The organism is Citrobacter sp. Ce119 (genome assembly GCF_030334525.1).
Taxonomy (GTDB): domain Bacteria; phylum Pseudomonadota; class Gammaproteobacteria; order Enterobacterales; family Enterobacteriaceae; genus Citrobacter; species Citrobacter europaeus.
The window spans coordinates 57,672-115,342 of the sequence record NZ_JAOWDR010000051.1 but is presented as its reverse complement, the minus strand read 5'-3'; the positions used below and the strand labels follow the sequence as shown (position 1 = coordinate 115,342).

At 51.0% G+C, this 57,671-nt stretch carries 50 protein-coding genes, 1 tRNA gene and 1 other RNA gene (2 of these 52 cut by a window edge); 14 read left to right on the top strand and 38 right to left on the bottom strand.

The genetic code is table 11. From position 1 onward, the window contains the following. Positions 1–1,479, bottom strand: partial view of a poly-beta-1,6 N-acetyl-D-glucosamine export porin PgaA gene (gene pgaA / locus OGV80_RS13175; RefSeq protein ID WP_047408928.1) — the 5' portion only. The gene continues 984 nt to the left of window position 1, outside the view; the window shows 1,479 of its 2,463 coding nt (coding positions 1–1,479); the start codon lies at positions 1,477–1,479; the stop codon falls past the left edge of the window. A gap of 830 nt (positions 1,480–2,309) precedes the next feature. Between pgaA and OGV80_RS13170 the strand changes: the two genes are divergently transcribed. Beyond that, on the top strand, positions 2,310–2,846 hold the full coding sequence (locus tag OGV80_RS13170; RefSeq protein ID WP_075145667.1) for a GNAT family N-acetyltransferase: 537 nt from the start codon (positions 2,310–2,312) through the stop codon (positions 2,844–2,846). A 297-nt stretch (positions 2,847–3,143) separates the two neighbouring features. On the opposite strand, the gene vexE is transcribed toward OGV80_RS13170, so the two are convergent. From vexE to actS, 12 genes are all read right to left on the bottom strand, one after another. Beyond that, positions 3,144–5,126 (bottom strand): Vi polysaccharide transport protein VexE, encoded by a 1,983-nt coding sequence (gene vexE, locus OGV80_RS13165; RefSeq protein WP_087052037.1) that lies wholly within the window; start codon positions 5,124–5,126, stop codon positions 3,144–3,146. 19 nt (positions 5,127–5,145) lie between these two features. After that, positions 5,146–6,447, bottom strand: coding sequence for a Vi polysaccharide ABC transporter inner membrane protein VexD (gene vexD / locus OGV80_RS13160; RefSeq protein WP_043017467.1), 1,302 nt, complete (start codon positions 6,445–6,447; stop codon positions 5,146–5,148). 22 nt (positions 6,448–6,469) lie between these two features. Continuing rightward, positions 6,470–7,165 (bottom strand): Vi polysaccharide ABC transporter ATP-binding protein VexC, encoded by a 696-nt coding sequence (vexC, locus tag OGV80_RS13155; protein ID WP_043017468.1) that lies wholly within the window; start codon positions 7,163–7,165, stop codon positions 6,470–6,472. Between the two features lie 25 nt (positions 7,166–7,190). Further along, the gene (vexB, locus tag OGV80_RS13150; RefSeq protein WP_043017469.1) at positions 7,191–7,985 is read right to left on the bottom strand and encodes a Vi polysaccharide ABC transporter inner membrane protein VexB; all 795 of its coding nucleotides are present in this window, start codon (positions 7,983–7,985) and stop codon (positions 7,191–7,193) included. 9 nt (positions 7,986–7,994) lie between these two features. After that, a complete protein-coding gene (gene vexA, locus OGV80_RS13145; protein ID WP_043017470.1) occupies positions 7,995–9,062 on the bottom strand; it encodes a Vi polysaccharide ABC transporter protein VexA in 1,068 nt (355 codons plus the stop codon). Between the two features lie 45 nt (positions 9,063–9,107). Next, entirely contained in the window at positions 9,108–10,844 is a 1,737-nt protein-coding gene (gene tviE / locus OGV80_RS13140) for a Vi polysaccharide biosynthesis glycosyltransferase TviE (RefSeq protein WP_087052036.1), read from the bottom strand. Beyond that, entirely contained in the window at positions 10,844–13,339 is a 2,496-nt protein-coding gene (tviD, locus tag OGV80_RS13135) for a Vi polysaccharide biosynthesis protein TviD (protein ID WP_286515089.1), read from the bottom strand. Before tviD ends, tviE begins: the two co-directional genes overlap by 1 nt. A gap of 29 nt (positions 13,340–13,368) precedes the next feature. Continuing rightward, entirely contained in the window at positions 13,369–14,409 is a 1,041-nt protein-coding gene (tviC, locus tag OGV80_RS13130; protein WP_043017473.1) for a Vi polysaccharide biosynthesis UDP-N-acetylglucosaminuronic acid C-4 epimerase TviC, read from the bottom strand. A 2-nt stretch (positions 14,410–14,411) separates the two neighbouring features. Then, the gene (gene tviB / locus OGV80_RS13125) at positions 14,412–15,689 is read right to left on the bottom strand and encodes a Vi polysaccharide biosynthesis UDP-N-acetylglucosamine C-6 dehydrogenase TviB (protein ID WP_043017474.1); all 1,278 of its coding nucleotides are present in this window, start codon (positions 15,687–15,689) and stop codon (positions 14,412–14,414) included. A gap of 255 nt (positions 15,690–15,944) precedes the next feature. After that, positions 15,945–16,469: a Vi polysaccharide biosynthesis protein TviA gene (locus tag OGV80_RS13120; RefSeq protein WP_043017475.1), complete on the bottom strand. Its 525-nt coding sequence runs from the start codon at positions 16,467–16,469 to the stop codon at positions 15,945–15,947. An 877-nt stretch (positions 16,470–17,346) separates the two neighbouring features. Beyond that, positions 17,347–17,420 (bottom strand) — tRNA-Gly (locus tag OGV80_RS13115). Between the two features lie 79 nt (positions 17,421–17,499). Beyond that, positions 17,500–18,258 carry an amidase activator ActS gene (gene actS, locus OGV80_RS13110; RefSeq protein ID WP_043017989.1) on the bottom strand — a complete coding sequence of 253 codons (759 nt, stop codon included), beginning with the start codon at positions 18,256–18,258 and terminating at the stop codon, positions 17,500–17,502. A gap of 166 nt (positions 18,259–18,424) precedes the next feature. On the opposite strand from actS, the gene idi reads away from it, so the two are divergent. After that, positions 18,425–18,973, top strand: coding sequence for an isopentenyl-diphosphate Delta-isomerase (gene idi / locus OGV80_RS13105; RefSeq protein WP_043017502.1), 549 nt, complete (start codon positions 18,425–18,427; stop codon positions 18,971–18,973). 85 nt (positions 18,974–19,058) lie between these two features. Here the strand turns inward: idi and lysS are convergent, their stop codons facing one another. The 5 genes from lysS to xerD form a co-directional block, all read right to left on the bottom strand. Then, positions 19,059–20,576: a lysine--tRNA ligase gene (gene lysS / locus OGV80_RS13100; protein WP_005123357.1), complete on the bottom strand. Its 1,518-nt coding sequence runs from the start codon at positions 20,574–20,576 to the stop codon at positions 19,059–19,061. 9 nt (positions 20,577–20,585) lie between these two features. Further along, positions 20,586–21,684, bottom strand: a protein-coding gene (gene prfB / locus OGV80_RS13095) for a peptide chain release factor 2 (RefSeq protein WP_096878465.1) whose coding sequence is annotated in 2 segments (ribosomal slippage) — positions 20,586–21,608 and positions 21,610–21,684 — 1,098 coding nt in all. Because the reading frame shifts where the segments join, the coding sequence is not laid out codon by codon here. 91 nt (positions 21,685–21,775) lie between these two features. Continuing rightward, positions 21,776–23,509 (bottom strand): single-stranded-DNA-specific exonuclease RecJ, encoded by a 1,734-nt coding sequence (recJ, locus tag OGV80_RS13090; RefSeq protein ID WP_047408916.1) that lies wholly within the window; start codon positions 23,507–23,509, stop codon positions 21,776–21,778. A 5-nt stretch (positions 23,510–23,514) separates the two neighbouring features. Continuing rightward, the gene (gene dsbC / locus OGV80_RS13085; RefSeq protein WP_043017504.1) at positions 23,515–24,228 is read right to left on the bottom strand and encodes a bifunctional protein-disulfide isomerase/oxidoreductase DsbC; all 714 of its coding nucleotides are present in this window, start codon (positions 24,226–24,228) and stop codon (positions 23,515–23,517) included. Positions 24,229–24,251: 23 nt separating this feature from the next. Beyond that, complete coding sequence (gene xerD, locus OGV80_RS13080) at positions 24,252–25,148, bottom strand: site-specific tyrosine recombinase XerD (protein ID WP_087052034.1); 897 nt, start codon at positions 25,146–25,148, stop codon at positions 24,252–24,254. 113 nt (positions 25,149–25,261) lie between these two features. Between xerD and fldB the strand changes: the two genes are divergently transcribed. Then, entirely contained in the window at positions 25,262–25,783 is a 522-nt protein-coding gene (gene fldB, locus OGV80_RS13075; RefSeq protein WP_043017505.1) for a flavodoxin FldB, read from the top strand. A 99-nt stretch (positions 25,784–25,882) separates the two neighbouring features. Here fldB and OGV80_RS13070 read toward each other — a convergent pair whose 3' ends face one another. Continuing rightward, positions 25,883–26,290 (bottom strand): protein YgfX, encoded by a 408-nt coding sequence (locus OGV80_RS13070; RefSeq protein ID WP_043017506.1) that lies wholly within the window; start codon positions 26,288–26,290, stop codon positions 25,883–25,885. Continuing rightward, positions 26,271–26,537 (bottom strand): FAD assembly factor SdhE, encoded by a 267-nt coding sequence (sdhE, locus tag OGV80_RS13065; protein WP_016154349.1) that lies wholly within the window; start codon positions 26,535–26,537, stop codon positions 26,271–26,273. The genes OGV80_RS13070 and sdhE overlap by 20 nt, the downstream gene beginning before the upstream one ends. A gap of 256 nt (positions 26,538–26,793) precedes the next feature. Between sdhE and ygfZ the strand changes: the two genes are divergently transcribed. Beyond that, complete coding sequence (gene ygfZ, locus OGV80_RS13060) at positions 26,794–27,774, top strand: tRNA-modifying protein YgfZ (protein WP_043017507.1); 981 nt, start codon at positions 26,794–26,796, stop codon at positions 27,772–27,774. A gap of 91 nt (positions 27,775–27,865) precedes the next feature. Here the strand turns inward: ygfZ and trhA are convergent, their stop codons facing one another. After that, positions 27,866–28,525 (bottom strand): PAQR family membrane homeostasis protein TrhA, encoded by a 660-nt coding sequence (gene trhA / locus OGV80_RS13055; RefSeq protein WP_087051219.1) that lies wholly within the window; start codon positions 28,523–28,525, stop codon positions 27,866–27,868. A 163-nt stretch (positions 28,526–28,688) separates the two neighbouring features. Next, positions 28,689–29,000: a N(4)-acetylcytidine aminohydrolase gene (yqfB, locus tag OGV80_RS13050; protein ID WP_047408909.1), complete on the bottom strand. Its 312-nt coding sequence runs from the start codon at positions 28,998–29,000 to the stop codon at positions 28,689–28,691. A 52-nt stretch (positions 29,001–29,052) separates the two neighbouring features. On the opposite strand from yqfB, the gene OGV80_RS13045 reads away from it, so the two are divergent. Together OGV80_RS13045 and bglA are read left to right on the top strand one after the other, a co-directional pair. Then, the gene (locus tag OGV80_RS13045; protein WP_008785744.1) at positions 29,053–29,781 is read left to right on the top strand and encodes a MurR/RpiR family transcriptional regulator; all 729 of its coding nucleotides are present in this window, start codon (positions 29,053–29,055) and stop codon (positions 29,779–29,781) included. Between the two features lie 119 nt (positions 29,782–29,900). Further along, entirely contained in the window at positions 29,901–31,334 is a 1,434-nt protein-coding gene (bglA, locus tag OGV80_RS13040) for a 6-phospho-beta-glucosidase BglA (RefSeq protein WP_043017510.1), read from the top strand. Between the two features lie 94 nt (positions 31,335–31,428). On the opposite strand, the gene OGV80_RS13035 is transcribed toward bglA, so the two are convergent. The 8 genes from OGV80_RS13035 to OGV80_RS13000 all read right to left on the bottom strand — a co-directional run bounded on the left by OGV80_RS13035 (position 31,429) and on the right by OGV80_RS13000 (position 41,651). Further along, the gene (locus OGV80_RS13035; RefSeq protein WP_043017511.1) at positions 31,429–32,172 is read right to left on the bottom strand and encodes an SDR family oxidoreductase; all 744 of its coding nucleotides are present in this window, start codon (positions 32,170–32,172) and stop codon (positions 31,429–31,431) included. A 78-nt stretch (positions 32,173–32,250) separates the two neighbouring features. Continuing rightward, a complete protein-coding gene (gene gcvP / locus OGV80_RS13030) occupies positions 32,251–35,124 on the bottom strand; it encodes an aminomethyl-transferring glycine dehydrogenase (protein ID WP_043017512.1) in 2,874 nt (957 codons plus the stop codon). Positions 35,125–35,301: 177 nt separating this feature from the next. Then, positions 35,302–35,691, bottom strand: a complete 390-nt coding sequence (gene gcvH / locus OGV80_RS13025; RefSeq protein ID WP_003026965.1) for a glycine cleavage system protein GcvH — start codon at positions 35,689–35,691, stop codon at positions 35,302–35,304. Positions 35,692–35,716: 25 nt separating this feature from the next. Next, positions 35,717–36,811 carry a glycine cleavage system aminomethyltransferase GcvT gene (gene gcvT, locus OGV80_RS13020; RefSeq protein WP_047408905.1) on the bottom strand — a complete coding sequence of 365 codons (1,095 nt, stop codon included), beginning with the start codon at positions 36,809–36,811 and terminating at the stop codon, positions 35,717–35,719. A gap of 452 nt (positions 36,812–37,263) precedes the next feature. After that, positions 37,264–38,466 (bottom strand): FAD-dependent 2-octaprenylphenol hydroxylase, encoded by a 1,203-nt coding sequence (ubiI, locus tag OGV80_RS13015; protein ID WP_286515082.1) that lies wholly within the window; start codon positions 38,464–38,466, stop codon positions 37,264–37,266. Positions 38,467–38,547: 81 nt separating this feature from the next. Beyond that, a complete protein-coding gene (gene ubiH / locus OGV80_RS13010; protein WP_286515080.1) occupies positions 38,548–39,726 on the bottom strand; it encodes a 2-octaprenyl-6-methoxyphenyl hydroxylase in 1,179 nt (392 codons plus the stop codon). After that, positions 39,723–41,048 (bottom strand): Xaa-Pro aminopeptidase, encoded by a 1,326-nt coding sequence (pepP, locus tag OGV80_RS13005; protein ID WP_286515078.1) that lies wholly within the window; start codon positions 41,046–41,048, stop codon positions 39,723–39,725. Before pepP ends, ubiH begins: the two co-directional genes overlap by 4 nt. Before the next feature lie 24 nt (positions 41,049–41,072). Beyond that, a complete protein-coding gene (locus OGV80_RS13000) occupies positions 41,073–41,651 on the bottom strand; it encodes a YecA/YgfB family protein (RefSeq protein WP_003026978.1) in 579 nt (192 codons plus the stop codon). Positions 41,652–41,818: 167 nt separating this feature from the next. On the opposite strand from OGV80_RS13000, the gene zapA reads away from it, so the two are divergent. The 3 genes from zapA to OGV80_RS12985 all read left to right on the top strand — a co-directional run bounded on the left by zapA (position 41,819) and on the right by OGV80_RS12985 (position 42,989). Further along, on the top strand, positions 41,819–42,148 hold the full coding sequence (gene zapA, locus OGV80_RS12995) for a cell division protein ZapA (protein ID WP_003026980.1): 330 nt from the start codon (positions 41,819–41,821) through the stop codon (positions 42,146–42,148). 41 nt (positions 42,149–42,189) lie between these two features. After that, positions 42,190–42,373, top strand: a non-coding RNA gene (ssrS, locus tag OGV80_RS12990) — 6S RNA. Positions 42,374–42,392: 19 nt separating this feature from the next. Beyond that, positions 42,393–42,989, top strand: coding sequence for a 5-formyltetrahydrofolate cyclo-ligase (locus OGV80_RS12985; protein ID WP_087052031.1), 597 nt, complete (start codon positions 42,393–42,395; stop codon positions 42,987–42,989). A gap of 381 nt (positions 42,990–43,370) precedes the next feature. On the opposite strand, the gene serA is transcribed toward OGV80_RS12985, so the two are convergent. Together serA and rpiA are read right to left on the bottom strand one after the other, a co-directional pair. Continuing rightward, on the bottom strand, positions 43,371–44,603 hold the full coding sequence (gene serA / locus OGV80_RS12980; protein ID WP_043017518.1) for a phosphoglycerate dehydrogenase: 1,233 nt from the start codon (positions 44,601–44,603) through the stop codon (positions 43,371–43,373). A gap of 271 nt (positions 44,604–44,874) precedes the next feature. After that, positions 44,875–45,534: a ribose-5-phosphate isomerase RpiA gene (rpiA, locus tag OGV80_RS12975; RefSeq protein WP_047408891.1), complete on the bottom strand. Its 660-nt coding sequence runs from the start codon at positions 45,532–45,534 to the stop codon at positions 44,875–44,877. Positions 45,535–45,693: 159 nt separating this feature from the next. Between rpiA and argP the strand changes: the two genes are divergently transcribed. The 5 genes from argP (at position 45,694) to scpC (ending at position 52,240) form a co-directional block, all read left to right on the top strand. Continuing rightward, entirely contained in the window at positions 45,694–46,587 is an 894-nt protein-coding gene (gene argP / locus OGV80_RS12970) for a DNA-binding transcriptional regulator ArgP (protein ID WP_043017520.1), read from the top strand. A 233-nt stretch (positions 46,588–46,820) separates the two neighbouring features. Then, complete coding sequence (gene scpA / locus OGV80_RS12965) at positions 46,821–48,965, top strand: methylmalonyl-CoA mutase (RefSeq protein WP_047408885.1); 2,145 nt, start codon at positions 46,821–46,823, stop codon at positions 48,963–48,965. Then, complete coding sequence (meaB, locus tag OGV80_RS12960; RefSeq protein ID WP_043017522.1) at positions 48,958–49,953, top strand: methylmalonyl Co-A mutase-associated GTPase MeaB; 996 nt, start codon at positions 48,958–48,960, stop codon at positions 49,951–49,953. Before scpA ends, meaB begins: the two co-directional genes overlap by 8 nt. A 10-nt stretch (positions 49,954–49,963) precedes the next feature. Beyond that, complete coding sequence (gene scpB, locus OGV80_RS12955) at positions 49,964–50,749, top strand: methylmalonyl-CoA decarboxylase (RefSeq protein WP_008785757.1); 786 nt, start codon at positions 49,964–49,966, stop codon at positions 50,747–50,749. 24 nt (positions 50,750–50,773) lie between these two features. Then, entirely contained in the window at positions 50,774–52,240 is a 1,467-nt protein-coding gene (gene scpC / locus OGV80_RS12950) for a succinyl-CoA:acetate CoA-transferase ScpC (protein WP_043017523.1), read from the top strand. Here the strand turns inward: scpC and srsR are convergent. The 6 genes from srsR to pgk all read right to left on the bottom strand — a co-directional run. Then, positions 52,237–53,133, bottom strand: coding sequence for a LysR family transcriptional regulator SrsR (gene srsR, locus OGV80_RS12945; RefSeq protein WP_043017524.1), 897 nt, complete (start codon positions 53,131–53,133; stop codon positions 52,237–52,239). The genes scpC and srsR overlap by 4 nt on opposite strands. A gap of 123 nt (positions 53,134–53,256) precedes the next feature. Continuing rightward, the gene (locus tag OGV80_RS12940) at positions 53,257–54,003 is read right to left on the bottom strand and encodes an oxidative stress defense protein (protein ID WP_043017525.1); all 747 of its coding nucleotides are present in this window, start codon (positions 54,001–54,003) and stop codon (positions 53,257–53,259) included. A gap of 93 nt (positions 54,004–54,096) precedes the next feature. After that, complete coding sequence (gene argO / locus OGV80_RS12935) at positions 54,097–54,732, bottom strand: arginine exporter ArgO (protein ID WP_043017991.1); 636 nt, start codon at positions 54,730–54,732, stop codon at positions 54,097–54,099. 190 nt (positions 54,733–54,922) lie between these two features. Then, positions 54,923–55,783, bottom strand: coding sequence for a small-conductance mechanosensitive channel MscS (locus OGV80_RS12930; protein ID WP_043017526.1), 861 nt, complete (start codon positions 55,781–55,783; stop codon positions 54,923–54,925). 191 nt (positions 55,784–55,974) lie between these two features. After that, positions 55,975–57,054, bottom strand: a complete 1,080-nt coding sequence (fbaA, locus tag OGV80_RS12925; protein ID WP_003027029.1) for a class II fructose-bisphosphate aldolase — start codon at positions 57,052–57,054, stop codon at positions 55,975–55,977. Between the two features lie 88 nt (positions 57,055–57,142). Continuing rightward, a protein-coding gene (gene pgk, locus OGV80_RS12920; protein WP_286515077.1) for a phosphoglycerate kinase crosses the window boundary here: on the bottom strand, positions 57,143–57,671 show its final stretch. The gene runs 635 nt beyond the window's last position; 529 of the gene's 1,164 nt are visible here — the last part of the coding sequence; the start codon falls outside the window, past its right edge; it ends in the stop codon at positions 57,143–57,145.

Here is a 57,671-nt window from a genome sequence, read left to right as displayed (position 1 = left end):
CAGCGCAACGTAAGCCTGCTGACGCTCCAGCTCCAGGTTGCTTGGCTCAATCACTTCCGCAAGCTTCAACTCTTTCTCCGCCGCATGTGGCAAGCCACGCGCTTCAAGTACAGAGGCATAAGATATGCGCAGTCCCTGGTTACCTGAGCCTGTTCGCGCCAGATGCTCTGCGAGCTTTTCTGCCTCTGGCAATTCATTGGCAGCAATATGATATTGCGTCAGCAGCGACTGTCCGAGCAGCCAGTTATCGTTAGGCTGCGGCGTTGGCGAACCATAGATACGTCGCAGGTACGGACTCTCTTTGATTAAGTTTTCGGCCTGCTTTTTAGCAGCATCAAAGTTTTCATTATCGATATGCGCGTAGAACAGATCCTGTTGATCCTCTGGGCCGAGCGGCATAACAGGAATCGGTCCGTTCGGATAGTAGATGCTCATCAGCATCGCTTCGGTTTTTTCTGGCTGGCGCTCGCTTAACCATGCCGATGCTACCCAGCGTTTTGCGTAGTTTGGCACTTCGCCGCTTGCAGACAGCGATTCGTATTCATTAATCACTTCAGAAGTACGTTTACGAACCAGCAAAGCGCCCATGCGGTCAATTCTCGCCCGACGAACATCATTCTGCGCGGATGGTTCATCCTTCCAGGCAGCCAGTAACTGGTCATAACGGGCCAGGGCTTTATCCGCCACGATAAACCGTTCTTCTTCATTCCGCGCGGACGTATAGGAGGAACGTACCATTTCGGCGGCAGCATCAAGTTCAAGGCGACGCTTCACAGGATCTGCTGTAGGTACTACCTCCGCCATATTTAGAGCGGGCCCGGAAACGCGGTTTGCTGACAGAGCAGATAGCAGCGTGGATTTTGCATTTTTATTATCTGGATCAACGTCATCTGCCTGGCTGGCAACCAACAGCGCGTCCCAGTTTTTCCCCTGGGAATGATAGACATAGGCAAGTAACGCGTCGGAGTCTGCGCCCGGATGCGCCTGTGCCCATTTATTCGCTTCAGTAAGGGCTTGCTGGTTGTAGCGAGCATCCGCCAATGTCATTATCCAGCCGGTACGTACGTCAACGTTGTCAGGTTCTTCCTGTAAAACGCTTTCCCATACCGCCAATGAATCATTCCAGTTTTTCTGGTTACGGTACGCACGAGCAGCGGCGACTTTGCCGCGCGCAGGCACTTCCATCTGCCCACGATAGCGCTGCCAGATTGCAATGGTGGTTTTATCGTTGTTCTCAACCCAACTGGAAACTTGCAGCCAGTCGGCAACCTGATTTGGCGATAGCGCGCTTTGCTTTCCCTGATCCTCAAGATAGCGCAATAACGGCGCACTATTACCACTTCGCGCTTCAATAACCAAAGCGTCATAATCTGATACCGCTGCAGAGATTTGCATAGGAAAAAGAACGCTTGCCGTAAATAAACAGCTTAAAGACTTAAAACGTTTAATGAAGTTGGCATGTCGACGCATACTTAACATATCTGCCCTTATAACTTACATCAGAGTAAAAATAAGCGTTTTCAATAGATTACGGTCAATCCCTGACGGTTGCCGACCATGTAACATGCACTATCGCTTATTTCGTAATAGGGTTATGAAGCAATTAATTCTTTCGTATTATTGACTACCCGAGCCTCGTCCTCTAATCGTTGGAAAGGAGGCGTAAACTCAAAAATTTTATCACTCAGCGTAGTTCGTGGCTATGTGATAAGAAAATTCTTAGACAAAAAAAGTATTTTAGACCAAATTTTCCTAATACTCTTGGGATTGAATTCTGGATTTAGATTAAGTTTGCATGACGAAACCTTGTGCTGCTGATAACTATTGCTGGTTAGCATAGCTACACCGCGCAACTGTTTGCATGGTAACTATTTTGCGAGATGGATAGAGAAAAATCTGATATGTGCACTCTGCTAAGAATAAAGATAACAATATACGTAATATAACTTAATTTCCGTCCTCAAACAGGACCAATAAGATGAAAATAAGGATACAGTTGCGAGAAGAATTAGGTACAGTAAAAATCCAATGAAATCAAACGAGTTTTTTAATCCATGAGTGAAACCTACCATAATTGGTATTTTGATATTCGACAGAATACCTGCACGAGAAATTGTGTTTTGCTCTACTCGGGAATGTATTTATCAACCTTGTGTATTATTGACGATATCAACCACAAACAACTTTTTAACCCTACAGATAGCAAGCTTAATTTTATTGAGCGTAGCGCTCTCAGCATAATTTTTTGCACTTACCTTCCCTTCAGCCTTTCAGGTAATCTTGACTAAGACGCCAACAGGGACTGAACAATGAAAATCGTTAACGCAGAAGAAGAGCACATCCACGCCATACGCGATATCTACGCCCATCATGTTATTCACGGTACCGGCAGCTTTGAAACTGACCCGCCGGATACCCGCGAGATGCTGGCACGTCTGGAAAAAATCCGCAGTCTGGGACTGCCGTGGGTTGTTGCGCTGCAGGAAGATAAGGTCATAGGGTATTGTTATCTCACTCGCTATCGCGAGCGTTATGCCTACCGCTATACCCTCGAAGATTCGATTTACATTGACCCGACGGCACAGCGTCAGGGGGCGGGAAAAGCGTTGCTCCGCCATGTCATTGACTGGGCCGAAACGCACGGTTATCGGCAGTTGATCGCCATCGTCGGCGACAGCAATAATCAGGGATCGCTGAAGGTCCATCAACAGGCCGGATTTACGCAAATCGGCACGCTAAAGAACATTGGCTTTAAACATGGACTCTGGCTTGATACGGTATTACTGCAACGCAACCTGGGCGCAGGCGACAGCACCCTACCAGCAGATTCCGGTGCCGCTATTTAACACTACTTAGGGATGACTTCAGGATACTGCCCTCTGGTAACCCACAGCTAAATTTGTGTGACCCAAGCGCATAGTAATGCCTCCTGTCATCCGGCCAATATGTCGTACATTCAGACCAACAGAATAACAATCCCGGCATAACGTAGTTATTATTTAATTCTCAAATAGTTAAGCCTGTTAGAACGAAAAAAGCACCCGAACGTTAATGAACGGATGCTTTAAAAATACACTCACTCAGTTTTACTTAGCGGGCGGTCCCACCTGATGCGTCATAAGCATCGTAGGACTGACGTCTTTTCAGCCCGAAGTTGATTCATCCCTACGCGTGATGTTTCGCCAAATCCCTCCCGAAAGTCTCAGGTTTTCCGGACCGCTTTTCAGGATTTGAGTAACACATTTAAGGTAATTGTCCTTCCAGCGAGCAATGAAAGAAGACTGACTTTCGAATCTATGCGGAGAGACCATTTTCTCCAGCACAAAATGGATGCGCCCGTCTCGCCAAACCGGAACACCAAATACGGTTGGCAAGTGCATTTTCCAGGCAAGGCGAGAGCAAAAGGAAGAGTAGGTAATCTGCTGACCGAAAAAGTCGATAGTCGGCGCACTCAAATTCAGCGCACCGTCTATCGCCACCACAAGCGACTGCCCACTATGTAAGGTCTGCATGCATGCCCTGACCACGTCCGCTTCGCTTTTATCGCTAACCGAAATCAATCGCTCACCGTAGCCCCCTTTGAGCACGCCAGGAGTGGAAGCCACCCATTTGCTGTTCATCTCCAGCAAAGACAGGATCATCGGCCCGGCATACATTGCGCCCAGATGAGCCGAGACAATAATGCAGCCACGCTGATCGAGCTGCAGCCCTCGGAAAAACTGCTCAACATGCGATATATCGGCCAATCGGTACATGGGTTCGTCGGCCTGCTCTCCTCGGCATTCAAGCCAGTCGAGGAGAAAATTATCTGCAAGATAGCCCCACTTCGCTCGGCGCTCCCATTCATGGCGCTCGATACCTGACTGTTTGCCGGCAATTTCCCATGCCCAGTCAAGGCGCTCATGCGGCAGGTTAACGGCGGAAATTTTCCCATCAAGCGCCAACAGCCCCTCCTCGAATGACTGAGGCAGATGATTTCCCCTGGCCCGAACATAGTGTGCAAAAACGTTTTCCGCTTCGCTTGTTTTCCCCGCCTGTAACAACGCCGCCGCGGCATAACGGTTCCATTTGCTCGTAACCCCTTTTTCCTTTGCCAGTTGTACAAATTGATCGCTGGCAGCAGCGTATTGCCCCACCTGACGCAGCGCTCGAGCATACATTGCTCTGACATAATGAAGTGCAGGATGACAAGCGAGCGACTGTTGCAGCAACGGAATGGCTTTCTCGTTCTGACCCGTTCTGATTAAGGCATCGGTATACAGGGTCACGATACGCAAATTATCAGGGGTAAAACGTAGAGCATGACGCCAATGCTCAGCGGCCTGAAGCTTCACTTCCTGGCTGCGGCCGGATTGATAGCAGGCAAGCCCCAGGCTACGACGCAGCGCAGCGCCATCTAACCCACGGGCTAATGCGGATTCTCCAGTCTGAATGGCTTCCTGATATTTGCCAACAGCGCAGAGCGTATCAATCGCCAGACCCGCCGACTCCTGCTTTTCTAAAGCGAAGAAAGGGAGCAATGCGCAGGCCAGGTCATAATCGCCTGGTAGGGGGCTTTTATTTAAGAAACTGAGGCAGGTCGCAATCATATCTACCCGTGGGGGAACTTCCTGCGCCTGAATTCTGGCCAGCGAGATTGCCTGTTGCCCTTTATCCGCCAGAGTCAAGCTGCGCAAATGGAGCGCAAAAATTTTGCTGTTACCAGAAAAAACGAGCCGTGCCCGCTCGGTTAAATCAGCAACAGTCGTATATTGTTTACTTTTAAGCAGTGCGCTTGCGACCAGCAGAACATCATCCGGCTGGCACGCATTCACCGCCAGCAGTTTGTTAACCACCTGTAGTACAGTGTCCCGATGATGTGATGCCAGCGGCGAAATAACCCATCGTCGCAATAAATTACGACTATTCCTTGCCGTCAGCACACGGTCGGACAATAACGCCATCCCGGCATCTGTTTCATCTTTACGTAAACACGCAATGGCGAAGATAATAATATTCTGCTCATTTCCGGCACTATCGAGCACTTTTTCAGGATGCTGAGCAAAATAGCGGTATAGCCCATCCCAATCCTCTTGTTTGAGCAGGGTGGTAGGCGATATTTTTTCACATGTAGAGAGCAAGCTCATCGTTTTTCCTTAATAAGCTTTATTCACGCATCCGCCTGATGGTTATCAGGAGCGAGGTCACCAGGTACGCGATACCCAGCAACACAAAGAACAGTAACCACTTTGTACCATCGGCATAGCGGGTGGTGTCCGACACCACCATTGGTTGAGAAATGATCAGCAAATACCGCCTCTCACGTAGCGCTTGCAGCTTCCCCTGCTGTAAGGTTTGTAACGCAGATTCCCAGCGTGTTTTAGCGATTTCACTCTGCAGGCGAAGATCTTCAAACAAAGACAAACTTTCTGAAGATCCCTGCGACCCTAACTTATTGGACAGACGGTTACGCTGCTCGCCGATCTGCTTTTCCAGGACCTTGATTTTGGCCGACAGTCTGGGAATAAGGGGGTTTTGATCCAAACCATTAGCCATTAATTGCGCATATTCCGCTTTCGCCTCCGCCAGTTGCGTTTCAAAACCTGCAATCAGTTGATAAATCGCGGTCACTGTTTCCTGTGGTTCAATATCTTTTTGTATATGCTGTATTTTTAGCAATTCAAGCCGAACCGCCCCCAGATTTTCCTGGGCCGATTTAACATCGTTCTCCAGCCATAATATCCGTTCCTGCTGCATCCGCGCTGAAACGGTATTAACGTGCTGTTCCGCAAAAGCCAAAATACGCTGGGCAAAAAACTCAGCCTGTTCCGCACTCCGTGCCTTCACGTTTAAACGCAGCATGCCCTGTTGAATATCAATAGCGACCGAGACTTTTGATAAATAGTAACGATAGGGATCATCATTAATTCCCAGCGGCGCGTGATAGCGGGAAAATAATGCGATATCATCTTGCGCAAAATAAGATAAAAAGCCGAGTTCTTTTTCCATTCGATCCATCATTTCTTTCGAAAGAATAAACTCGCGAACCTGAAAGCCTTCTGACATCTCATTACCTGCGCCAAAGAAAGCTGTTCCAGAAAAATTATCCTGGCTGGCATCAGTTTGCACAATAAAGGTGGCATCCGCGCTGTAAAAACGCGAGGTTAATAACCACGACATAAGCATAATAATCAGTAGCGGCAAAGCAATATAAAGAAAGAGTCGACGTAGCGATCGTTTGGCTTGCTGAACACGCCGTTCTTTAATAACCAATGATGCTCTACGGACAGAATCAGCATCCGTCGCGGACCAGACTGAGTCTGGTCGATTATGACTTATCGATTCTGCCATTTTTTCCTTCTGGCGAAGGGCGCATTCTTCTTTTTGTTGCAGTCGCGAGGCTCGGCTTTCTTCTGCTACCTTCGCCCTTCCTTCTTTCCATTTTTTAATACGTTCTGAATTTTCCACACGCTATCCGTATATTTTCTATTTAAATATCAAAAGAATAATCATCAGTTTGCATCATCGCCTGATTTAACTGATATTGTTCAAAAAGCGCAGACGCTTGGGCTAAATCTTCACACATGGTAATTTTCCCATGCAGCAATACGCCAAAGGCATGGCAGTGTTCTTTAATAAGCCGGGGGTTGCGTGTTAGCACAATCAACCCTTTCTGCTTTAGCTCATGAGCTAGCGCCTCCTGCATACGCGATTGTGAGGCATTGTCCCCGGTATACAGCTTGTCATCGGCAATATAAAGACGGCAGGGAAGCAGTAAATTAATGGCAAATGCCAGATGCGCTTTCATCGTGACAGAGTATTCACTCACCCTGTCGGTATAGCGCTGTTCAAGCTGGGTCAATTGATAGCAAAAATGTGAAAACTCATCTCCATCCAGACCATAAAGACTGGCCATCATGCGCGCATTCTCTTCGCCGGTTAATCCGGGCAGAACAAAAGCATTTGCCCCCAGCGGAAGTGCATCACCCCGCAGCCCCAGAAAATCCCCTTCATCAGGAGCATCTATGCCGCACAGCACTCGAGTTAGCGTCGTTTTGCCTGAACCAGGAGCCGCCAGAATACCGATATGCTCATGGTAATCCATGACAAAATCTGTTTTATCAAGGACCACTCGCGGGCCTTTATCAGACTCAAAATAGCGTGTACAACCTAATAAACCGAACACGAACGCGTCTCTCCTGAAGCTAAAGTCAGTGATTTTTAGTGTCATAAACCCGGTGAAAAATGATGCCCGCGAGGAATAACGTTGCGGAAAATGCCAGAGGATAAAAAGGTTCAAGGTAAAAAGAGTGGTACCCTTCAAACATTCCTTCTCTGACTATCTCATTGACATGAAGAAGAGGATTCCAACTGAATATACTTAATAATGAATATGGCAATTCATTCGCAGTATAAAATACAGCTGAAATCAAAAACATAGGTCTTAACACCACAGGAACCGCTTTATAGACCAGCGAAAACCGTTCAGACAGAGCATCACAAAAGTAACCAAACGATAGCCCCAGCAGCCAGGCGATAACCATCCCTTCAAAAATAAGGATCGGTTTATGGGCTTCCCAACGGGAGAAGATAAGAAAGTTAATCAATGAAACAATAATATAAATGATAACCGCATTAACAAATTCGACTGCGGCGAGAGCAAAAATCACATATCGTTTTTTAACCTGAGAGACAACCGCCAGTGATGTAAAGAATGAACGAGTGCGCATGGTTGCAGTAATGGTGTAGCGAAATAACAGATACGGTAATATACCTGAAATAACAAAGCTGATATCGTCAGTAAATATTGGAACTGCACGATTCAAATATTGGAAGGAAATAACGGTAATGGTTATCCATACCAATGGCACGGCCAATACCATCATATAATTTAGCACATTACCATTATATCGCGTCTTGATGTCGCGCGACATGAGTAAAATAATCAACTCACAGACGGAAATGAGTTTTACAAAATAATAAGTATTATTTTTCAAAATATTCATATAGCGACATTAGAAAGAATTAGAGCCACGGATCAAAAAGCTATCGAATGCGGCTTTTACCTTAGCGAAATCTGTCAAAGAGGCGTTAGAGATATAGATAATATCACCATCTTCCACTCGCATGGCCTGCGCTAAAAAAAATGAATCAGGTAGACCCATATTGACATGATAGATATTCAACTTACGCATCTGCTGCTTCGCTTGTTCTGCTTCATTATGCTTGTACAGAAACACTGATTGCGGATCGGCAAGATTGTCGTTTAATCCTTTAGCCAGCGCCAAGGCATCCACTACGCTGGAATGACGCTGAACCAGAGCATGTTTCCCCTGAACACCCGCCGCACCAAGAACATTCACATATTCGGTCACCTGGCGCAGAGTAATGCGATCATCCGGCTGTAAGACAATATCCAACGCTGGATACTGATAAATATCTGACAGGCGCGCATTAAAATAATGCTGCTGACGCGTCACGTGAACTTCCATCATATCTGCGCTGGTAGTTTCCATCGCCGCCGCCGTTGCCAAAAAATGACTTAGACGATTCATACTCCGTTCAAGAGGGTAACGCCCCGTTTTCCCACTGCCCTCGACGGTCACCATGGCCCCCGTGCGGGCAGTGAGCGTTACCAGTACCTGAGGGTTCAGGACAACGCGCGAAAGCCGCTTTCTGACCTCTTCAGCCAGTTGCGTCACATCCATGCCGGTAACAGGAATTGTCCCAGCATAAGGCACCTGAACAATATTACTGTCAGTCACAAGAATATTTTCAAAATCCGCCCGGTCGCCGCTCGCGTTATTGGACAAATACCCCGCGCCGCCCGAGGATAAAATAGTGATATGCAGCACATCACCTTTAGCCAAAGATGTCCAGTGCCAGTTATTTTCGGCAAAGACCGGATCGACAATAGTTTTCGTCGCATTATCGGCATCACTCAGTTTTAATTCTGGCGTGACTTCGACCAGACGATAATGAGGATCATCCTGATTAATCAAGCTGGACTTAAATCCCGCTCTGGGAATAGTGCATCCTGAGAGCAGGATAAATGTCATTAATACAATAATAATTTTTTTCATAACTTATTATATAAATAAAAAAATTGAAAAAATGCCGTCCAATAATTAACGTGGCTGTGAGGCAATGGTCTGTACAAACGTTTCCACCATATGCTCCACGGTAAAACGCTCTTGTAAAAATGACTGCGTCTGTTCGCAAATACCGGTTCTGCTACGCCATAAATTGACCAACTGTTCTGCATAGCTACAAGCCTGGTCAAGATTGACCGTCTGTGCATCATCAAGAATAAAACCTGAAATACCCGCAATAAAGCATTCAGCCGATCCGCCTGCAGGAGTCGAAATCACTGGTACCCCGACCATTTGTGCTTCAATAAGCACATTGGGCAATCCCTCATAACGAGAGAACAAAATGAATAGGTTCATTTTTTGCAACCAATACCCCACGTCACGCGAGACGCCGACAAATAATATCCTCTCCAGAATCCCCAATTGCTCGGCGCGTTGCTGAGCTTCAACGCGCAAATCCCCATCGCCAACAAGCACAAAACGCGTGGCGGGATGGTGATGTAAATAGCGTGCTGCAAAATCAATCCAGGCGAGAGGATTCTTATCGCCTACAAAGCGGAAAACACCGCCAATAGTCGTGTCCGCATCCTGCGTTTTTTGCGTAAACTGCTGCCAGATTTTTTGTGGCACCTCAGAAGAAGGTTCGGTGGATGGCGGTAAGACGCCGTTATATACAACCTGGAAGTGCTGCGCATCCAACTGCAACCAGTCGGCATAATGCCGGGTCACACAATGGTTGTTACTCATAAAATCAACGCCAGGCACGACCGCCAGTGCCCGGTAGAGAGGCTCATATTCCGGCTTGAAAAGACGTTTTCTCACCACAGGCGGCAACCCGCGTAATCCTAGTTGAATTCTGGGTACGCCAGCAATCAGCGCTGCAAGCGCAATCATCAGACAAGCGCCATCCTGCCAGACGGAGAGATAGTCCGGCTTACGCTCGCATAAGTGGGGCACCAGATGCTTGATGCCATAGTTACACACTGGTGGGAGATGAGAGAGCAATAAGCGCAGTTCCGGAGATTCGATTGTCGCATCGTCAAAGAAGTTTCCGGTAATCTTTGCGATTTCCAGTACCTCAACCTGTTCCTCCAGCACTTCTTTTAGGAAAAAGTCTTGTCTGAGCTCCGGTGACAGGGAGCGAATAATAAGTTCCACCGGTTCTTCTACTTTTAGGCCGCCAATTTTCCCCTGTTGCTGGTATTTTCTGGCGATCTCGATAGCCAGCCTGGAAATCTGACGCTCTGCGCCACCGCTACCTAACGAGCCAGTACAGAGTGAAAGGCGACCGAAAGACCCGACAGGAAGCCGCCGCGTCTGACGATTTCGATATGACAAGATGGCATGCTTCATCGCAATAATACGGGTGTTGGTCCCCACAGGGATCGCTTCCCCTTCAAGGCGCTCGAGTAAATCGCAGATCTTATTTATTTTGCCTAAATAATTGTTATATTTTTTCTGAACGCCGCTGCTAACGTTTGTCAGAATCATCTGTGCATCTTTGGCTAGCCCAGCATTATATAAACGACGCGCATACTCATAACGAGCTTCGTCATTGTTTTGTGCAATCAGCGTTTCATAGAGCGCGTACGCACGCTCCGTTTCATTAAAATCATGAAGAAATTCTGCTTTTTTTAGCGTCGCTAATGAAGTTAAATCCTCGGCCGGTAATTCACTGTCAATTAACGCAATAGCTTGCGCAAGCTTCCTCTCTTTTTTCAATGCTGAAAGCGTGTTTCCTAGCGCCGCTAACTTTTCTTCCTGCGTTATCATTATGACTTCCCTGATGTATTCTTTTGCAATGCGGTTATGCAGGTCGTTACCTGCCTTGTCACCGAATCCGTTGGCCCGTTCACTTTCTCCAGTCGCTGCCAATACTGCAAAGCCTGCGAGTAGTCGCGCAAATGCATCGCATTTAATGCGGCATATTTCAAGGCGTAGGCATTTTCGCTATCAAAAACGAGTAATTTTTTCGCATAATCAAGATGTTCATAAGAAGCGATAGCGCTACCGCCATCCCTCAGAGAATCATTAAATAATCTGATAATTTGCTTATATTCACGCATCAGACGAGAAGCATCAGGATCAATACGTTTCATGCTAATCAATAAAGACAATGCTTCATCCAGACGCCCTTCGCTTTTCTTCTGGCGGACACATTTAAGGGCTCTGGTAGCGACATTGCGACATTCTTTCTCGAACAAGTCGTTCATTGATGCATTCTGGAAGGATGGAGAAATGCTCATGACGTTAGCAATCAAATCTATGAGAAATGGGATATCGTTAATGTGACGTATGCTACGTAACATAATCGACTGCAGGCTGGTAATGTTCGAGTTACGAATCAAGGTCATGTGGGCCAGTGTGCACGCTTCTTTCCAGGCACCAAGATTCACCAACGTTCTTGCACAATATACGGTGCTAACAGGATCGAACTCCAGAAGCGGCCACACAATTTTTGCCCCTGCCAGGATATTTTCATAATCCTCGCGCTCATACATTTCTCTTAATTTATCGCGCCATGCCGCTTTAACTTCATTATTAAAGCGAGAAATACGTGCGTGGGGATAAACCATAAATGCAGAGTAGCTGTACACCAGCGAAGTACTCAGTGAGACAAAATCTTCAACCGAATGTAGCGACAGCGCAGTATTGTTCCATGCCTCAAAAACATCGTGGAGTTTATCTTTATACGAGGTGCTAAGCGCCTGTTGATAGTTCATATTCTTGATGCAGAAAGCCGTTCGGATTACGAGGCCGGTATCATGAATTGTCGACAACACCGTCAGCGCAAATTCTGACTCATGGCGGAGTAACTGCTCGAGCGTCTTCATGAAAATCAATTCATCCCTGAATTTGACTGCCAATGATAGCGCTGTCTCCATAAACGCATCATTTAAACACTGCGATTGAATGCCGGCCTGGAAAGCGTCGGAAAATGCGTTGCCACCATTGAAATATTGTGTGCTACTCAGGAAACTAACCCATCCGCTTTGGGTTACAGGATTCAATAACAGTACACGTTTCCAGTATTGATATGACTTGTCAAATAGCTGTAAAGCATCGGCTGAGCTGGCGGCAACGGTAAGTACTTCTTCATCTTCAATCTCATTAGAAAGCATCATCTCGGCCGTCGATAAAGCTTCCTGCCAACGCGCTAATCCATGTAGAGACCTCAGCCGGCAACGTAAGGTACTGTCAGTCGTACCGATAATTTTCTCAACATCACTAATATCCTGATAAGCCTGTTCATAATAACCTAAGCGACTAAAAATTACGGATCGAAGTTGAATCAGAACGGGCTCTTTCTGTTGATGTCTTAATGCGGCAAAAAGTTGCTGTGACGCGGCAATAATGTCGCCATCCGCAAGCTGCTTCGTGATCGATAAGGTAAGTTCACGTATTTGGTCTTGTTTCTCTTGCCGCCCCTCATCAAGATGATGATTAGTACTGTTGATCACATTCTTAAAAATGGTCGCAACGATAGCATCACCAAACATGTCGGTATAATGAGTAAGATCGTCGCCATTTTTTTCCAACGCACGTTTTTGCCCCCATTTTTCCATCAAATTTGTTGGATTAACGCAGGGAATACCCATCCTTGCGGCGATGGTGTCGACATTTTTAATCAACCGACTGCGGGACTGAATGACAGTTCCTGCACGAGTGACAGCATCAATATGGGTCATAAACATAACGCGATCGCGACCGAGAAGCTGAACGATTTCCTGCATATCCTGTTCGATAGCATGCTCATCCATCTGCTCGACATTGATACTGCTTAATAAGGCACGATCGCTTTCCGACATTCCTGCAAAACAGGGATCGTCTTTGAGATAGGCCAGTAGTTTGTGCTGATTTCCTTGCGACGCTAGCGACCAGTAGGCGCGTGCTCGCTCTGTTTGGCTAAAAAACTCATAGAAATGACGAGTTAAATAATTTATTTGTAAGCAGAATCCATAGGCCATAATCTTCTTCTGACTCGAAATTTCAACGATATAGAAATCAGAAGGACTATGAACATCGGTGTTTAAATAACTTACAGCAGGTCTAAAAATAAATGGTCGGACCTGATCCGGAATATCTATCAAGCCTAGAAAAAAACGAATTTGCTGTAATGCCTCACTGCTCGTATGCGTAAACCCGTAAATTTTCTTAAAGTTAGCCTGAAAATTAAAATAAGGCTGAGCTCGTTTTACTGGACTCACAATACGGCAACTACCAATTGCTGTAAGCGTAAACATCCCTGACGATTTCATTAAATTCATCCACGTAAAAAGAAAATGAGCAGTTATACTCAGGAATACAAGATAGTTTGCTTATCAATATACCATTTTAGAGTTTGTTTCAGTCCTTCTTTGATATCAAACTCTGGCTCATACGAAAGCAATTTTTTTATTCTGGTTATATCAGCCTGGCTATGCTTAACGTCACCGTCACGAAAATCCTTATAAATTGGCTCAGCACAATTTTGCTCATCCCGCCATAAATTTAATCCATCGCGAATAAGATAATAAAGCTCATTAAGTGACGTTCTATCTCCGACAGCCACATTATAGACTTTATTTTTTGAGGCTAAGTTATTAGTCGTTGCTGATAATAGATTGGCCTGAATTACATTCTCTATATAGCAAAAATCACGGCTCGTTGTACCATCGCCATTGATATAAATCGGTTCATCTTTAAGTAGTGATAGTATCCAACGTGGAATGACTGCGGAGTATGCGCCGTTAGGATTTTGGCGGCGGCCAAAGACATTAAAGTAGCGTAAGCCAATAGCGTTAAAATCATAACTACGTGCAAACACATCAGCATATAATTCATTGACGTATTTTGTTACCGCATACGGGCTTAATGGTCGGCCGATCCGTTCCTCTATTTTAGGTAAATCGGGATGGTCGCCATAAGTGCTGCTGCTTGCTGCATAGGTGAAACCAGATACATGTGCATCTCTCGCCGCCGTCAACATATTTAAAAAACCATCAATGTTAGCACTATTTGTCGTGATAGGATCCTGTAAAGAACGTGGTACGCTTCCCAGAGCAGCCTGATGTAAAACGTAATCGACGTTCTCACAAACAGCCCGGCAATCGGCAAACGATCGAATATCCCCATGAATAAAGGTAAACCGGGACCATTGTTCTTCACTGACAGCGGCGCGCACGTCCTCTAAGTTATGCTGATAGCCAGTTGAAAAATTATCCAACCCAATTACCGTTTGATTTAAAAAGAGCAGTTCTTCCAATAACCCTGAGCCGATGAAACCGGCTACGCCAGTAATAAGCCAACGTTTTGGTTCAAGAACAAGTTGTATTTTTAATTCATCATAAGCTGTCATGATTATAACCTCACATCTGACTGCTCAGGGGGAAGAATATACTTCAGATCATAAAGCACATGTTTATCTTTTCCAAACCCACGAATATCATGACTCCCCATCAGCTTAAACTGCTCATGTCCGACTGCGACAATAATGGCATCATAAGATGCAGTTTTGATTTCCGATACAGGTATAATCCCGTATTCTTCTTCCACTTCCTCGGCATCAACCCAAGGGTCATAAATATCAACATTACAACTGTAATTACCCAATTCTTTTACAACATCAATAATGCGGGTATTTCTGATGTCCGGGCAGTTTTCTTTAAAAGTAAACCCCAGAATCAGAACGTTAGAACCCTCAACGTTAATTCCTTTTTTGATCATGGCTTTAATCAACTGTCCCGAAACATAGTTGCCCATATTATCGTTGAGTCGACGGCCTGCGAGGATAATTTCTGGATAGTAACCGATGCCCTGAGATTTATGAGTCAGATAGTAAGGATCGACACCAATGCAGTGACCACCAACCAGTCCCGGACGGAATGGCAGGAAGTTCCATTTACTTCCCGCGGCTCGCAGCACGGCTTCAGTATCGATCTCTAATCGGTTAAAGATAATAGCCAATTCATTTACCAGCGCGATATTGAGATCACGCTGGGTATTTTCGATCACTTTTGCCGCTTCCGCGATCTTAATGCTTTCGGTTTTGTATGTTCCTGCCGTGATGATCTGTCGATAGATTGCATCAACCAAACAGGCCGTTTCCGCAGTTGAACCAGAGGTAATCTTCTTAATAGTTGTCAGTCGGTATTTTTTATCGCCGGGATTGATACGCTCTGGGCTATAGCCAACGAAGAAGTCTTTGTTAAATGTCATCGCTGATATGCGCTCCAGTATCGGCACGCATTCTTCTTCGGTACATCCTGGATATACCGTAGACTCATACACGACAATATCCCCCGGTTTCAGTACCTTGCCAACGGTTTCACTTGCCCTGATCAAAGGGGTGAGGTCTGGTTGCTTGTAATCGTTGATCGGCGTCGGGACAGTAATGATGTAAAAATTGCATTCTCTGATTTCATCAATTGATGAAGTAAATGTCAGATGACGAGCATCACGTAACTCTTCTTCTGTAGTTTCGAGATTGACATCGATCCCTTCTTTTAGCTCAAGTATACGTTTATGATTAACATCAAAACCAACCACCTGACGAATTTTCCCAAATTCAGCGGCTAACGGTAAACCAACATATCCGAGTCCGATAATGGCAATTTTCACATCATCTTTGCTGATCATTACTGATAAGTCCTTTATTTAGTATTTATTAATTTTAAACTAATCCCAGATATTTCTGGAATGCTACCGCCCCTGGCGAGCTTAGCCAGCATATCTATTGGTATTGTGATTGCGATAATTTTCAGTCTAATTAAGACTAGAATTGTATATTTTCTAATTATAATCATACGAAAGTCGTATGCAGAATCCGTACTAAAACAGTAATTAAATTCCGGATCTTAAAATGTAATTGTTACTGAGTTAATGCATGGTTGTTTAATCTGGCAATAGAAGATACCGAGGGTCCCGCACACCAAATTTCATGGCGACCTCTTTTCTCCAACGATACAATGTAGACGGTGAGTTCATAAATCTATCCTGTAGCTCCTCCATACCGCTTTCGGTCAAGAAATACTTCATCTTCATGATATCTTTTTTGCTGATCTTAAAGCTGCATTCCCTCCGCCCTGCCGTTATCTTGTCACCATTTCGATACAGGCTTATTTTTTTTATCATCTCCGGCACTGGCGTTGTGGTATCGAAAACAGCAATAACATTTTTGATATTATCCAGCCAAAAAAGAGCTAAAGGCATCAATCGTGAACTGGAAATGATGATTATGATTTTATTAATATCTTTATTCCGTGAAAAAAAGATCAACGTACTGCGCAAGCTGTATCGATTAAGGCTCACGAATAAATAATTTCTTTCGTTTGTAATCAGTGACATTTCATCAATAATACCAGCGACGCCAACCCCAAAGTAAATATCATTTGGTGGCCAGAAATGTTGATACTTCATGAAGCCTCCATAACCTCAAACAACTCTATTTCATCCATGGTAAAGGTAAAGGCGTACTTTCAAGCACACCTACCCTCTAAGCAAATACCTAACAACCGAGTAATTTATTTTATTAATATTGCTAAGTACATGAAATGAACTTTTACACAACAAGGATGTGATATCAACCCCTCACCATCCATAACTAAAACCTATCAATCATTCCATTTTGGATTTGAAATACTAATGAATGTTGGCAATTTATTGCTCTTATTGGTTGTATTATTAGCAATGACTGTGAAAACAAACTTTCATCTTTTATTCAAAATGAGAAAAGTCTCAAAACCCACAGAAACATTATCTTACAAATTCACGACATACACACCACGCTTAGAGGTGATATGCCTGAATTGTCACGCATGTCCCTACGCTTAAATTTTTATTGGTACTGGGTGAGATCTTAATCAGTATAACTATAGCCAATCTCACTATATTTTCCGTATTCTTCGACAGTATTGATGTAATATATACAAGGCTTACGATCCGCTCGACCTTGCAAGTATTAGAAATGGTAAGAAGTAGTAGGCTAACTCGTATTTTTTATGTATTTGAACAATCTCGTGGTCGGATGATTAGAATTAAATCAGTTACCTTAATAAACATGTAATTTATTAATTTTGGTAGATGTGCAGACGCTTTAAACATTCCTTTATTAGCTCATGTGGATTGTTAGTTTCACAGGGAGTATCTCTCAGAAGGAGTATCAAATCCCACCAGCTTTCTACCACAGTCGCTTTGGCCTACATAGTTATGACATGAGTCCGATTAACGATAAACGAAGTAACACATTGAAATTTAGAAGGATAATTGAATCAGGAGAGTCAGTGAGTAGAAGAACTGGAGCGGGCGAAGGGAATCGAACCCTCGTATAGAGCTTGGGAAGCTCTCGTTCTACCATTGAACTACGCCCGCATTGAAGTGCGTAAGGGATTATAAACCTTACGCTCTTCTTGGCAAGGGACTAACCGACTGACTGGCGATTAATTCACCGTCAGCATTTTGGTTTACTGCCCTGCGGCGGCAAATAACGCAGCGGATCGATAGCTGTCGCCCGGTAGCGGATCTGGAAATGCAGCCGCACCGTAGTCGCATCCGAGCTGCCCATCGTCGCGATCTTCTGCCCGGCTTTCACGTTTTGACCGTTGTTCACCAACATGGTGTCATTATGCGCATACGCAGTGATGTAATCCTCACTGTGCTTAATCATAATGAGATTACCGTAACCCCGCAGCTGATTGCCGACATAAACCACCTTCCCGGCTCCGGCCGCGTAAATCGGCGTACCGCGCGCAGCCGAGATATCAATGCCCTTATTGCCGCCGTCCGCGGTTGAATAAGGCAGGATCACTTTACCGCTGGCGGGCCACAGCCAACAGCGTTGCCCCACTGGCGGCCACGACGACTGCGGCACAGAAGAAGATGGTCTGACCGCCGCCGTTTTGGTTGCGGATTTTTTGGTTGCTTTGCCAGAGCCAGAACTGGATTTCGCGCCGCTGCTAACTTTTAGCTTTTGTCCTACTTCAATGGTATAGGGCGGTGAAATATTATTCAGGCGGGCGATCTCTTTCACGCTGGTCCCGGTGGCGCGCGAAATACGGTATAGCGTATCTCCCCGCTTCACGGTATACACGGAGCCGGAATAACTTCCTGTATCAGACGACTTGCTCCCGGAACACCCTGCTAACAGCAGACCGACACACAGCAGCATCGCGATACTCAGGCCATTTTTCTTCAGGCGTCCTGCACTCAAAACAATACCTCGCAACATTTTCAGACGCTTTATCATAGCAGCCAGAAACCGGAAGCCAAATCATATCGCGCAACGAGACGTCGACGCTGGCATTTCACACCCTCTGTTAATCATTATGACTTAATTAAGCATATAATATGGGTGCTTAAGATTGATGGTGGATGCTATGCGACAGGAACATGTCATATTATTGAATGAGCAGGACCAGCCTTGTGGAACACTGGAAAAGTATGCGGCGCATACCGCCACAACGCCTCTGCACGCTGCGTTTTCCTGCTGGATATTTAACGACCAGGGACAACTGCTGGTGACCCGCCGCTCACTGCATAAAAAAGCCTGGCCAGGCGTCTGGACCAACTCTGTCTGCGGTCACCCGCAGTTGGGTGAAAGTACCGAAGCCGCTATTGTCCGCCGGGCTCGCTTCGAACTGGGTGTAGACATTGACGCGCTCAGCCCCGTGTATGCTGATTTTCGTTATTGCGCTGCGGACCCGAGTGGAATAGTGGAAAACGAAGTATGCCCGGTTTATGCCGCACAGATCGTCAGTGAGCTACAGCTAAACCCAGATGAAGTGATGGATTGCCAGTGGGGCAATCTTGAGGATGTCTTAAGCGGAATTGACGCGACGCCATGGGCTTTTAGCCCATGGATGGTATTACAGGTTGCAAACGATAAGGCGCGAGAATTACTGCGCAAGTTTGCCAACAGGAATTGACTGCCTGATGGGGCGACGCTTACCTGGCCTACATAATAAATAGTAGGCCGGATAAGGCATCAGCCACCATCCGGCATTTCACATCTTACTTAACCGGGCGCATCGCCGGGAACAGGATCACATCGCGGATGGTATGGCTGTTGGTGAACAGCATAACCATACGGTCGATACCAATACCCAGACCCGCAGTCGGCGGCAAGCCGTGTTCCAGAGCGGTAACGTAGTCTTCGTCGTAGAACATCGCTTCGTCATCACCCGCATCTTTGGCGTTAACCTGATCCTGGAAACGCTGCGCCTGATCTTCCGCATCGTTCAGCTCGCTGAAACCGTTACCGATTTCACGTCCACCGATGAAGAATTCGAAGCGATCGGTGATTTCCGGGTTTTCATCATTACGACGCGCCAGCGGAGAAACTTCTGCCGGGTACTCGGTAATGAAGGTTGGTTGAATCAGGTGCGCTTCCGCAACTTCTTCAAAGATCTCGGTCACGATACGGCCCAGACCCCAGCTCTTCTCAACCTTGATGCCGATAGATTCAGCAATCGCTTTTGCAGAGTCGAAGTTATCCAGATCGGCCATATTGGTTTCCGGACGGTATTTCTGAATCGCTTCGCGCATGGTCAGTTTTTCGAACGGCTTACCGAAGTCGAAGACTTCTTCACCGTAAGGCACTTCAGTCGTTCCCAGAACGTTCTGCGCCAGCGTACGGAACAGTGATTCGGTCAACTCGATCAGATCTTTGTAGTCCGCATAAGCCATGTAGAGTTCCATCATGGTGAACTCTGGGTTATGGCGAACAGAGATGCCTTCGTTACGGAAGTTACGGTTAATTTCGAAAACGCGTTCGAAGCCGCCAACCACCAGACGCTTGAGGTACAGTTCCGGCGCGATACGCAGATACATGTCCAGATCCAGCGCGTTATGATGAGTGATAAACGGACGCGCTGCCGCACCGCCTGGGATCACCTGCATCATCGGGGTTTCTACTTCCATAAAGCCGCGACCCACCATGAACTGACGGATACCCGCCATAATCTGTGAACGCACTTTAAAGGTGTTGCGGGATTCATCGTTAGAGATGAGATCCAGGTAGCGTTGACGATAGCGCGCTTCCTGATCCTGCAGACCGTGGAATTTATCCGGCAGCGGGCGCAGCGCTTTGGTTAGCAGACGCAGCTCGGTGCAATGAATAGACAGCTCACCAGTCTTGGTCTTGAACAACTTACCTTTCGCGCCGAGGATATCGCCCAGATCCCATTTTTTGAACTGCTCGTTGTAGACGCCTTCCGGCAGATCGTCGCGAGCAACGTACAGCTGAATGCGACCGCCAACATCCTGCAGCGTAACGAATGATGCTTTGCCCATAATACGGCGGGTCATCATACGGCCAGCAACGGATACTTCGATGTTCAGCGCTTCCAGCTCTTCATTTTCTTTCGCGTCAAAGTCAGCATGCAGTTGGTCTGAGGTATGATCGCGACGGAAATCGTTCGGGAATGGGATCCCCTGCTCGCGCAGGCTCGCCAGCTTCTCACGGCGCGTCTTCAGTTCATTGTTAAGGTCGGCTACCGCGTCAGCGCCCTGTACGTGTTGTTCAGACATGTTGGTTCCTCATAACCCTGCTTTCAAACTTGCTTCGATAAATTGATCCAGGCTGCCATCCAGCACCGCCTGCGTGTTGCGGGTTTCAACCCCGGTACGCAGATCTTTGATGCGGGAGTCATCAAGGACATAAGAACGAATCTGGCTACCCCAGCCGATATCTGACTTAGTGTCTTCCATCGCCTGTTTCTCGGCATTCTTCTTCTGCATTTCCAGTTCATAAAGCTTCGCTTTCATCTGCTTCATGGCCTGGTCTTTGTTCTTGTGCTGGGAACGGTCGTTCTGACACTGCGTCACGATCCCGGTCGGGATGTGGGTAATACGCACCGCAGATTCCGTACGGTTAACGTGCTGACCGCCCGCACCAGAGGCGCGATAAACGTCAATACGCAGGTCCGCCGGGTTGATATCGATATCAATATCATCGTCAACTTCCGGATAAACAAACGCAGAACTGAACGACGTATGGCGACGACCGCCGGAGTCGAACGGACTCTTACGAACCAGACGGTGTACGCCGGTTTCAGTCCGCAGCCAACCGTACGCATATTCGCCAGCAATTCTGATGGTCACGGATTTAATACCCGCCACTTCACCTTCAGATTCTTCAATAATTTCGGTCTTAAAGCCGCGCGCTTCAGCCCAACGCAGATACATACGCATCAGCATGCTTGCCCAGTCTTGCGCTTCCGTACCGCCGGAGCCAGCCTGAATATCGAGATAGCAATCTGCGCTGTCATATTCACCGGAGAACATACGACGGAATTCCAGCTGGGCCAGCTTATCTTCCAGGGTATCGAGTTCTGCTACGGCTTCGTTAAAGGTTTCTTCGTCGTCGGCTTCTACAGCCAGTTCCAGCAGGCCGGAGACATCTTCCAGGCCCTGGCTCATCTGATCGAGCGTATCAACGATGGCCTCAAGGGAGGAACGCTCTTTGCCCAGCGCCTGAGCGCGTTCGGGTTCGTTCCACACGTCGGGCTGCTCCAGCTCGGCGTTTACTTCTTCCAGACGCTCTTTCTTGGCATCATAGTCAAAGATACCCCCTAAGAACGTCAGAGCGCTCCGTGAGGTCCTGAATGCGGTTATTTACCGGATTAATTTCAAACATTGTCTGATTTCTTTTATTGGACTAGTCAAAATGCGGTTATAAGAGCGGGATTGTACCGGATCCCGGCTCAATTTTATACACACTAAATTCGTCAGACTGGCCAGATATTGTCGATAATAATCTGCAAGCTGCGGTTGCCGCGAAACTCGTTAATATCCAGTTTGTAGGCAAGCTGAACTTCACGAACACCGTTGTCCGGCCAGCAGGTGGTATCGACATTAAACGCAATACCGTCCAGCAGTGGACCGCCGCCAACAGGCTCGACCATCACCTTCAGATGACGCTCACCGACCAGACGCTGCTGGAGCAAACGGAAATGCCCGTCAAACAGCGGTTCAGGGAACATTTGCCCCCACGGCCCGGCATCACGCAGCATTTGCGCGACGTCCATGGTCATCTCCGCCGCGCTCAAAGGTCCGTCTGACACTACTTCGCCCTGCAGTAAAGCGGGATCCAGCCACTCGGTTACCAGTTCGCCGAAACGCTGCTGAAAACGTTCAAACTGCGCCTCCTCCAGCGACAATCCCGCCGCCATGGCGTGACCGCCAAACTTGAGGATCATGCCCGGATAAAGGGTGTCCAGGCGCTCCAGCGCATCGCGCATGTGCAGCCCCTGAATCGAACGCCCGGAGCCTTTCAGCGTACCGTCACCGGCAGGAGCAAACGCAATCACCGGACGGTGGAAGCGCTCTTTAATACGCGATGCCAGAATCCCCACCACCCCCTGATGCCACTCGGGATGATACATCGCCAGACCGCCCGGTAGCATATCACTACTGCGTTCCAGCTTTTCACACAGGGTCAGCGCTTCGGCCTGCATACCCTGCTCTATCTCTTTGCGCGTCTGGTTGAGTGCGTCCAGCTCATTAGCCAACACGCGCGCTTCGCCAATGTTGTCGCACAGCAACAGCGCCACGCCAACGGACATATCGTCCAGGCGCCCCGCCGCGTTCAGTCTGGGCCCGAGGGCAAAACCTAAATCACTGGCAGCCAATTTGAGTGGATCGCGATTGGAAATCTCCAGCAGCGCTTTAATACCCGGGCGACACTTTCCGGCACGAATACGGCTTAAGCCTTGCCACGTCAAAATGCGGTTATTGGCATCCAACGGGACCACATCGGCCACCGTGCCAAGCGCGACCAGATCGAGCAAATCCGCCAGGTTCGGCGGCGTAATGCCTCGTTCATCAAACCAGCCTTTGTCACGCAGGAAGGTGCGTAGCGCCAGCATCAGATAGAAGGCCACGCCAACGCCTGCCAGCGATTTAGACGGGAATTCACAATCGTGCAGGTTAGGATTGATAATCGCTTCAGCGCCCGGCAGCGTGTCCCCTGGCAGGTGGTGATCGGTCACAACGACCGGGATCCCCAACGTTCTGGCATGTTCAACCCCCGCATGGGACGAGATGCCATTATCTACGGTGACAATCAGTTGAGCGCCACGAGCATGAGCCTGATCCACCACTTCCGGGCTTAAGCCATAGCCGTCTTCAAAACGATTAGGCACCAGGTAGTCCACGTTGCTGCAGCCCAACGCGCGCATTGCCAGGATGCTGAGCGCTGTACTGGTGGCGCCATCGGCGTCAAAATCACCGACCACGATGATGCGGGTTCCCGCACGAAAGGCGTTATAGAGGATTTCTACCGCTTTTTCGACGCCGTTCAAATGCTGCCACGGCAGCATGCCTTTCACGCTACGCTCAAGCTCCTGCGCGCTGCGCACGCCGCGACTGGCGTATAAACGGCGCAGCAATGGCGGCAAGTCAGCAGGTAGCTCGGCGGTCTCGTCGGCCTCACGCCGACGAAGTTGTATCTGTTGTTTCACGCGAATTATTTACCGCTGGTTTGTTTTGCATGCGCATCGAGGAATTCTTTCATCTCTTTCGGGCCCTGATAGCCTGGCACTACGTAGCCATTGCTCAGCACAATCGCCGGCGTACCGCTGACGCCAAACTGTACGCCCAGCGCGTAGTGGTTAGCGATGTTCACATCACAGGTCGCCGCTTTCACATCTTTGCCAGCCATGGCGTCGTCAAAGGCTTTGTTTTTGTCCTTCGCGCACCAGATAGACTTCATGTCCTGCTCGGCCTGGCTTTCCAGTCCCTGACGAGGGAAGGCCAGATAGCGTACGGTGATCCCTAACGCATTGTAATCTTTCATCTCTTCATGCAGCTTGTGGCAGTAGCCACAGGTGATGTCGGTAAAAACGGTAATGACGTGTTTTTCCTGCGGCGCTTTGTAGACGATCATCTCGTTCTCCAGCGCGTTCAAATGTTTCATTAGCAGCTGATTGGTGACATTTACCGGGCTCGCGCCACTCACGTCATACATCGGTCCCTGAATAATATGTTTACCGTCTTCAGTAACGTACAGCACGCCGCTATTGGTCAGTACCGTTTTCATGCCCGCAACCGGAGCTGACTGAATCTCGGTACTCTGAACGCCCAGCTTCGCTAATGACTGGCGAATCGCCGCATCGTCTGCATGTACCATGCCGGAAAACGCCGTCGCCAGCAGAGTGAACATCATAAAACGTTTTTTCATAACCTATCCTTTCCTGTCAGCACTCACGCTCGCGGGTGATGCTGTTGATGTAGTTGCCGCAAGCGCTCCGTTGCGACATGAGTATAAATCTGCGTTGTCGAGAGATCGCTATGCCCCAGTAGCATCTGCACCACGCGCAGGTCAGCGCCATGGTTGAGCAGATGGGTGGCAAACGCGTGCCGCAGGACGTGCGGAGACAGCTTTTCGCTGTCGATTCCAGCCAACACAGCATAATGTTTAATACGATGCCAGAACGTTTGACGGGTCATCTGTTGCGCCCGCTGGCTGGGAAACAGCACATCAATCGATACACCGTTGAGCAACCATGGACGACCATGTTCCAGGTACGTTTCCAGCCAGTACACCGCCTCCTCACCTAACGGGACAAGGCGCTCTTTATTACCTTTACCGATCACCCGGACCACGCCCTGACGCAGGCTGACGTCACTCATCGTCAGCCCCACCAGTTCAGACACGCGCAGGCCCGTGGCATACAACACTTCCAGCATGGCTTTGTCGCGAAGCTCCAGCGGTTGTTCGATGAGCGGTGCCTGCAGCAGTCGTTCTACCTGTGCCTCACTGAGATCTTTGGGCAGACGCTGCGGAAGTTTAGGTGATGCAAGCGAGGCGCTGGGGTCATCTTCGCGATATTTCTCACGGTACAGATGCTGAAAAAAACGCCGCGTTGCACTGAGCAAGCGTGCGGAGCTGGTGGCTTTATATCCCCCATCCATCCGTTCAGCCAGAAATGCTTGCAGGTCATCACTCTGCGCAGTCGCAAGCGAAGCGCCGCGGTGATGTAGCCATTCGACAAGCATGGTCAGATCGCGACGATACGCACTTAATGTGTTTTCCGCCAGATTTCGTTCCAGCCACAGGGCATCAAGAAACTGCTCGATGCGCGCCAGATCCTGTTCCACTCGCGCCCCTTAATCCACTCTCATTTTTGATGCATTATGCCTCATTGTGCCGAGAATGCGGCGATTCTGTTACACTACCCGCAACGCTACAGCAGAATTGAGATGTTTACGTCATGAACATGGGTCTTTTTTACGGTTCCAGCACCTGCTACACCGAAATGGCAGCAGAAAAAATCCGCGATATCCTGGGTCCCGAACTGGTGACACTGCACAACCTCAAAGATGATTCCCCGAGCTTAATGGAGCAGTATGACGTGCTCATTATGGGCATCCCGACCTGGGATTTCGGTGAAATTCAGGAGGACTGGGAAGCAGTCTGGGAGCAACTGGACGACCTCAACCTGGAGGGCAAAATCGTTGCGCTTTACGGTATGGGCGATCAGTTGGGTTACGGCGAATGGTTCCTGGATGCGCTGGGTATGCTGCATGATAAGCTGGTCACCAAGGGCGTAAAATTTGTTGGTTACTGGCCAACCGAAGGCTATGAATTCACCAGCGATAAACCCATCATTGCCGATGGACAGCTGTTTGTTGGCCTAGCGCTGGACGAAACAAATCAGTACGATCTCAGCGATGAACGCATTCAGGCCTGGTGCGAGCAAATTCTTGGTGAAATGGCCGAACACTGGTCCTGATAACCACTTTGCCGGATCCTGACGTATACGCCATATCCGGCCTACTTTATTGACCGAACCGAGACCTTAAAGCTGCGCCCCACCAGGCATTTATCGACGTTATCCCTGCTTCGCCTGTTGCAGTATTAACCGTCGCAAATCCCGCCACTCAGCATCATCCATACTGTCTGCCGCCAGCCACAAATGCTGACGCTTTCCGACATCAGAACGCAAACGCAGCATCATGCCCGTTTTGACCATCCAGGGTGCGCTAACAATAGACCACTCTTGCCCTTGCCAGCGCAGTCGACCGTTCATCAACAGCCGAATCTCGCCCTGACAGGCGTTAATTCGGCGCTGGCTTCGGACGCTATCGAACACCACCAGAGAGAGCAGAACCAGCCATAATGGGGTGTAGCTCAATGGCCAGGGCATCAATAAAATGAATACCGCCACCAGCCCATGAATGAGCAGCGAAAGCCATTGCGCGCGCCATGAAACGCGTAAATCAGATTGCCACTGGACCACGTTCCCGATTCCGTGTCTGGATAAGTCGCACCATCTGCTCCAACTGAGCATCAGCTGGTTTCCCATGATTCATCAACCAGTTAAACAAGTCTGGATCATCACATTCTAGCAGACGGATAAAGATACGTTTTTCTTCGTCACTTAAGCTGTCGTATTCATGTTCGAAAAACGGCATGATCGAGATGTCCAACTCGCGCATACCGCGACGGCATGCCCAATGAATACGCGCTTTGTTGTTAATATCCATGTTCTTCTCCCTGTCTCGCGAAAACGAAGTATCCCGCTATTGTAACGTGTTTTTCCCGCACATTTACGGGAATATCATTAAACGGAAGCGTGTTCGCTAAATAAAACCGCATTAAGTCAAAGGATTCAGCATTTTTGGATGTCTCCTCGCAAAGCTTAATATATGGCACAAATAGCCTGTTTAAACCGCTTGCAATGGGCCATAGCTCTTTTACCATTAGTCATTATCACTGCGTTAAGCAAATCAGGACATTATTATGGCTTTTACATCTTTTCCTCCTCGCCAGCCTTTCGCGTCAACGCGTTTGCCTCTGACGCTAATGACGCTCGATGACTGGGCGCTCGCCACCATCACCGGTGTCGACAGTGAGAAGTATATTCAGGGTCAGGTCACGGCGGATGTCAGCCAGATGACCGAGCATCAGCACCTGTTGGCTGCACATTGTGACGCCAAAGGTAAAATGTGGAGCAACCTGCGTCTGTTCCGCCAGGGTGACGGTTTTGCATGGCTTGAGCGCCGTAGCCTGCGTGATGCGCAGCTCACTGAGCTGAAAAAATATGCGGTTTTCTCGAAGGTGGCGATTGTCCCGGACGACGAGCGAGTACTGCTGGGTGTAGCGGGGTTCCAGGCGCGTGCGGCGCTGGCCAATCTCTTTAGCGAATTACCAAACAGCGATAAACAGGTTATTACTGACGGTTCTTCCACCCTGTTGTGGTTCGAACATCCTGCTGAGCGTTTCCTGCTGATCGTTAATGTTGCAACGGCGGAAACCCTGGTAGAGAAGCTGCGCGGTGAAGCGGAGTTAAATAACAGCCAGCAGTGGCTGGCGCTGGATATAGAAGCAGGTATTCCTGTTATTGATACTGCCAACAGTGCGCAGTTTATTCCGCAAGCCACCAATCTGCAGGCACTGGGCGGGATCAGTTTTAAAAAAGGCTGCTATACCGGTCAGGAAATGGTTGCTCGCGCAAAATTCCGCGGAGCCAACAAACGCGCCATGTGGACTCTGGCAGGTGCGGCCAGTCGGGTACCAGAAGCGGGTGAAGACCTGGAGCTGAAAATGGGCGAGAACTGGCGCCGTACCGGCACCGTACTCGCCGCGGTGCAACTGGCTGATGGTCAGATACTGGTGCAGGTTGTGATGAATAACGATATGGAAGCCGACAGCGTGTTCCGCGTTCGTGACGACGCGAAAACGCTGCATATTGTGCCGCTGCCGTATTCACTGGAAGAGTAAAAGATTAACGCCGGATGGCGCTACGCTTATCCGGCCTACAGGCACATTTTGTAGGCCGGATAAGGCGTTAGCCGCCATCCGGAATCAAGGATTACGCCTGTCCAACATACAAATAAATCGCCAGAAAGTGGCAAACGCTGCCGCCCAGCACAAAGCCGTGCCAGATAGCATGGTTGTATGGAATACGCTTACAAACGTAGAAAATTACGCCCAGCGAATACACCACACCACCAACGGCCAGCAACGTCACGCCCCCCACAGCCAGTTTAACCGCCAGTTGATACACCACAATCAGTGATAGCCAGCCCATTGTCAGGTAGGTTACCAGTGAGAGAACCTTAAACCGGTGCGCAATGGTCAGTTTGAATAAAATACCGATCAGCGCCAGGCTCCAGATAACAATCATCAACCCACGTGCCAGTGGCGAATCCAGTCCCACCAGCAGAAATGGTGTGTAGGTCCCGGCAATCAGCAGATAAATCGCACAATGGTCGAATTTTTTCAGCCAGACTTTCGCTCTCTGATGGGGGATCGCGTGATACAAGGTTGAGGCGAGAAACAGCAGGATCATGCTGCCGCCGTACAGGCTATAGCTGGTTATCGCCATAACGCTGGCGTTGGTATCCACTGCCTGGACCAGCAATAACACCAGTCCGACAATCCCAAACACCAGCCCGATACCGTGACTGATGCTGTTGGCTATTTCCTCTGCCAGCGAATATCCCTGCGCGATTAATGGCTTCTGAACCATAACTTACTCCCGAGAAACGTGCACTATCGTGATTGCTCCTCTAGCGTAACTGAGAATGGTTCCAGTGAACACCTGTTAGCTAAAATAATTCCCAGATAAAAATTAACCCATAAAAATCATTATGTTAATTTTATAATTTCAGCTAACAGGCGTACCTTTATAATTAAAGGCATTTAAAATCAATCACATAAAATTGCGTTTGATCCGGGTAAATCTCAGCAATGACATGTTTAAGTTCTTCAAGCGTCATATTTTCCTGCTGGGCATGTTTTTCCGTCAGCATATCCAGCGTAACGGTTGAGGTGCCAACAACCTCAATCGTGCAGAAGTATCCCTCATCCTCAAAGCGTCCAACCCGTAGAATGTCACCGGTTTTGAAGTGTGATTCGGACTCGTCACGAATGGTGATGGTTTTGCGTCCGGCCAGAATGTCATCCTGGAAACGCTGAAAAAAAGTGATGTCATTTGGCTGCATGTTATTATTCCCTGTAGATGAAGTCTGATGAGTGAGTTTTGCCATTGTGAGTATGTTCTCCCACGCTGCCATCGCCAGTCTCAACAATCTTGAGATGCTGGTCTACAACTATGTCATCAAAAACCGTGACAAAGTCATGTACATGACCATTCGCGAACTGGCCGATGCCGTGGGCGTTTCTACAACCACCGTGCTGCGCTTTTGCCGCAAGCTTAAGTGTGAAGGTTACTCAGAATTTCGCGTACGCTTCAAATTATATTTAGAGCAGAATGAACCGCAACAGGCTAATTTCGGTGCCAGCGAAATCATCAGCTTCTTTAAAGGCGTCAATAACGACGAGTTCGATAATCTGCTCGATCAGGCTGTTGATATTATATTATCCTCCGAACGTATTATATTCGTCGGAGCGGGAACATCCGGAGCTTTAGCCAAATATGGCGCACGTTTTTTCTCAAATGTCGGAAAATTCAGTAATCACATTGATGACCCTTATTTCCCGGTAACGAATGATATGGCCAGAAATGCGCTGGCGATCGTGCTTTCCGTTTCTGGTGAAACAGAAGAGATCCTGCGTTTTGCCAGCCAGTTCAGCCTGCACAACTGTAAGGTCCTGTCGGTCACCAGCCATGAACATTCGCGTCTGGCGAAACTCGCTGACTTTAACCTCTCCTGGCACGTTCCACAAACGCGCATTGCCGGGGTATACGATATAACCACGCAAATCCCTGTTATTTATATTCTGGAATCACTTGGCCGCAAGCTGGCGAAAAGAATAGCGTAAAAAAACAATCTGTTTTTTTGATGTAACAAATCACATTAACGCTATTTTGTTATAGCGTGACATTTATCTTTCCTTTGTTAGACTCAAAATCAGATTGTATTAATTTGAGACTGACGCAGATGAAAAAACTTACCTTACCAAAAGATTTTTTATGGGGCGGCGCGGTGGCGGCGCACCAGGTTGAAGGAGGCTGGAACAAAGGTGGTAAAGGCCCCAGCATTTGCGACGTACTGACCGGTGGCGCACACGGCATTCCGCGGGAAATCACTCAGGAAGTTGTGCCAGGTAAGTACTATCCCAACCACGAAGCCGTTGATTTTTACGGTCATTACAAAGAAGACATTAAGCTGTTTGCCGAGATGGGCTTCAAATGCTTCCGTACGTCAATCGCCTGGACCCGCATCTTTCCTCAAGGGGACGAAACCCAGCCAAACGAAGAAGGACTAAAGTTCTACGACGACATGTTTGATGAACTGCTTAAGTACAACATCGAGCCGGTCATCACCCTTTCTCACTTTGAAATGCCGCTGCATCTGGTCCAGCAGTACGGTAGCTGGACCAATCGTAAAGTCGTCGATTTCTTTGCCCGATTTGCTGAAGTGGTCTTTGAGCGCTACAAACACAAGGTCAAGTACTGGATGACCTTTAACGAGATCAACAACCAGCGAAACTGGCGCGCGCCACTGTTTGGTTATTGCTGCTCCGGCGTGGTGTATACCGAGCATGAAAACCCGGAAGAAACTATGTACCAGGTGCTGCACCACCAGTTCGTGGCCAGCGCTCTGGCGGTGAAAGCCGCACGTCGCATCAACCCGGAAATGAAAGTCGGCTGCATGCTGGCGATGGTGCCACTGTACCCATACTCCTGTAAGCCTGAAGATGTGATGTTCGCCCAGGAGTCTATGCGTGAGCGTTACGTTTTCACCGACGTTCAACTGCGCGGCTACTATCCATCCTATGTGCTGAACGAATGGGAGCGCCGCGAATTCAACATCCGAATGGAAGCTGGCGATGAGCAAATCCTGCGAGAAGGCACCTGCGACTATCTCGGATTTAGCTACTACATGACCAACGCGGTAAAAGCGGAAGGCGGCAGCGGCGATGCCATTTCCGGTTTTGAGGGCAGCGTGCCGAACCCACACGTAAAAGCATCCGACTGGGGCTGGCAGATTGATCCGGTCGGCCTGCGTTACGCGTTATGCGAACTGTACGAGCGCTATCAGAAGCCGCTGTTTATCGTTGAAAACGGATTTGGCGCTTACGACAAAGTGGAAGAAGACGGCAGCATCCACGATGACTACCGCATCGACTACCTGCGCGCCCACGTTGAAGAGATGATGAAAGCGGTGACCTATGATGGCGTAGACCTGATGGGCTACACGCCGTGGGGTTGCATCGATTGCGTCTCGTTCACCACCGGCCAGTACAGCAAACGTTACGGCTTTATTTACGTGAACAAACACGACGACGGCACCGGCGATATGTCGCGTTCACGCAAGAAAAGTTTTAACTGGTACAAAGAGGTCATTGCCAGCAACGGCGAGAATCTGTGATTTTTTACCAGATGGCGACGTAAGCATCTTATCCAGCCTACAGGTTATGCGCCCGTAGGCTGGATAAGCACAGCACTATCCGGCCATTAAATCTCTACTTCCCGCCAGCCAGTTCCAGAAAACTCCCCGTCACATATGATGCCTTCTCGCTCAGCAGCCAGGTAATCGCCTGCGCGACCTCCTCCGGCTGTCCGCCGCGCTGCATAGGTAACGAGGATTTCACTCGATCAACCCTTCCCGGCTCGCCGCCAGACGCGTGCATTTCAGTGTAGATAAGACCCGGTCGCACACAGTTCACGCGGATCCCTTGCGCCGCAACCTCCAGCGCCAGGCCGGTGGTAAGCGTGTCTACTGCGCCTTTTGAGGCCGCGTAATCAACATATTCGAAAGGGGCGCCAAGCCTTGACGCTGCCGAAGAGACATTCACAATCGCCCCACCTTGCCCTCCATGTTTGAACGACATGCGCTTTACCGCTTCCCGACAACACAAAAAATAGCCGGTAACATTGGTTGCCAGTACGCGGTTGATTCTTTCGGCAGTCAGGCTTTCCACCGTGCTCTGTTCAAACAAAATCCCGGCATTATTCACCAGCGCAGTCAGCGGCTCCCCTTCGCGGTCAATGGACTCAAACATCGCCCCAACCTGACTTTCATCGCTGATATCAGCCCGCAGAGCAAACGCCTTTCCCCCGGCAGCGGCAATGATATTCACCACCTCGGTTGCAGCACGAATATTATGGTGAAAATTAACGGCCACCGTGTAACCCTCTTGCGCTAACTGCAGCGCGGTTGCCCGACCAATACCGCGACTACCACCCGTAACAAGTGCGATTCCCATGGATACCTCCAGATATGAAAAAGCCGGGAGGCGGCTTCGCCTTACCCGGCCTGGAAACTGCTTTACTACGCGGAAAAGTTACTGATATTCACTCATCGGCACGCAGGAACAGAACAGATTACGGTCGCCGTAAACATCATCAAGGCGTTTCACGGTCGGCCAGTATTTGTTCGCAACACCTGCCGGGAAGACGGCGATTTCGCGGCTGTAACCATGATTCCACTCCGCGACCAACTCGTTTTGCGTGTGCGGGGAGTTAACCAGCGGGTTGTCTGTAAGCGGCCATTCACCAGCTTTCACGCGGTCGATCTCAGCGCGGATTGCCAGCATTGCGTTGATAAAGCGATCCAGTTCCACTTTGCTTTCAGATTCGGTCGGTTCCACCATCAGCGTACCCGCAACCGGGAACGACATGGTCGGCGCATGGAAACCGTAATCGATCAGACGCTTGGCAATATCCAGTTCACTGATACCGGTCTCTTCTTTCAGCGGGCGAATGTCGAGAATACATTCATGCGCCACGCGACCATCACGACCGGTATACAGCACCGGATAAGCATCTTTCAGACGGCTGGCAATGTAGTTAGCGTTAAGGATCGCCACCTGGCTTGCCTGTTTCAGACCTTCTGCGCCCATCATACGGATGTACATCCAGCTAATTGGCAGAATGGATGCGCTACCGAACGGTGCGGCAGACACTGCGCCCTGACGGGTTAGCATTCCTTCAATCTGAACTACGCTGTGGCCCGGTACGAACGGCGCCAGATGCGATTTAACGCCGATCGGCCCCATACCTGGACCGCCGCCGCCGTGCGGAATGCAGAACGTTTTATGCAGGTTGAGGTGCGATACATCTGCGCCGATAAAGCCCGGCGTAGTGATCCCAACCTGAGCATTCATGTTCGCGCCATCAAGGTAAACCTGACCGCCAAACTGGTGCACAACGTCGCACACTTCGCGGATCGTTTCTTCATATACGCCGTGGGTGGACGGATAGGTCACCATGATGCAAGAAAGGTTCGCAGCATGTTGTTCTGCTTTTTCACGCAGGCAGGCAAGGTCGATATTGCCATTCTTATCACAGGCGACAACCACGACCTGCATCCCCGCCATTTGTGCGGAAGCCGGGTTAGTACCGTGGGCGGAGGCCGGGATCAGGCAGATATCGCGATGGCCTTCGTTACGGCTTTCGTGATAATGACGAATCGCCAGCAGGCCCGCATACTCGCCCTGCGCGCCGGAGTTCGGCTGCATGCAGACGGCGTCATAACCGGTCAGTTTTACCAGCCACTCGGAAAGCTGGCCGATCATCTGGTGATAACCTTCCGCCTGCTCTGGCGGGCAGAACGGATGCAGCTCAGCAAATTCAGGCCAGGTAATAGGGATCATCTCGGCAGCGGCGTTGAGCTTCATGGTGCAAGATCCCAGCGGGATCATCGCCTGGTTCAGCGCCAGATCTTTGCGCTCCAGCGAGTGCATATAACGCATCATCTCAGTTTCGCTGTGATAGCGATTAAACACCGGATGGCTGAGGATCGCATCGTCACGCAGCATACTGTCCTGAATTGAACGGCTATCGAGCGCCACGTCTTTATCCAGCGTGTCGATGCTCAGGCCGTGGCTGTCGCCCAGCAGAACATTGAACAGCTGCACCACGTTTTCACGGGTAGTGGTTTCGTCGAGCGTAATGCCTACCGCGTTATGGATGTCGCTGCGCAGGTTGATTTCTGCCGCTTCAGCACGCGCCAGAACCGCCGCTTTATCGGTCACTTCAACACACAGCGTGTCAAAGTAGTGCGCATGACGCAGCTTTAAGCCTTTCTGTTGCAGACCGGCTGCCAGAATATCGGTCAGACGATGGATGCGATTTGCAATGCGTTTCAGGCCAACCGGGCCATGATACACGGCATACAGGCTGGCGATGTTGGCCAGCAGGACCTGTGAGGTACAAATGTTAGAGTTCGCTTTCTCGCGGCGGATATGCTGCTCGCGAGTCTGCATCGCCATGCGCAGTGCGGTATTACCCGCCGCATCTTTGGAGACGCCGATAATACGTCCTGGCATGGAGCGTTTGAATTCGTCTTTAGCAGCAAAGAATGCCGCGTGCGGGCCGCCGTAGCCCATCGGTACGCCGAAGCGTTGTGCAGAGCCGAAAACGATATCCGCACCCTGTTTGCCCGGTGCAGTCAACAGTACCAACGCCATAAAGTCGGCAGCGACGCTGACCACAACTTTACGGGATTTCAGCTCAGCAATCAGTGCGCTGTAGTCGTGCACTTCACCGGTGGTGCCAACCTGTTGCAGCAGCACGCCAAACACATCCTGGTGATCCAGCGCTTTCGCCGCGTCATCAACTATGACGTCAAAGCCAAAGGTTTCTGCACGGGTGCGTACAACGTCCAGCGTTTGTGGATGAACATCAGCCGCCACAAAGAAACGGTTGGCATTTTTCAGTTTACTGACGCGTTTGGCCATCGCCATGGCTTCAGCCGCCGCAGTGGCTTCATCCAGCAGAGAGGCGGAGGCCATATCCAGACCGGTCAGATCCAGCGTCACCTGCTGGAAGTTCAGCAGTGCTTCCAGACGTCCCTGAGAGACTTCCGGCTGATACGGCGTGTATGCGGTGTACCAACCTGGGTTTTCCAGCATGTTACGCAGGATAACCGGTGGCAACTGCACGGCGGTGTAGCCCATGCCAATGTAGGACGTGAAGCGCTTGTTACGCCCGGCGATGGCTTTTAATTCAGCCAGCGCAGCGTATTCGGTCGCCGCCTCGCCAACCTGCGGCGGGGTTGCGAGCTGAATGTCTTTCGGCACAATCTGGCCGATCAGCGCGTTTAACGACTCGGCGCCAACCGCATTCAGCATCTCTTGCTGCTGCGCGGCGTCCGGTCCGATGTGGCGTTCAATGAAAGCGCCGCTGTTTTCAAGCTGGCTTAACGTCTGTGTCATGGGCGATGGTTCCTGAAACGTGCAGTGAATCGTAGGTGTCTCTACTTACCTGAATACGCAAAATAATTCGCGTTGCAGGACGGCGGCGACGCAGCGCATCCCCAGGAGCTTACATAAGTAAGTGACTGGGGTGGGCGAGGAAGCCAACACACCTGCAACGTGAAGAATGAAGCGTATTTATTCGTCTTCTAACAATGCTTCGTATGCGGTCGCATCCAACAGCGATTCAATTTCGCTTTCATCACTGGCTTTGATTTTAAAGATCCAGCCACCCGCATACGGCTCGCTGTTGACCAGTTCCGGGGAGTCGCTGAGCGCGTCGTTAACCGCAACAATCTCACCGCCTACTGGCGCATAGATATCGGATGCCGCTTTTACGGACTCCGCAACGGCGCAGTCATCGCCCGCGCTGACGGTAGCGCCAACTTCGGGCAGGTCAACGAAAACCATGTCACCTAACAGCTCCTGAGCGTGTTCGGTGATACCCACGGTGTAAGAGCCATCAGCTTCTTTGCGCAGCCATTCGTGTTCTTTGCTGTATTTCAGTTCTGCAGGTACGTTGCTCATCAATCAATCTCCAAAAAAGGATGAATTACGCGACGGCTTTGCCGTTACGCACAAAAACAGGTTTAGTCACTTTTACCGGCATTTCACGGTTACGGATCTGTACGATTGCGGTCTCACCGATACCCGCAGGTACACGCGCCAACGCGATGCTGTAACCCAGGGTTGGGGAGAATGTCCCGCTGGTGATAATGCCTTCCTGCTGGTTGCCCGAAGCATCGGTGAAACGCACCGGCAGTTCATTACGTAGCACACCTTTCTCGGTCATCACCAGCCCGACCAGCTGTTCATGACCTTTTTCACGCTGCATTTCCAGCGCTTCACGACCGATAAAGTCGCGGTCAGCCGGTTCCCATGCGATGGTCCACCCCATATTGGCCGCCAGCGGTGAAATTCCTTCGTCCATCTCCTGCCCGTACAGGTTCATACCGGCTTCCAGACGCAGCGTGTCGCGCGCGCCGAGACCGCAAGGTTTGACACCTGCTTGTACCAGCGCACGCCAGAAATCTGCCGCCTTTTCATTCGGCATGGCAATTTCATAGCCAGCTTCGCCGGTATAACCGGTAGTTGCGATAAATAAATCACCCGCCTGAACGCCAAAGAACGGCTTCATGCCTTCTACCGCCTGGCGCTGCTCGTCAGTAAACAACGTAGCTGCTTTTTCCTGCGCATTAGGCCCCTGCACCGCAATCAGCGACAGGTCGTCACGAACGGTGATGTCGATAGCATAAGGTTCAGCGTGTTGGGTAATCCAGGAGAGGTCTTTTTCGCGGGTGGCGGAGTTTACAACGAGGCGGAAGAAGTCTTCAGTGAAGTAATAGACAATCAGGTCATCTATCACGCCGCCCGAAGCGTTGAGCATCCCGGAGTAGAGGGCTTTACCCGTCTTCGTTAGCTTCGCGACGTCGTTTGCCAGCAGATAACGCAAGAACTCCCGGGTGCGGCTACCGCGCAGGTCGACGATGGTCATATGCGACACATCAAACATTCCGGCATCGGTGCGAACAGCATGGTGTTCATCAAGCTGAGAACCGTAATGCAGTGGCATCATCCAGCCATGGAAATCTACCATGCGCGCGCCACATAGCGTGTGTTGTTCGTACAAAGGAGTCTGTTGAGCCATCTTTTCCTCGTTGAATAAGCGGGGCTACCAACTCTTTCGCGGTGAAATTTTCGCCACGAAACCCAGCACCGCAGCCGCTCCAGGGGCTACGACGCAAACGTTCTCTTTGTCCTGAACTTACCACCGAAACAGGCGCTAAACCATAAGTCAAAATTAACCATCACATTAGCTTATGGCCAAAAACGGCCAGATCGCCAGCAGAATAAAATTCCAGAGATATAGCGATTAACCAGAATAACAATCAAAGATAAACGCGAATTTACCGCACCAATCCACATTAAATGTGGAAAAAATGTCAAAAATGGCGTTATGAAAAAAACGTAATATTAAAAAAACTAATGCGAAAAAAGGCGTGGAATTAGATTATTTCAAATGAGAGAAGTGCCCCGGCGCGCAGGCCGGGAGAGGAAAGTGTGACGGGTCTCAAACTCTTTAGATTGTCCTTACGGACGCTAGCGTAGCCACTCGGGAAGATCGTTCAGCCCCATCGCCTGACGGATGAGCTGTGGTTTTACACCAGGCAGGGTATCGGCCAGTTTCAGCCCGATATCACGCAGCAGTTTTTTCGCCGGATTCTCGCCGGCAAACAGCTCACGAAAGCCCTGCATTCCGGCCAGCATCATTGCTGCGCTGTGCTTACGGCTGCGCTCGTAGCGGCGTAAATAGAGATACTGACCAATATCTTTACCCTGACGTTGTAGCCGCTTAAGTTCATCGATCAGCTCCGCCGCATCCATAAAGCCAAGGTTAACCCCCTGACCCGCCAGCGGGTGGATAGTATGCGCCGCATCCCCCACCAGCGCCAGACGATGGGCGGCGAACTGACGGGCATAGCGTCCCGTCAGCGGAAACGCCTGACGTTCGCTTTCAAGGCTGCACAGCCCCAGACGATTATCAAAAGCGATATTCAGCGCCTGATTAAACTCATCAACGCTTGCCTGCTGCATACGTTCTGCTTCCTGCGGAGAGAGCGACCAGACGATAGAACACAGGTGCGGATCGCTGAGCGGCAGGAATGCCAGGATCCCCTCGCCGTGAAACGCCTGACGGGCAATCGCGCCGTGCGCTTCCTGCGTACGGATAGTCGCCACCAGCGCATGATGGCGGTAATCCCAGAAGGTGAGCGGAATGTCAGCTTTATTGCGCAGCCAGGAGTTAGCACCATCGGCACCGACGACCAGACGCGCCGTCAGCATTGCGCCATCTTTGAGAGTCAGAAATGCCTCGTTCTCCCCCCAGGCCACCTGCTGTAATTCGGCGGGCGCCATCAGCGTAATATCCGCTGAACGCTGCGCCTTTTGCCACAGCGCATAATGAATCTCTGAGTTTTCAACGATGTGACCCAAATGGCTGTAGCCCATGCTTTGGTCATCAAACGCAATACGGCCAAAGCTGTCTTTGTCCCAGACTTCCATGCCGTGGTAGCAGCAAGCGCGACGGGCAACAATGTCGGACCAGACGCCAAGACGGGTAAGCAGTTTTTCGCTGGCGGCATTAATGGCCGAAACGCGAAGCTGAGGAGGTGCATCCGCCGTCAACGGCTGTGGAACATGTTGTTCTAATACAGCAACGCGCAACCCGCAGCCCTGCAAGCCGCAGGCAACCGCCAGTCCTACCATGCCGCCACCAACAATTGCTACATCAACACTTTGCACTGTTTACTCCTGGAAACCGGAACAATCAAAACCGTAGGCCGGATAAGGCGTTTACGCCGCCATCCGGTCTACTGGCCATATTTATCGCGCGACCCAACCCAGGGTCCGCTCCGCCAGCGCATCGCGCGCGGGTGTGAATAATTCCATCGCCATCAGCCCGACGTTGCGCCCAACAACCAGCGGAGCCCAGCGATTGGCAAACAAATACACTAAATTGTTGGTCACACCAATCGTCGTCTCGCGATCGCGTTCGCGACGCTGCTGATAGCGTGCCAGCACCGCATAATCACCGATATCTTCCGCGTTGTTTTGCGCCTGCGTCAACGTCTCAGCCAGGCTCATTACGTCACGCAGACCAAGGTTAAAACCTTGTCCGGCAATAGGATGCAGCGTCTGGGCTGCGTTCCCAACCAGCACGATACGATGGGTAATCGCTTTTTGCGCCGAAGTTAACGAAAGCGGATAGGCGTTGCGTTTACCTGCCTGAGTAATACGCCCCAGCCGCCAGCCAAACGCGGTTTGCAGTTCACGGCAAAACCGTTCGTCGGACCAGGCCATTAACTCATCACGCCGTTCCAGCGGATGGCACCACACCAGCGAACAGCGGCCATCAGACATCGGCAACATTGCCAGCGGACCATATTGCGTGAAGCGTTCAAACGCCCGCCCGTCATGCGCAACAGAAGTCGTGACGTTGGCAATTACTGCCAGTTGTTCATAGGGCTGCTGCTGCCAGTCAACGCCGCAGGCGGTAGCCAGCGCGGAACGTGTACCGTCAGCGGCGACCACCACGCGACCGGTAATAACCTCGCCATTCTCCAGCGTGACCTCAACATGTTCCTGCGTACGCGCCACGCTGGCTACGCGATCGGGACAATGCAGCGTGACGCCCGGCGCTTTACGCAGCAGCGCAAACAGACGCAGCCCGACATCGTGCAGTTCTACCACCTGGCCCAGCGCTGGAATACGGTATTCCTGCGCATCCAGCGTCACAAATCCGGCATGGCCGCGATCGCTGACGTGAACCGTTTTGATTGCCGTTGCGCAATCGGCAATCGCTTGCCATACGCCAATTCGCGCCAGCTGTTGGCAGGTCCCTGCCGCCAGCGCGATCGCCCGGGCGTCAAACCCAGGATGGCGGTCAGTTTCAGGTTCGCTCGCTTCTATAAGATGAACCGGCAGAGTCCCATGGCTGAGCTGAGAAATAGCCAGCGCCAGCGTCGCGCCAACCATACCACCACCGACGATAATCACGCTCATTGCAGTCGAGCCGCGGCCATTAAGGCTTCAATGTCATCCGCTCTCTTCACCACGCTGGCGGTCAGGTTTTCATTGCCGTCTTCGGTGATGAGGATGTCATCTTCAATACGAATGCCAATACCGCGATAAGCAGGCGGTACATCGGCGTCCGGCGCGATATACAGCCCCGGCTCGACGGTGAGTACCATTCCTGGCTCAAGAATGCGTGAACGGTCCTGACCGTAAACGCCGACGTCATGCACATCCAGCCCCAGCCAGTGGCTAAGACCATGCATAAAGAATGGGCGGTGCGCATTTTCGGTAATTAGCTGGTCGACCTCGCCGTGCAGAATGCCAAGCTTCACCAGACCCGTAATCATGATGCGCACCACCTCTCCGGTGACGTCCTGGATGGACGTTCCGGGACGATACAGACGCAGGCTGATTTCTAAGGATTCCAGCACAATGTCGTAAATTTCACGCTGTGCCGGGGTAAATTTACCGTTTACCGGGAAGGTACGCGTAATGTCGCCCGCATAGCCTTTGTATTCACAGCCAGCATCAATCAGCACCAAATCGCCATCGCGCATTTCACTTTCATTTTCGGTGTAATGCAGGATACAGCCGTTTTCACCGCTGCCGACAATCGTGTTATAGGACGGATAACGCGCACCATGGCGGGTAAATTCGTGGTGAATCTCACCTTCCAGCTGGTATTCAAACATTCCCGGACGACATTTTTCCATCGCGCGGGTATGCGCCAGCGCAGTGATCTCTCCGGCACGGCGCATGACCGCAATTTCTTCCGCTGATTTGAACAGGCGCATTTCATGCACCATTGGGCGCCAGTCGATAATCGCGGCGGGCGCGTGCAGATTTTGTCTGGCGCCTTTACGCAGTTTATCCAGCGCCGTGCACACAATCTCATCCGCCCAGGCATACTCGCCCTGCGCGTGATACACCGCGTCCAGGCCATTGAGCAACAGGTGCAATTGTTGGTTGATTTCACTGAAGGCCAGCGCCCGATCAACGCCGAGTTTTTCCGGCGCGGCATCCTGGCCCAGACGGCGGCCAAACCAGATCTCCGCCGTCAGATCGCGAACCCGGTTGAACAAAACGCTGTGGTTATGAGTGTCATCACTTTTAATCAGCACCAGCACGGCTTCAGGTTCGTTAAAACCGGTGAAGTACCAGAAATCACTGCTTTGGCGGTACGGGTATTCACTGTCCGCGCTACGCGTCGCTTCAGGCGCGGCAAAAATCAGCGCGGCGCTGCCAGGCTGCATTTGTGCCAGTAATGCCTGGCGACGACGCTGGAATTCTTGCTGAGATATCTCGCTCATCACACTCTCCTTTGCGTTTCGTTCTTAGTGCAGAGTCGGTTTACGGACTTCCGGCGCGGTCGGCTGCTGACGCGTAAACGTGTCATGACACAGCAAAGCGGCAACGCGCACGTATTCAATTATCTCTTCGAGCGACATTTCCAGCTCTTCCTGATCTTCGTCTTCGTCATATCCCAACTGGGCGATATTGCGCAAGTCGTCAATCGCTTCCCCGGTTTCACCGGTCACTTTGTCGAGCTTCGGCTGCGTCACGCCAAGCCCCAGCAAAAAGTGGTTTACCCACCCCGCCAGCGCATCGGCGCGATCGAACACGCTGACGTCATCGCCTTCTGGCAGATAAAGCTGAAAAAGGAAGCCGTCGTCCTCAAGGGCATCGCTGGTAGCAGAGTGCATTTTCAGCAGTGCCTGAGCCAGCTCGTGGCCGAAGGCCAGACCTTCGTTCGTCAGGTCGTGCAGCAGCGGCTGCCATGAGCTGTCGTTGTTGCCGCCGCAAATCATCCCGCTGATTAAGCCGTGCATTTCGGCCGGGGTTAATCCAGCCCCTTGTTGGTTCAAAAACTGGCTAACTTCGTTGTAGCCAGGCATTTCGTTCTGTATAGACATAAGCATTCGTCATCAAAGGGAGGAATATTCATGGTATGCTACCACTTTGGACCCTGGTGGACCAGAAAAGGGCTTGTATCTTGATACCAGGGTAGCTATAGTGTCGCCCCTTCGCGGACCCAAGGTCTGGAGACGAAGGCAGCGCAGTCAATCAGCAGGAAGGTGGCATGTCTGCACAACCCGTCGATATCCAAATATTTGGCCGTTCACTGCGAGTGAATTGCCCGCCTGAACAAAGGGATGCGTTGAATCAGGCTGCGGACGATCTCAATCAGCGATTGCAAGATCTGAAAGTTCGCACTAGAGTCACAAATACTGAGCAGTTGGTTTTCATCGCCGCGTTGAACATCAGCTATGAATTAACTCAGGAAAAAGCGAAGACGCGTGAGTACGCGGCGAGCATGGAACAACGTATTCGGATGCTACAACAGACCATCGAACAGGCGTTGCTTGATCAGGGTCGCATAACCGAAAAAACGGGCCAAAACTTTGAATAACACTTTTCGGTTTACTGTGGTAGAGTGACCGTGAAGACAAAATTTCTCTGAGATGTTTGCAAGCGGGCCAGTCCCCTGAGCCGATATTTCATACCACAAGAATGTGGCGCTCCATGGTTGGTGAGCATGCTCGGCCCGTCCGAGAAGCCTTAAAACTGTGACGACACATTCACCTTGAACCAAGGGTTCAAGGGTTACAGCCTGCGGCGGCATCTCGGAGATTCCCTTCTACCTGGCAACAGCCATGACATTACTTTCTGAACTCCCTTTATCCCGACAAGAAATCCGTCAACTGATTCGTCAGCGTCGTCGTGCGCTTACCTCCGAACAGCAGCGACAATATGGTCAGCAAGCCGCGACCCGAATGCTCAGTTATCCCCCTGTTGTACTCGCTCATACCGTGGCGGTATTCCTCTCGTTTGATGGCGAACTCGACACTCAACCGTTGATCGAACAGCTGTGGCGAGCGGGTAAGCGCGTCTACCTTCCGGTTCTTCATCCCTTTAGCCCTGGCAACCTGCTGTTCCTGCACTATCATCCGCACAGCGACCTGGTAACCAATCGCTTAAAGATTCAGGAACCACGACTTGATGTCCGCGACGTATTGCCGCTGTCACAGCTGGATGTACTGATTACGCCGTTAGTGGCGTTTGACGAGGGTGGACAACGACTGGGCATGGGCGGCGGATTTTATGACCGTACGTTGCAAAACTGGCAACAGCATAAGATCCAACCCGTGGGCTACGCACATGATTGCCAGTTAGTGGAAAAGCTGCCTGTCGAAGAGTGGGATATCCCACTGCCTGCGGTGGTAACGCCGTCCAAAATTTGGGAGTGGTAGCCGTTTTTTGCCGATTGACAGCGCCGTTTTTTTGACCTAAATTCCTCGGTGAAGGGTGAGGGAGGCGAACCTCCCTCCTGCGTACTCTCTGTTAATATGCTGGCCAAGCGATGATTAACAGGATCAGCAGCATGATGACGTATCTCATCATCGTCCCTTTCCTTTTTAGAGCCCCTGCTTCGCCAGGGGCTTTCCCGTTTCAGCGCGATGCTGAGCCTCTATCGTAAATTCCTTTTAGTGCTGTACAACACGCAGCACTGCCTTTAGTTGCCAATTGCGGCAAGGCTCGAAAACAGAATGTATGCGTTACAGAAAGAAATTTTGAGGCCGGGAAATCAGAGGAAAGATGGGCAGGTCAACCGCCTGCCCATGTAGAGGAAATCAGTACAGCAGACGCGCGCGAATGGTTCCCGGAAGGGCCTTCATCGCCAGCAGCGCTTTCTCCGCCACATCTTCATCCGCTTCAATATCAATAACCACATAACCTACCTGTGCGGAAGTCTGCAGATACTGCGCGGCAATGTTGACGCCCTGCTCGGCAAAAATCTGGTTCAGCGCGGTCAAAACGCCCGGACGGTTTTCGTGAATGTGCATCAGACGACGACCACCGTGCAGCGGCAGCGAAACTTCCGGGAAGTTAACCGCAGACAGCGTAGAGCCGTTGTCGGAATACTTGGTCAGTTTCCCAGCCACTTCCAGACCGATGTTTTCCTGTGCTTCCAGCGTGGACCCACCGATATGCGGCGTCAGGATCACGTTGTCGAAATCACACAGCGGCGAGGTGAACGGATCGCTGTTAGAAGCAGGTTCCGTTGGGAAGACGTCGATGGCCGCTCCCGCCAGATGTTTTGTTGCCAGCGCATCACACAGCGCAGGAATATCGACAACCGTACCGCGTGCGGCGTTGATCAGCAGTGCGCCTGGTTTCATCAGCGCAATCTCATGCGCGCCCATCAGATTTTTGGTGGAGGCGTTTTCCGGTACGTGCAGGCTCACCACGTCGCTCATATTGAGCAGGTCGGAAAGATGCTGAACCTGGGTGGCGTTGCCAAGCGGGAGTTTATTTTCAATATCATAGAAATAGACATGCATCCCCAGCGATTCCGCCAGAATGCCCAACTGAGTACCAATGTGGCCGTAGCCGATGATCCCCAGTTTTTTGCCACGCGCTTCAAACGAGCCGGTAGCCAGTTTATTCCACACGCCGCGGTGTGCTTTGGCGTTCGCTTCGGGTACGCCGCGTAGCAGTAGTAGCAGTTCGCCAATCACCAGTTCCGCAACGGAACGCGTGTTAGAGAATGGCGCGTTGAACACGGGGATCCCACGCTTTGCCGCTGCGCTCAGATCAACCTGGTTGGTGCCAATGCAGAAGCAGCCAATCGCGACCAGTTTCTCTGCGGCGTCAATCACATCTTCCGTCAGATGGGTACGGGATCGCAGGCCAATGAAGTGGGCATCACGGATGGACTCTTTCAGTTGCTCAGTGTCCAGAGCGCCTTTGTGAAACTCGATGTTGGTATAACCTGCTGCACGAAGGCTTTCGAGCGCTTTTTGGTGTACGCCTTCAACCAGCAGAAATTTAATCTTATCTTTCTCCAGTGATACCTTTGCCATTTCCCCGACCCTGTCTTTTTTTGTTCAAACTGATGTGTTGTGTGTGGGATTTTCATCCGTCTCTTCAACATATCAAAAAATAATATTGCGGCAATATGAACGTTTGCGTCGCCGTGCTGAAGAAATGTCATTCAACGAGAAATGTCAGAGGAAAATACTGGCGATAACTTTTTCTTTGGAGAGATCGGCAGGACAATATTATAAACGTGACACAAGTCACCAAATTTGCCCTGCCAAAATTTTTTTAACGGGAGAAGACGCTCCCGTCAGATCATTTTACGATAGTTTTCACGCCATCTGGCGTACCGATCAGCGCGACATCCGCACCACGGTTGGCAAACAGACCGACGGTTACCACACCCGGAATCCCGTTGATGGCATTTTCCAGCGCGATGGCGTCGAGGATCTCCAGACCGTATACATCGAGGATCACGTTGCCGTTGTCCGTCACGACGCCCTGACGGTATTCAGGACGACCGCCCAGCTTCACCAACTGGCGAGCCACAGCGCTGCGCGCCATTGGGATCACTTCAACCGGCAGCGGGAAGTTGCCGAGAATATCGACTTCTTTAGACGCATCCGCGATACAGATAAATTTCTTCGCTACGGAAGCAATGATTTTTTCACGGGTCAACGCTGCGCCGCCGCCCTTGATCATCTGCATGTGGCCGTTAATTTCATCCGCGCCGTCAACGTATACGTCGAGGCTGTCAACTTCGTTAAGGTCGAACACGTGGATGCCAAGGCTTTTGAGTTTTTCGGTCGAGGCGTCCGAACTGGATACCGCACCTTCAATCTGACCTTTCATTGTGCCCAGCGCATCAATAAAGTGTGCGGCTGTTGAACCTGTACCTACGCCCACAATGGTACCGGGCTGTACATACTTAAGTGCCGCCCATCCTACTGCTTTTTTCAGTTCATCCTGCGTCATGATCGTTTCGCCTGTGGTGGGAAAATTCACGCGCATTATAGAACATTGCGCAGAAAAATGTCCCCACACCCGCTCGCAAGCGGCGGATTTCGTCTTTACCCAATCAAAAATTGTGTCATAGTGCAGAACAAGCAAAAATTTCAGGAGTGCGTCAAAGCAATGAAACGTCCGGACTACAGAACACTACAAGCACTGGATGCGGTTATTCGTGAACGAGGATTTGAGCGCGCGGCGCAAAAGCTGTGCATCACGCAATCCGCCGTTTCACAGCGCATAAAACAGCTTGAGAATATGTTCGGACAACCGTTGCTGGTGCGTACCGTACCACCACGCCCAACCGAGCAAGGGCAGAAACTGCTGGCGCTTTTGCGTCAGGTTGAACTGCTGGAAGACGAGTGGCTGGGCGATGAACAAACCGGCTCAACGCCGCTGCTGCTCTCGCTAGCGGTGAACGCCGACAGTCTGGCAACCTGGTTACTTCCGGCGCTGGCCCCGGTACTGGCAAATTCACCGATTCGCCTGAACCTGCAAGTTGAGGATGAAACGCGCACCCAGGAACGTCTGCGTCGTGGTGAAGTGGTCGGTGCGGTGAGTATTCAGCATCAGGCACTGCCAAGCTGTCTGGTGGATAAACTTGGCGCACTGGACTATCTGTTTGTTGGATCAAAACCTTTCGCCGAGCGTTATTTCCCTAACGGCGTCACCCGCTCTGCCCTGCTGAAAGCCCCGGCGGTAGCGTTTGACCATCTTGATGATATGCACCAGGCATTCCTGCAACAAAATTTCGACCTGCCGCCAGGCAGCGTACCATGCCATATCGTTAACTCGTCTGAAGCCTTCGTTCAACTGGCTCGTCAGGGAACCACCTGTTGCATGATCCCACATTTACAGATTGAGAAAGAGCTGGCAAGCGGCGAACTTATCGACTTAACACCGGGCCTGTTCCAGCGTCGGATGCTGTACTGGCATCGCTTTGCGCCGGAAAGCCGCATGATGCGCAACGTCACCGATGCGCTGCTGGCCTATGGCCACAACGTGCTGCGTCAGGATTAAACCGTTTATTCCTCCTGAGTGCCGGATGGCGGCGTAACGCTTTATCCGGCCTACAAGCCTTATACCCTCTTTTCATGCTATTCCCGCCACGTCTTTGAAATACATCACAAAATAAAACACGCCGCGCGGCAAAAAACGACGTCCTGTTGGCTATTTTTTGCTGGCGACAAGCCAAATGAAAAAGCACACCGTATTCGCAAAGATTCAACTTATTGCGTAATACGGAGCAAAAAATGGCAAACGTGCAGGAGTGGCAAACACTCGCCAATAAAGAACTCAGCCGACGGGAAAAAACCGTCGAGTCGCTGGAAAGACAGACAGCGGAAGGGATTGCCATCAAGCCGCTGTACACTGAAGCAGACCTCGATAATCTGGAAGTCACGGGCACCCTTCCCGGCCTGCCGCCTTACGTGCGCGGCCCACGCGCCACCATGTATACCGCACAGCCGTGGACCATTCGTCAGTACGCCGGTTTTTCTACCGCCAAAGAGTCCAACGCCTTTTACCGCCGCAACCTCGCCGCCGGGCAAAAAGGGCTTTCCGTCGCCTTTGACCTTGCCACCCATCGTGGCTATGACTCAGACAACCCACGCGTGTCGGGAGACGTCGGTAAAGCCGGCGTGGCGATCGATACCGTCGAAGATATGAAGGTACTGTTCGACCAGATCCCGCTGGATAAGATGTCGGTATCGATGACCATGAACGGCGCGGTGCTGCCGGTACTGGCGTTTTATATCGTCGCAGCAGAAGAACAAGGCGTAACGCCGGAACAGCTCACCGGGACCATTCAGAACGATATTCTGAAAGAGTACCTGTGTCGCAACACCTACATTTATCCACCAAAACCGTCTATGCGCATTATCGCCGACATCATCGCCTGGTGCTCCGGCAACATGCCGCGCTTTAACACCATCAGCATCAGCGGCTATCACATGGGTGAAGCTGGGGCAAACTGCGTGCAGCAGGTGGCCTTTACGCTGGCAGACGGTATTGAATACATCAAAGCCGCACTTTCCGCCGGACTGAAAATAGATGACTTCGCCCCGCGCCTGTCGTTCTTCTTCGGCATCGGCATGGATCTGTTTATGAACGTCGCCATGCTGCGCGCGGCGCGATATTTGTGGAGCGAAGCGGTCAGCAGTTTTGGCGCGACGAACCCAAAATCTCTCGCTCTGCGTACCCACTGCCAGACCTCCGGCTGGAGTCTGACCGAGCAGGATCCTTACAACAACGTGGTACGTACCACCATTGAAGCGCTCGGCGCTACGCTCGGCGGCACCCAGTCGCTGCATACCAACGCCTTTGATGAAGCGCTCGGTTTGCCCACCGATTTCTCCGCCCGTATTGCGCGTAATACGCAAATCATCATTCAGGAAGAATCAGAGATCTGCCGCACCGTCGATCCGCTGGCCGGATCGTATTACGTCGAGTCACTCACCGATCAAATCGTCAAGCAGGCGCGTACGATCATCAAGCAGATTGACGAGGCAGGTGGCATGGCGAAAGCGATCGAAGCCGGGCTCCCTAAACGGATGATCGAGGAAGCTTCCGCGCGCGAACAGTCGCTGATCGACCAGGGTAAGCGCGTTATTGTTGGCGTGAACAAGTACAAGCTGGATAAAGAAGACGAGACGTCGGTACTGGAGATCGACAACGTGAAGGTGCGTAATGAGCAAATTGCTTCGCTGCAGCATATCCGCGCCACCCGCGACAACGATGCCGTTAAAACAGCACTATCCGCGCTGACCCACGCCGCGCAGCATAATGAAAACCTGCTGGCAGCCGCCGTCAACGCCGCCCGCGTTCGCGCCACGCTCGGTGAAATCTCCGACGCGCTGGAAGTCGCCTTTGACCGATATCTGGTTCCCAGCCAGTGCGTTACCGGCGTGATTGCGCAAAGCTATCACCAGTCTGATAAATCCGCCGATGAGTTTGACGCTATCGTTGCGCAAACCGAACGCTTCCTCGCGGAAAATGGCCGTCGCCCGCGCATTCTGATCGCCAAGATGGGCCAGGACGGCCACGATCGCGGCGCGAAGGTGATCGCCAGCGCCTACTCCGATCTCGGTTTCGATGTCGATCTCAGCCCGATGTTCTCCACACCAGAAGAGATCGCCCGTCTGGCGGTAGAAAACGATGTGCATGTAATAGGCGCATCGTCACTGGCGGCAGGCCATAAAACGCTGATCCCGGAGTTGGTTACCGCACTCAAAAAATGGGGGCGTGAAGATATCTGTGTGGTAGCAGGAGGCGTTATTCCGCCACAGGATTACGCCTTCCTGCACGAGCATGGTGTAGCAGCCATTTATGGCCCCGGCACGCCAATGCTCGACAGCGTCCGCGATGTGTTGACCCGTATCAGTCAACATCATGATTAACGCCGCCACGCTTGAGGATACCGTCCGCCGCTTGCGACTCGGTGAAAGAGCCACACTCGCCCAGGCAATGACGCTGGTCGAAAGCAACCACCCGCGCCACCAGCCGTTAAGTACGCAATTGCTGGACGCGATTATGCCGTTCACCGGTAACGCCCTGCGCTTAGGGATCACCGGCACGCCGGGCGCGGGTAAAAGTACGTTCCTGGAAGCATTCGGTATGCTGCTCATCCGCCACGGATTACGGGTGGCGGTGATCGCCGTCGATCCCAGCAGCCCGGTCAGCGGCGGCAGCATTCTTGGTGATAAGACCCGCATGACGGAGCTTGCCCGCGCAGAATCTGCATTTATTCGCCCGGTCCCTTCCAGCGGTCATTTAGGCGGCGCCAGCCAGCGCGCCCGCGAATTAATGCTGCTGTGCGAAGCGGCTGGCTTTGACGTGGTGATTGTAGAGACCGTCGGCGTTGGACAGTCAGAAACCGAAGTCGCAGGTATGGTGGATTGCTTTATCTCACTGCAAATCGCTGGCGGTGGCGACGATTTACAGGGTATCAAAAAAGGCCTGATGGAAATGGCGGATCTGGTCGTCATCAATAAAGACGACGGCGAGAACCATACCAGCGTTGCAATCGCCCGCCATATGTACGAATCCGCCCTGCACATTTTGCGCCGTAAATATGACGAGTGGCAGCCGCGGGTTCTGACCTGTAGCGCCCTGGAAAAACGCGGCATTGAGGAAATCTGGCAGGCGATAACCGACTTTAAAACATGCCTGACCGCCAGCGGTCGACTGGAAAAAGTTCGCCAGCAGCAGGCGGTGGACTGGTTACATCAGCAGGCTGAAGAAGAAGCGCTGCATCTGCTGTTTGCCCGGGCTGATTTCGACCGTTATTTCCAGCAGACGCTGCAGGCTGTCAAAAACAATGATCTTTCGCCGCGCACCGGTCTGCGGCATATCAGCGAATTTATCCAGCATCATTACTTTCAATAAAGAGAACATTATGTCTTATCAATACGTCAACGTGGTCATCATCCAGAAAGTCGCGGTTATTGAGTTCAACTACGCGCGCAAGCTCAATGCCCTGAGCAAAGTGTTTATTGACGATCTGATGCAGGCGCTGAGCGACCTCAATCGTGCGGACATTCGCTGCATCATTCTACGCGCTCCGAGCGGGGCCAAAGTGTTCTCTGCCGGGCATGATATTCATGAGCTCCCCACCGGACGTCGCGATCCGCTCTCCTATGACGATCCGCTGCGTCAGATAACCCGTATGATCCAAAAATACCCGAAGCCGGTGATCTCCATGGTCGAAGGCAGCGTCTGGGGCGGCGCGTTTGAGATGATCATGAGTTCCGATCTGATCATCGCAGCCAGCACATCCACCTTCTCAATGACCCCGGTCAACCTCGGCGTGCCGTATAACCTTGTGGGCATCCACAATCTGACCCGCGACGCTGGTTTTCACATCGTTAAAGAACTGATTTTTACCGCCTCGCCCATCACCGCTCAACGCGCCATGGCGGTCGGGATCCTCAACCATGTCGTACCTGTCGAGGAACTGGAAGATTTCACCCTGCAAATGGCGCACCACATCTCGGAAAAAGCGCCGCTGGCAATCGCCGTCATCAAAGAAGAACTGCGCGTGCTGGGTGAAGCGCACACCATGAATTCCGATGAGTTCGAGCGTATTCAGGGCATGCGCCGCGCGGTGTACGACAGCGAGGATTATCAGGAAGGGATGAACGCGTTTATGGAAAAACGTAAACCCAATTTTGTCGGCCATTAATCACGTCCGAGAAAGGAGACGGCCATGAAACGGATGAGCGCCGAACAGGCGGCAGAAATTATCCAGCACGATGATATGGTGGCATTCAGCGGCTTTACCCCCGCAGGTTCGCCAAAAGCGTTACCCAGCGCAATTGCCCAACGCGCATGCGAACAGCATCAGCTCGGGCAGCCTTTTCAGATCCGCCTGCTGACCGGAGCATCAATTGGCGCTGCTGCTGATGATGTCCTATCCGCGGCGGATGCCGTTTCCTGGCGCGCGCCTTATCAAACCTCATCGGGCCTGCGCGAGAAAATTAATCAGGGCCAGGTGAGGTTTGTCGATCTCCATTTGAGCGAGGTTGCGCAGATGGTTAATTACGGCTTTTTTGGCGAGATCGACGTTGCCGTCATTGAAGCGTCCGCCATTGCGCCAGATGGACGGATTTGGCTTTCCAGCGGTATTGGTAATGCGCCCACCTGGCTTCTGCGGGCGAAAAAAGTGATCATTGAACTGAATCATTACCATAATCCTCGCGTGGCGGAGTTTGCCGACATCGTGATACCCGGCGCACCGCCGCGGCGTAACAGCGTACCCATATTTCATACCATGGATCGCGTGGGCAGTCAGTGCGTGCAGATAGACCCGCAGAAAGTGGTCGCGATAGTGGATACCGACCTGCCCGATGCAGGAAATACGGCGGATAAAACCAATCCGGTCAGCCAACAAATTGCCGATAACGTCGTCACTTTCCTGTTGGCAGAAATGGCGCACAAACGCATTCCAGCTGAGTTTCTCCCCTTACAAAGCGGCGTGGGCAATATCAACAACGCGGTGATGGCGCGGCTGGGGGAAAACCCGGATATCCCGCCTTTTATGATGTATTCGGAGGTGTTGCAGGAGTCGGTGGTGCATCTGCTGGAAACGGGCAAGATAACCGGTGCCAGCGCCTCCAGCCTGACCATTTCAGCCCCCTCGCTACAGAAGATTTACGACAACATGGACTTCTTCGCCAGCCGTATTGTGCTGCGCCCGCAGGAGATCTCCAATAACCCAGAAATCATTCGACGGCTGGGGGTTATCGCGCTCAACGTGGGCCTGGAATTTGATATCTACGGCCATGCCAATTCCACGCACGTTGCGGGCGTGAACCTGATGAACGGCATCGGCGGCAGCGGGGATTTCGAGCGCAACGCCTACCTGTCTATCTTTATGGCGCCGTCGATTGCCAAAGGCGGGAAAATCTCCACCATCGTACCGATGTGCAGCCATGTCGATCACAGCGAACATAGCGTTAAAGTGATCGTGACCGAACAAGGGATTGCCGATCTGCGTGGATTATCTCCGATGCAGCGGGCGCACACGATTATCGATAACTGTGCGCACCCTCTTTACCGGGATTACCTGCACCGCTATCTGGAGAAAGCGCCCGGCGGGCATATCCATCACGATCTCAGCCATGCTTTCGATCTGCATCGCAACCTGCTCGAAACAGGTTCAATGCTTGGTTAACTTGCCGTACCGTCACGATCCTCAGCAATATGCTCGAGCATGGTGGCGGTATAGCGATGATTTTTCAGTGAATAGAGAAATTCTTGCATATACATGGGGCTACCGGGCGCGTCGAAATACTTTAGCGTCGACGGATTCACCAGCCGCCAGGCGAAATGAGGGATCACCGTCAAAAACTGCCCGCGCTCCACCGCGCTAATCTTGGCCATAAAGCTGTATGGACGGTAAATAATCGTCGGGTTAATCCCACAGGGTCGCATGTAGGCATCCAGCATCGCCTCAAAGTTAGCGCGATTCTGGAAGCGCATTTGCAGCCAGGGCAACTCGCGCAGCAGATCCTGCGGCTGTTTTTCTTCGTAGCGCCGGGAAACGAGAAAACCCAGACGCAGCGGAGGGAGTTCATTGATCGCCAGATTTTCCAGCTCCTGGACGCGGGGGGAAACGTGCTGCGGCGAGATGATAAAATCGAGTTTGCGATCGAACAGGTTATCAATCACCCCATTCTCACTGAACTCCACGGCCTGGGCCGTCACACCATGGTACTTATCACCAAGGCTTATCAACTGGTCAAAAATAATCGTTGGGTAGGTATTGTCGATGCCGATGACGATTTCCCGCGAACGGCGAGAGGCGTTATGGATTTCGTTATCAATGGCAGAGAGGCGCTGATAAACGGGAAACAGCTTCTGATACAGCTCCTGTCCCGCTTTATTCAGACTGATGTTGTTATCTTTGCGGGTAAACAGCGTATAGCCGATTTGATCTTCCAGTGCAGCAATGCTTTTACCGAATGGCGATGCGGTCATATGTATTTTTTCTGCCGCTCTGGCGATGTTATTGGTTTGCGCCAGCAGAATGAAATTACGCATCTTTTTCGAGATAAAAATATCCATAGCGTCCCCTTAAAAATCGCTATGGCCTATCCTCATTACGGCGAAAAAAAAGACCGGATGTGAGGTCTCATTTTTACAGTTGGTCACATAAAAAACCCGGCTGGAAAGCCGGGTCTGGAACGATTACTGGGTTTTGGCTGGCGTTGCTGTTGGCTGCCCCGCAGTCGGCTCAATCTGGAAGACGACATCAACCTGATCGTCAAACTGAATAACCGGCTGTTCGTAGGTTTCCTGAGCGGATGTCGCAGGCGCAGCATCCGCTTTCATCATCCGTACCATCGGGCTCGGTTGATAATTGGATACGTGATAGCGCACGCTATAAACGGGACCCAGTTTACTGTTAAAACCCGCGGCCAGTTGTTCAGCCTGATGAATAGCATCATCAATTGCTGCTTTACGCGCCTTGTCTTTATAAGCATCCGGTTGGGCAACACCGAGCGATACCGAACGAATCTCATTCAGACCGGCCTTCAGTGCGCCATCAAGCAGCGCATTGAGTTTGTCCAGCTGACGCAGCGTGACTTCAACGGTACGCACCGCACGATAGCCTTTGAGGATGCTTTTGCCGTTCTGGTAGTCGTAGTCCGGCTGGGTACGCAGGTTTGCAGCGCTAATGTCTTTCTTCGCTATCTGGTTCTGTTCAAGGAAGGAGAGATATTGCGCCACGCGTTCATCGGCCTGCTTCTTCGCTGAAGCCGCATCCTTTGCAGCAACGTTCACTTCAATCGCCAGAGTGGCGATGTCTGGTGTCGCATCCACGCTTGCCGTTCCGGAAGTCACGATGTGCGGTCCATTTGGCAACTCATTTGCCTGTACCGATAGTGCGCTGAATCCGACTAATGCCGCCAGGGCCATTATTTTGAACTTCACGGTCGTTCCTCCATGTTTCATTAATTACCCCGAAACTCAGGGCACATGCAGGCAAGCTTAGCCGATCTCGCTGCGTTGTCCATCAGACAACACTTAGTTGAACAACGCATGAACGTGCGCAACACCTTCTTTTGCCAGCTGAAAAGCGATAAACCACATCACTAATCCTACCAGCGTATTGATGATGCGCTGTGCTTTAGCAGTACGCAGGCGCGGAGCAAGCCAGGCCGCCAGCAATGCCAGGCCGAAGAACCACAGGAACGAAGCGCTGACGGTTCCCAGCGCAAACCAGCGCTTAGGCTCAACGTCCAGTTGCCCTCCCAGACTCCCCAGCACCACAAAGGTATCCAGATAAACATGGGGATTGAGCCACGTCACCGCCAGCATAGTAGCAATGATTTTCCAGCGGCCCTGCTTCATCACCTCAGCGCTGGCCAGCTCCAGATTACTACTCATCGCCGTTTTTAACGCACCAAAACCGTACCAGAGTAAAAAGGCGACGCCGCCCCAGGTGACCAGCGCCATCAGCCACGGCGACTGCATCAGCAAGGCGCTACCGCCGAAGATCCCCGCGCAAATCAACGCCAAATCGCTGATAGCGCAAAGTAAAGCGATCATGATGTGATACTGGCGACGGATCCCCTGATTCATCACAAAAGCATTTTGTGGACCAAGCGGAAGTATCATGGCCGCACCAAGTGCAAGCCCTTGAAAATAATACGATAACACGTTAATCATCCCGAACTGTTTCTCTTAGGAGCAGACTATAGCGCGGGAAAATCATTAGCGGAAATTGATAATTTTAATCAGGGATAAGAGGAATTAATACCAGGAGGGAAGATGCCGGATGGCGGCTGGCACCTTGTCCGGCCTGGAGATTTTGTAGGCCCGGTAAGCGATAGCGCCACCGGGCACGCGATTACTCTGCAGCGCTCTCTTTCACACGCTTGAAGTTCACATCCATCTGCGGATACGGGAAGCTGATGCCGTTGGCGTCAAACTCGCGTTTAATACGCTCCAGAACGTCCCAATAGACGCTTTGCAGATCGCTGCTGTTGCTCCAGACGCGTACGACGAAATTAATCGAGGAAGCGCCCAGCTCATTCAGGCGCACCGTCATTTCACGATCTTTAATGATTCGTTCGTCAGACTGGATGATATCAGTGAGGATTTTTTTCACCTGATCGATATCGGAGTCATAAGCTACGCCGATGATAAATTCGTTACGACGGACCGGCTCGCGAGAGAAGTTAATGATGTTCCCGGCAATAATTTTACCGTTTGGGATCACCACAATCTTACCGTCAACGGTACGCATGGTCGTGGAGAAAATCTGCACGTTGAGCACGGTTCCCGCTACGCCGCCGAGGTCTACATACTCACCCGCACGGAACGGACGGAACATTACCAACAGCACGCCAGCGGCGAGGTTGGACAACGAACCTTGCAGTGCCAGACCAACGGCTAAACCAGCGGCACCGAGAACGGCAATCACGGAGGCGGTTTGTACCCCAACGCGGCCCAGAGCGGCAATCAGCGTGAAAGCGATAATACCGTAGCGCACCAGTGCGGAGAGGAAGTCGGCAACGGTTGCATCAATTTTACGCGCCAGCATCAGGCGGTTAACGGTGTTAGATACGATGCGCGCCACGATCATACCGATAATGACAATGGCGATGGCCGCCACGATGTTGACGGCATAGCTCAACAGCAGCTCCTGATTGCGGACCAGCCAGGTGCCCGCACCGTTTATGCTGTCGACAACATTCAAATCTTCCATTCACTATTCCTTTTTTGCTTACCCAAACGGGAGAAATAAAGCCGCCCTCACGGGACTGGCAACCTGACAAGGGTAAACAATAAACCTGGATTTTGCCAAACAGATCACAGAATTCTCTGTCAGCAGCACATTGAAATGGCAATAAAAAAGGCCCGCATTTGCGGGCCTCATGTCACGTAGAACGGCGTTAATTACAGAACGTCAACCGCGTTCAGTTCTTTGAAAGCCTGTTCCAGACGGGTGATCATGGTTGCCTGACCAGCACGCAGCCATACGCGCGGATCGTAGTATTTCTTGTTCGGCTGATCTTCGCCTTTCGGGTTGCCCAGCTGACCCTGCAGGTAAGCTTCGTTTGCTTTGTAGTAGTTCAGAACGCCTTCCCAGGTAGCCCATTGGGTATCGGTGTCGATGTTCATTTTCACTACGCCGTAGCTTACGGAGTCTTTGATTTCCTGAGCAGTAGAACCGGAACCGCCGTGGAAGACGAAGTTCAGGCTGTTGTGCGGCAGGTTATGTTTCTTAGAAACATAGTCCTGAGAGTCGCGCAGGATGGTCGGGGTCAGAACAACGTTACCCGGCTTGTAAACGCCGTGTACGTTACCGAAGGAAGCTGCGATGGTGAAACGCGGGCTGATTTTGCTCAGCTCGGTGTAGGCGTAATCAACGTCTTCCGGCTGGGTGTACAGTGCAGAAGCGTCCATGTGGCTGTTGTCCACGCCGTCTTCTTCGCCACCGGTGCAACCCAGTTCGATTTCCAGGGTCATGCCCATTTTGGACATGCGCGCCAGGTATTTGGAGCAGATTTCGATGTTCTCTTCCAGAGACTCTTCAGACAGGTCGATCATGTGAGAAGAGAACAGTGGTTTGCCGGTTGCTGCGAAGTGTTTTTCACCCGCGTCCAGCAGACCGTCGATCCACGGCAGCAGTTTCTTCGCGCAGTGGTCAGTGTGCAGGATAACCGGAACACCGTAGTGTTCAGCCATCTGGTGAACGTGATGCGCGCCAGAGATAGCACCCAGGATTGCAGCGCCCTGAGGAACGTCGGACTTCACGCCTTTACCCGCGATGAAAGAAGCACCACCGTTGGAGAACTGTACGATTACCGGCGCTTTAACTTTTGCAGCGGTTTCCAGTACGGCGTTGATGGAGTCGGTACCAACGCAGTTAACAGCTGGCAGAGCAAAGTTGTTTTCTTTAGCTACCTGGAAAACTTTCTGTACGTCATCACCAGTGATTACGCCTGGTTTTACGAAATCAAAAATTTTAGACATGTTGCGAGTCCTGTATCTTCGGCCTTGGAAAGGGCGCGCGCTCTAAAGCGCGCTAATAATTGGGCAGGTTACCCTGCCCATTAAATGCTTACTTTTTAGCGCGCTCTTCGAGCATCGCTACTGCTGGCAGTACTTTGCCTTCCACGAATTCGAGGAATGCGCCGCCGCCAGTGGAGATGTAGGAGATTTTGTCAGCAATACCGAACAGGTCGATAGCTGCCAGGGTGTCGCCGCCGCCTGCGATAGAGAACGCTTCGCTGTCTGCGATGGCGTTAGCCACGATTTCAGTACCCTTGCGGAAGTTCGGGAATTCGAACACGCCAACCGGGCCGTTCCACAGAATGGTTTTCGCATTCTTCAGGATGTCAGCCAGTTGCTGTGCAGAAGCGTCGCCGATGTCCAGGATCTGCTCGTCTTCTTTCACATCGCTAACGGATTTCAGAGTAGCCGGTGCAGTTTCAGAGAATTCAGTCGCTACGCGAACGTCGGTCGGGACCGGGATGTCGCAAGTGGTCAGCAGGCGCTTAGCTTCGTCAACCAGGTCAGCTTCATACAGGGATTTACCCACTTTGTGGCCTTGAGCGGCAACGAAGGTGTTCGCGATACCACCGCCAACG

What these genes read in the sequence shown, in the direction of transcription:
- OGV80_RS13170 (WP_075145667.1), top strand. Translation starts at nt 2,310, where the DNA reads ATGAAAATCGTTAACGCAGAAGAAGAGCACATCCACGCCATACGCGAT.
- vexE (WP_087052037.1), bottom strand. Translation starts at nt 5,126, where the DNA reads ATGAGCTTGCTCTCTACATGTGAAAAAATATCGCCTACCACCCTGCTC.
- vexB (WP_043017469.1), bottom strand. Translation starts at nt 7,985, where the DNA reads ATGAATATTTTGAAAAATAATACTTATTATTTTGTAAAACTCATTTCC.
- vexA (WP_043017470.1), bottom strand. Translation starts at nt 9,062, where the DNA reads ATGAAAAAAATTATTATTGTATTAATGACATTTATCCTGCTCTCAGGA.
- tviE (WP_087052036.1), bottom strand. Translation starts at nt 10,844, where the DNA reads ATGATAACGCAGGAAGAAAAGTTAGCGGCGCTAGGAAACACGCTTTCA.
- tviD (WP_286515089.1), bottom strand. Translation starts at nt 13,339, where the DNA reads ATGAATTTAATGAAATCGTCAGGGATGTTTACGCTTACAGCAATTGGT.
- tviC (WP_043017473.1), bottom strand. Translation starts at nt 14,409, where the DNA reads ATGACAGCTTATGATGAATTAAAAATACAACTTGTTCTTGAACCAAAA.
- tviB (WP_043017474.1), bottom strand. Translation starts at nt 15,689, where the DNA reads ATGATCAGCAAAGATGATGTGAAAATTGCCATTATCGGACTCGGATAT.
- OGV80_RS13120 (WP_043017475.1), bottom strand. Translation starts at nt 16,469, where the DNA reads ATGAAGTATCAACATTTCTGGCCACCAAATGATATTTACTTTGGGGTT.
- idi (WP_043017502.1), top strand. Translation starts at nt 18,425, where the DNA reads ATGCGACAGGAACATGTCATATTATTGAATGAGCAGGACCAGCCTTGT.
- lysS (WP_005123357.1), bottom strand. Translation starts at nt 20,576, where the DNA reads ATGTCTGAACAACACGTACAGGGCGCTGACGCGGTAGCCGACCTTAAC.
- dsbC (WP_043017504.1), bottom strand. Translation starts at nt 24,228, where the DNA reads ATGAAAAAACGTTTTATGATGTTCACTCTGCTGGCGACGGCGTTTTCC.
- fldB (WP_043017505.1), top strand. Translation starts at nt 25,262, where the DNA reads ATGAACATGGGTCTTTTTTACGGTTCCAGCACCTGCTACACCGAAATG.
- sdhE (WP_016154349.1), bottom strand. Translation starts at nt 26,537, where the DNA reads ATGGATATTAACAACAAAGCGCGTATTCATTGGGCATGCCGTCGCGGT.
- ygfZ (WP_043017507.1), top strand. Translation starts at nt 26,794, where the DNA reads ATGGCTTTTACATCTTTTCCTCCTCGCCAGCCTTTCGCGTCAACGCGT.
- trhA (WP_087051219.1), bottom strand. Translation starts at nt 28,525, where the DNA reads ATGGTTCAGAAGCCATTAATCGCGCAGGGATATTCGCTGGCAGAGGAA.
- yqfB (WP_047408909.1), bottom strand. Translation starts at nt 29,000, where the DNA reads ATGCAGCCAAATGACATCACTTTTTTTCAGCGTTTCCAGGATGACATT.
- OGV80_RS13045 (WP_008785744.1), top strand. Translation starts at nt 29,053, where the DNA reads ATGTTCTCCCACGCTGCCATCGCCAGTCTCAACAATCTTGAGATGCTG.
- bglA (WP_043017510.1), top strand. Translation starts at nt 29,901, where the DNA reads ATGAAAAAACTTACCTTACCAAAAGATTTTTTATGGGGCGGCGCGGTG.
- OGV80_RS13035 (WP_043017511.1), bottom strand. Translation starts at nt 32,172, where the DNA reads ATGGGAATCGCACTTGTTACGGGTGGTAGTCGCGGTATTGGTCGGGCA.
- gcvP (WP_043017512.1), bottom strand. Translation starts at nt 35,124, where the DNA reads ATGACACAGACGTTAAGCCAGCTTGAAAACAGCGGCGCTTTCATTGAA.
- gcvH (WP_003026965.1), bottom strand. Translation starts at nt 35,691, where the DNA reads ATGAGCAACGTACCTGCAGAACTGAAATACAGCAAAGAACACGAATGG.
- gcvT (WP_047408905.1), bottom strand. Translation starts at nt 36,811, where the DNA reads ATGGCTCAACAGACTCCTTTGTACGAACAACACACGCTATGTGGCGCG.
- ubiH (WP_286515080.1), bottom strand. Translation starts at nt 39,726, where the DNA reads ATGAGCGTGATTATCGTCGGTGGTGGTATGGTTGGCGCGACGCTGGCG.
- pepP (WP_286515078.1), bottom strand. Translation starts at nt 41,048, where the DNA reads ATGAGCGAGATATCTCAGCAAGAATTCCAGCGTCGTCGCCAGGCATTA.
- OGV80_RS13000 (WP_003026978.1), bottom strand. Translation starts at nt 41,651, where the DNA reads ATGTCTATACAGAACGAAATGCCTGGCTACAACGAAGTTAGCCAGTTT.
- zapA (WP_003026980.1), top strand. Translation starts at nt 41,819, where the DNA reads ATGTCTGCACAACCCGTCGATATCCAAATATTTGGCCGTTCACTGCGA.
- OGV80_RS12985 (WP_087052031.1), top strand. Translation starts at nt 42,393, where the DNA reads ATGACATTACTTTCTGAACTCCCTTTATCCCGACAAGAAATCCGTCAA.
- serA (WP_043017518.1), bottom strand. Translation starts at nt 44,603, where the DNA reads ATGGCAAAGGTATCACTGGAGAAAGATAAGATTAAATTTCTGCTGGTT.
- rpiA (WP_047408891.1), bottom strand. Translation starts at nt 45,534, where the DNA reads ATGACGCAGGATGAACTGAAAAAAGCAGTAGGATGGGCGGCACTTAAG.
- argP (WP_043017520.1), top strand. Translation starts at nt 45,694, where the DNA reads ATGAAACGTCCGGACTACAGAACACTACAAGCACTGGATGCGGTTATT.
- scpA (WP_047408885.1), top strand. Translation starts at nt 46,821, where the DNA reads ATGGCAAACGTGCAGGAGTGGCAAACACTCGCCAATAAAGAACTCAGC.
- meaB (WP_043017522.1), top strand. Translation starts at nt 48,958, where the DNA reads ATGATTAACGCCGCCACGCTTGAGGATACCGTCCGCCGCTTGCGACTC.
- scpB (WP_008785757.1), top strand. Translation starts at nt 49,964, where the DNA reads ATGTCTTATCAATACGTCAACGTGGTCATCATCCAGAAAGTCGCGGTT.
- scpC (WP_043017523.1), top strand. Translation starts at nt 50,774, where the DNA reads ATGAAACGGATGAGCGCCGAACAGGCGGCAGAAATTATCCAGCACGAT.
- srsR (WP_043017524.1), bottom strand. Translation starts at nt 53,133, where the DNA reads ATGGATATTTTTATCTCGAAAAAGATGCGTAATTTCATTCTGCTGGCG.
- OGV80_RS12930 (WP_043017526.1), bottom strand. Translation starts at nt 55,783, where the DNA reads ATGGAAGATTTGAATGTTGTCGACAGCATAAACGGTGCGGGCACCTGG.
- fbaA (WP_003027029.1), bottom strand. Translation starts at nt 57,054, where the DNA reads ATGTCTAAAATTTTTGATTTCGTAAAACCAGGCGTAATCACTGGTGAT.